This window comes from Acinetobacter sp. WU_MDCI_Abxe161 (assembly GCF_025514355.1).
Classification (GTDB): Bacteria; Pseudomonadota; Gammaproteobacteria; order Pseudomonadales; family Moraxellaceae; genus Acinetobacter; species Acinetobacter pittii_E.
This window is the reverse complement of sequence record NZ_JAHPTU010000006.1, coordinates 1-55047: the sequence shown is the minus strand read 5'-3', so window position 1 is coordinate 55047 and position 55047 is coordinate 1. Positions and strand designations below refer to the sequence as shown.

At 39.7% G+C, this 55047-nt stretch carries 64 protein-coding genes and 4 tRNA genes (1 of these 68 only partly in view); 37 read left to right on the top strand and 31 right to left on the bottom strand.

Annotated elements, in window-relative coordinates; genetic code table 11:
* A protein-coding gene (locus KTI78_RS08650) for a DUF1304 domain-containing protein (protein ID WP_262445822.1) crosses the window boundary here: on the top strand, window positions 1-266 show its 3' portion. Its footprint begins 88 nt before the window's first position; the window shows 266 of its 354 coding nt (coding positions 89-354); its start codon lies off the left edge, out of view; it ends in the stop codon at window positions 264-266.
* Between the two features lie 52 nt (window positions 267-318).
* Window positions 319-660 carry a GlpM family protein gene (locus tag KTI78_RS08645; protein ID WP_262445821.1) on the top strand — a complete coding sequence of 114 codons (342 nt, stop codon included), beginning with the start codon at window positions 319-321 and terminating at the stop codon, window positions 658-660.
* Window positions 661-702: 42 nt separating this feature from the next.
* Here the strand turns inward: KTI78_RS08645 and KTI78_RS08640 are convergent, their stop codons facing one another.
* From KTI78_RS08640 to tenA, 3 genes are all read right to left on the bottom strand, one after another.
* Window positions 703-1509: an SDR family NAD(P)-dependent oxidoreductase gene (locus KTI78_RS08640; protein ID WP_262445820.1), complete on the bottom strand. Its 807-nt coding sequence runs from the start codon at window positions 1507-1509 to the stop codon at window positions 703-705.
* A 103-nt stretch (window positions 1510-1612) separates the two neighbouring features.
* A complete protein-coding gene (locus KTI78_RS08635) occupies window positions 1613-1984 on the bottom strand; it encodes a MerR family transcriptional regulator (RefSeq protein ID WP_049837507.1) in 372 nt (123 codons plus the stop codon).
* A 64-nt stretch (window positions 1985-2048) separates the two neighbouring features.
* Window positions 2049-2723 (bottom strand): thiaminase II, encoded by a 675-nt coding sequence (tenA, locus tag KTI78_RS08630; RefSeq protein ID WP_005066884.1) that lies wholly within the window; start codon window positions 2721-2723, stop codon window positions 2049-2051.
* Between the two features lie 261 nt (window positions 2724-2984).
* Between tenA and KTI78_RS08625 the strand changes: the two genes are divergently transcribed.
* The 3 genes from KTI78_RS08625 (at window position 2985) to ssb (ending at window position 6220) form a co-directional block, all read left to right on the top strand.
* Window positions 2985-4067, top strand: coding sequence for a DUF475 domain-containing protein (locus KTI78_RS08625; protein WP_032054476.1), 1083 nt, complete (start codon window positions 2985-2987; stop codon window positions 4065-4067).
* Window positions 4068-4213: 146 nt separating this feature from the next.
* Window positions 4214-5578 carry an MFS transporter gene (locus KTI78_RS08620; protein WP_262445819.1) on the top strand — a complete coding sequence of 455 codons (1365 nt, stop codon included), beginning with the start codon at window positions 4214-4216 and terminating at the stop codon, window positions 5576-5578.
* Window positions 5579-5629: 51 nt separating this feature from the next.
* Window positions 5630-6220, top strand: coding sequence for a single-stranded DNA-binding protein (ssb, locus tag KTI78_RS08615; protein WP_016142800.1), 591 nt, complete (start codon window positions 5630-5632; stop codon window positions 6218-6220).
* Window positions 6221-6260: 40 nt separating this feature from the next.
* Here ssb and KTI78_RS08610 read toward each other — a convergent pair whose 3' ends face one another.
* Together KTI78_RS08610 and KTI78_RS08605 are read right to left on the bottom strand one after the other, a co-directional pair.
* Entirely contained in the window at window positions 6261-6584 is a 324-nt protein-coding gene (locus tag KTI78_RS08610) for an AzlD domain-containing protein (RefSeq protein ID WP_262445818.1), read from the bottom strand.
* Window positions 6581-7276, bottom strand: coding sequence for an AzlC family ABC transporter permease (locus KTI78_RS08605; protein ID WP_262445817.1), 696 nt, complete (start codon window positions 7274-7276; stop codon window positions 6581-6583). The genes KTI78_RS08610 and KTI78_RS08605 overlap by 4 nt, the downstream gene beginning before the upstream one ends.
* A 68-nt stretch (window positions 7277-7344) precedes the next feature.
* Here KTI78_RS08605 and KTI78_RS08600 point away from each other — a divergent pair, with 68 nt between their 5' ends.
* Complete coding sequence (locus KTI78_RS08600) at window positions 7345-7893, top strand: helix-turn-helix domain-containing protein (protein ID WP_004789974.1); 549 nt, start codon at window positions 7345-7347, stop codon at window positions 7891-7893.
* A 305-nt stretch (window positions 7894-8198) separates the two neighbouring features.
* Window positions 8199-9641, top strand: coding sequence for an amino acid permease (locus tag KTI78_RS08595; protein ID WP_262445816.1), 1443 nt, complete (start codon window positions 8199-8201; stop codon window positions 9639-9641).
* A gap of 66 nt (window positions 9642-9707) precedes the next feature.
* Here the strand turns inward: KTI78_RS08595 and KTI78_RS08590 are convergent, their stop codons facing one another.
* Window positions 9708-11207, bottom strand: a complete 1500-nt coding sequence (locus tag KTI78_RS08590) for a PLP-dependent aminotransferase family protein (protein WP_016142805.1) — start codon at window positions 11205-11207, stop codon at window positions 9708-9710.
* A gap of 156 nt (window positions 11208-11363) precedes the next feature.
* Here KTI78_RS08590 and gabT point away from each other — a divergent pair, with 156 nt between their 5' ends.
* Both gabT and KTI78_RS08580 read left to right on the top strand, forming a co-directional pair.
* On the top strand, window positions 11364-12656 hold the full coding sequence (gene gabT, locus KTI78_RS08585; protein ID WP_004789969.1) for a 4-aminobutyrate--2-oxoglutarate transaminase: 1293 nt from the start codon (window positions 11364-11366) through the stop codon (window positions 12654-12656).
* Window positions 12653-14101 carry an NAD-dependent succinate-semialdehyde dehydrogenase gene (locus KTI78_RS08580; RefSeq protein ID WP_262445815.1) on the top strand — a complete coding sequence of 483 codons (1449 nt, stop codon included), beginning with the start codon at window positions 12653-12655 and terminating at the stop codon, window positions 14099-14101. Before gabT ends, KTI78_RS08580 begins: the two co-directional genes overlap by 4 nt.
* Window positions 14102-14205: 104 nt before the next feature.
* Here the strand turns inward: KTI78_RS08580 and KTI78_RS08575 are convergent, their stop codons facing one another.
* Together KTI78_RS08575 and ycaC are read right to left on the bottom strand one after the other, a co-directional pair.
* Complete coding sequence (locus tag KTI78_RS08575) at window positions 14206-15180, bottom strand: LysR substrate-binding domain-containing protein (RefSeq protein ID WP_239975280.1); 975 nt, start codon at window positions 15178-15180, stop codon at window positions 14206-14208.
* 20 nt (window positions 15181-15200) lie between these two features.
* The gene (ycaC, locus tag KTI78_RS08570) at window positions 15201-15827 is read right to left on the bottom strand and encodes an isochorismate family cysteine hydrolase YcaC (protein WP_002052204.1); all 627 of its coding nucleotides are present in this window, start codon (window positions 15825-15827) and stop codon (window positions 15201-15203) included.
* Between the two features lie 278 nt (window positions 15828-16105).
* On the opposite strand from ycaC, the gene KTI78_RS08565 reads away from it, so the two are divergent.
* From KTI78_RS08565 to KTI78_RS08550, 4 genes are all read left to right on the top strand, one after another.
* Window positions 16106-16978, top strand: coding sequence for a pirin family protein (locus KTI78_RS08565; protein WP_200043440.1), 873 nt, complete (start codon window positions 16106-16108; stop codon window positions 16976-16978).
* Between the two features lie 440 nt (window positions 16979-17418).
* Complete coding sequence (locus KTI78_RS08560; RefSeq protein ID WP_050501297.1) at window positions 17419-18717, top strand: FAD-dependent oxidoreductase; 1299 nt, start codon at window positions 17419-17421, stop codon at window positions 18715-18717.
* A 4-nt stretch (window positions 18718-18721) separates the two neighbouring features.
* On the top strand, window positions 18722-19549 hold the full coding sequence (locus tag KTI78_RS08555; RefSeq protein ID WP_262445811.1) for an SAM-dependent methyltransferase: 828 nt from the start codon (window positions 18722-18724) through the stop codon (window positions 19547-19549).
* A gap of 8 nt (window positions 19550-19557) precedes the next feature.
* Window positions 19558-19983, top strand: a complete 426-nt coding sequence (locus KTI78_RS08550; RefSeq protein ID WP_239967007.1) for a GFA family protein — start codon at window positions 19558-19560, stop codon at window positions 19981-19983.
* A gap of 228 nt (window positions 19984-20211) precedes the next feature.
* Here the strand turns inward: KTI78_RS08550 and KTI78_RS08545 are convergent, their stop codons facing one another.
* From KTI78_RS08545 to KTI78_RS08535, 3 genes are all read right to left on the bottom strand, one after another.
* On the bottom strand, window positions 20212-20589 hold the full coding sequence (locus KTI78_RS08545; RefSeq protein WP_016142812.1) for a hypothetical protein: 378 nt from the start codon (window positions 20587-20589) through the stop codon (window positions 20212-20214).
* Between the two features lie 307 nt (window positions 20590-20896).
* Window positions 20897-20972 (bottom strand) — tRNA-Thr (locus KTI78_RS08540).
* A 92-nt stretch (window positions 20973-21064) separates the two neighbouring features.
* Window positions 21065-21979, bottom strand: coding sequence for a LysR family transcriptional regulator (locus KTI78_RS08535; RefSeq protein ID WP_239975274.1), 915 nt, complete (start codon window positions 21977-21979; stop codon window positions 21065-21067).
* A 101-nt stretch (window positions 21980-22080) separates the two neighbouring features.
* Between KTI78_RS08535 and KTI78_RS08530 the strand changes: the two genes are divergently transcribed.
* Window positions 22081-22413 carry a nuclear transport factor 2 family protein gene (locus KTI78_RS08530; RefSeq protein WP_262445808.1) on the top strand — a complete coding sequence of 111 codons (333 nt, stop codon included), beginning with the start codon at window positions 22081-22083 and terminating at the stop codon, window positions 22411-22413.
* Complete coding sequence (locus tag KTI78_RS08525) at window positions 22410-23192, top strand: SDR family oxidoreductase (protein WP_262445806.1); 783 nt, start codon at window positions 22410-22412, stop codon at window positions 23190-23192. The genes KTI78_RS08530 and KTI78_RS08525 overlap by 4 nt, the downstream gene beginning before the upstream one ends.
* Before the next feature lie 51 nt (window positions 23193-23243).
* On the opposite strand, the gene KTI78_RS08520 is transcribed toward KTI78_RS08525, so the two are convergent.
* Both KTI78_RS08520 and KTI78_RS08515 read right to left on the bottom strand, forming a co-directional pair.
* A complete protein-coding gene (locus KTI78_RS08520) occupies window positions 23244-23573 on the bottom strand; it encodes a gamma-glutamylcyclotransferase family protein (RefSeq protein ID WP_262445804.1) in 330 nt (109 codons plus the stop codon).
* A 23-nt stretch (window positions 23574-23596) separates the two neighbouring features.
* Complete coding sequence (locus KTI78_RS08515) at window positions 23597-24841, bottom strand: MFS transporter (protein WP_262445802.1); 1245 nt, start codon at window positions 24839-24841, stop codon at window positions 23597-23599.
* 141 nt (window positions 24842-24982) lie between these two features.
* Between KTI78_RS08515 and KTI78_RS08510 the strand changes: the two genes are divergently transcribed.
* Window positions 24983-25894 carry a LysR family transcriptional regulator gene (locus KTI78_RS08510; protein ID WP_081172615.1) on the top strand — a complete coding sequence of 304 codons (912 nt, stop codon included), beginning with the start codon at window positions 24983-24985 and terminating at the stop codon, window positions 25892-25894.
* 6 nt (window positions 25895-25900) lie between these two features.
* Here KTI78_RS08510 and KTI78_RS08505 read toward each other — a convergent pair whose 3' ends face one another.
* Window positions 25901-26788 carry a DMT family transporter gene (locus KTI78_RS08505; RefSeq protein ID WP_262445799.1) on the bottom strand — a complete coding sequence of 296 codons (888 nt, stop codon included), beginning with the start codon at window positions 26786-26788 and terminating at the stop codon, window positions 25901-25903.
* Between the two features lie 228 nt (window positions 26789-27016).
* On the opposite strand from KTI78_RS08505, the gene KTI78_RS08500 reads away from it, so the two are divergent.
* On the top strand, window positions 27017-27760 hold the full coding sequence (locus tag KTI78_RS08500; RefSeq protein ID WP_262445798.1) for a hypothetical protein: 744 nt from the start codon (window positions 27017-27019) through the stop codon (window positions 27758-27760).
* A gap of 22 nt (window positions 27761-27782) precedes the next feature.
* Entirely contained in the window at window positions 27783-28175 is a 393-nt protein-coding gene (locus tag KTI78_RS08495; RefSeq protein ID WP_262445797.1) for a hypothetical protein, read from the top strand.
* 45 nt (window positions 28176-28220) lie between these two features.
* Here the strand turns inward: KTI78_RS08495 and KTI78_RS08490 are convergent, their stop codons facing one another.
* Window positions 28221-29222 carry an aldo/keto reductase gene (locus KTI78_RS08490; RefSeq protein ID WP_262445796.1) on the bottom strand — a complete coding sequence of 334 codons (1002 nt, stop codon included), beginning with the start codon at window positions 29220-29222 and terminating at the stop codon, window positions 28221-28223.
* Between the two features lie 111 nt (window positions 29223-29333).
* Window positions 29334-30236 carry a helix-turn-helix domain-containing protein gene (locus KTI78_RS08485; protein WP_262445795.1) on the bottom strand — a complete coding sequence of 301 codons (903 nt, stop codon included), beginning with the start codon at window positions 30234-30236 and terminating at the stop codon, window positions 29334-29336.
* A gap of 770 nt (window positions 30237-31006) precedes the next feature.
* On the opposite strand from KTI78_RS08485, the gene KTI78_RS08480 reads away from it, so the two are divergent.
* Entirely contained in the window at window positions 31007-31555 is a 549-nt protein-coding gene (locus KTI78_RS08480) for a TetR/AcrR family transcriptional regulator (protein ID WP_262445794.1), read from the top strand.
* 33 nt (window positions 31556-31588) lie between these two features.
* Here the strand turns inward: KTI78_RS08480 and KTI78_RS08475 are convergent, their stop codons facing one another.
* Window positions 31589-32263, bottom strand: a complete 675-nt coding sequence (locus KTI78_RS08475; protein ID WP_239975264.1) for a hypothetical protein — start codon at window positions 32261-32263, stop codon at window positions 31589-31591.
* Window positions 32264-32343: 80 nt separating this feature from the next.
* On the opposite strand from KTI78_RS08475, the gene KTI78_RS08470 reads away from it, so the two are divergent.
* The 3 genes from KTI78_RS08470 to KTI78_RS08460 are packed head-to-tail and all read left to right on the top strand — an operon-like array spanning window position 32344 to window position 34719.
* The gene (locus KTI78_RS08470; protein WP_032038659.1) at window positions 32344-32706 is read left to right on the top strand and encodes a hypothetical protein; all 363 of its coding nucleotides are present in this window, start codon (window positions 32344-32346) and stop codon (window positions 32704-32706) included.
* The gene (locus tag KTI78_RS08465) at window positions 32703-33854 is read left to right on the top strand and encodes a DUF2515 family protein (protein WP_262445793.1); all 1152 of its coding nucleotides are present in this window, start codon (window positions 32703-32705) and stop codon (window positions 33852-33854) included. Before KTI78_RS08470 ends, KTI78_RS08465 begins: the two co-directional genes overlap by 4 nt.
* On the top strand, window positions 33838-34719 hold the full coding sequence (locus tag KTI78_RS08460) for a hypothetical protein (RefSeq protein ID WP_262445791.1): 882 nt from the start codon (window positions 33838-33840) through the stop codon (window positions 34717-34719). The genes KTI78_RS08465 and KTI78_RS08460 overlap by 17 nt, the downstream gene beginning before the upstream one ends.
* Window positions 34720-34784: 65 nt before the next feature.
* On the opposite strand, the gene KTI78_RS08455 is transcribed toward KTI78_RS08460, so the two are convergent.
* Together KTI78_RS08455 and KTI78_RS08450 are read right to left on the bottom strand one after the other, a co-directional pair.
* Window positions 34785-35003 (bottom strand): DUF6500 family protein, encoded by a 219-nt coding sequence (locus KTI78_RS08455; RefSeq protein ID WP_262445789.1) that lies wholly within the window; start codon window positions 35001-35003, stop codon window positions 34785-34787.
* A 27-nt stretch (window positions 35004-35030) separates the two neighbouring features.
* A complete protein-coding gene (locus tag KTI78_RS08450) occupies window positions 35031-35366 on the bottom strand; it encodes a winged helix-turn-helix transcriptional regulator (RefSeq protein WP_016142830.1) in 336 nt (111 codons plus the stop codon).
* A gap of 115 nt (window positions 35367-35481) precedes the next feature.
* On the opposite strand from KTI78_RS08450, the gene KTI78_RS08445 reads away from it, so the two are divergent.
* Window positions 35482-36039 carry an NAD(P)H-dependent oxidoreductase gene (locus tag KTI78_RS08445; RefSeq protein WP_262445786.1) on the top strand — a complete coding sequence of 186 codons (558 nt, stop codon included), beginning with the start codon at window positions 35482-35484 and terminating at the stop codon, window positions 36037-36039.
* Between the two features lie 151 nt (window positions 36040-36190).
* Window positions 36191-36532, top strand: coding sequence for a DHCW motif cupin fold protein (locus tag KTI78_RS08440; protein WP_262445784.1), 342 nt, complete (start codon window positions 36191-36193; stop codon window positions 36530-36532).
* Between the two features lie 65 nt (window positions 36533-36597).
* Here KTI78_RS08440 and KTI78_RS08435 read toward each other — a convergent pair.
* Window positions 36598-36687, bottom strand: a tRNA-Ser gene (locus KTI78_RS08435).
* 118 nt (window positions 36688-36805) lie between these two features.
* On the opposite strand from KTI78_RS08435, the gene KTI78_RS08430 reads away from it, so the two are divergent.
* Window positions 36806-38683 (top strand): potassium transporter Kup, encoded by a 1878-nt coding sequence (locus tag KTI78_RS08430; protein ID WP_016142833.1) that lies wholly within the window; start codon window positions 36806-36808, stop codon window positions 38681-38683.
* A 55-nt stretch (window positions 38684-38738) separates the two neighbouring features.
* Here KTI78_RS08430 and KTI78_RS08425 read toward each other — a convergent pair whose 3' ends face one another.
* Window positions 38739-39176, bottom strand: coding sequence for a hypothetical protein (locus KTI78_RS08425; protein WP_224992090.1), 438 nt, complete (start codon window positions 39174-39176; stop codon window positions 38739-38741).
* Window positions 39177-39432: 256 nt separating this feature from the next.
* Here KTI78_RS08425 and KTI78_RS08420 point away from each other — a divergent pair, with 256 nt between their 5' ends.
* From KTI78_RS08420 to KTI78_RS08410, 3 genes are all read left to right on the top strand, one after another.
* On the top strand, window positions 39433-40515 hold the full coding sequence (locus KTI78_RS08420) for a DNA/RNA non-specific endonuclease (RefSeq protein ID WP_262445781.1): 1083 nt from the start codon (window positions 39433-39435) through the stop codon (window positions 40513-40515).
* Between the two features lie 97 nt (window positions 40516-40612).
* Complete coding sequence (locus tag KTI78_RS08415; protein WP_239967026.1) at window positions 40613-41212, top strand: LysE family translocator; 600 nt, start codon at window positions 40613-40615, stop codon at window positions 41210-41212.
* Window positions 41213-41257: 45 nt separating this feature from the next.
* Window positions 41258-41500, top strand: coding sequence for a hypothetical protein (locus tag KTI78_RS08410; RefSeq protein WP_262445778.1), 243 nt, complete (start codon window positions 41258-41260; stop codon window positions 41498-41500).
* 1 nt (window position 41501) lies between these two features.
* Here the strand turns inward: KTI78_RS08410 and KTI78_RS08405 are convergent, their stop codons facing one another.
* The 3 genes from KTI78_RS08405 to KTI78_RS08395 form a co-directional block, all read right to left on the bottom strand.
* Complete coding sequence (locus KTI78_RS08405; protein WP_262445776.1) at window positions 41502-41675, bottom strand: hypothetical protein; 174 nt, start codon at window positions 41673-41675, stop codon at window positions 41502-41504.
* Between the two features lie 41 nt (window positions 41676-41716).
* Window positions 41717-42406, bottom strand: coding sequence for an aquaporin Z (gene aqpZ, locus KTI78_RS08400; RefSeq protein WP_078224946.1), 690 nt, complete (start codon window positions 42404-42406; stop codon window positions 41717-41719).
* Window positions 42407-42538: 132 nt separating this feature from the next.
* Entirely contained in the window at window positions 42539-43543 is a 1005-nt protein-coding gene (locus KTI78_RS08395) for an AraC family transcriptional regulator (RefSeq protein WP_262445774.1), read from the bottom strand.
* A gap of 108 nt (window positions 43544-43651) precedes the next feature.
* On the opposite strand from KTI78_RS08395, the gene KTI78_RS08390 reads away from it, so the two are divergent.
* Window positions 43652-44290, top strand: coding sequence for a hypothetical protein (locus KTI78_RS08390; protein ID WP_262445773.1), 639 nt, complete (start codon window positions 43652-43654; stop codon window positions 44288-44290).
* A 41-nt stretch (window positions 44291-44331) separates the two neighbouring features.
* Here KTI78_RS08390 and hisF read toward each other — a convergent pair whose 3' ends face one another.
* A complete protein-coding gene (gene hisF / locus KTI78_RS08385; protein ID WP_000880078.1) occupies window positions 44332-45090 on the bottom strand; it encodes an imidazole glycerol phosphate synthase subunit HisF in 759 nt (252 codons plus the stop codon).
* Window positions 45091-45202: 112 nt separating this feature from the next.
* Here hisF and KTI78_RS08380 point away from each other — a divergent pair, with 112 nt between their 5' ends.
* From KTI78_RS08380 to KTI78_RS08370, 3 genes are read left to right on the top strand one after another with little or no spacing between them, the layout of a single operon-like run.
* The gene (locus KTI78_RS08380) at window positions 45203-46153 is read left to right on the top strand and encodes a homoserine kinase (RefSeq protein ID WP_262445772.1); all 951 of its coding nucleotides are present in this window, start codon (window positions 45203-45205) and stop codon (window positions 46151-46153) included.
* A gap of 10 nt (window positions 46154-46163) precedes the next feature.
* The gene (locus KTI78_RS08375) at window positions 46164-46793 is read left to right on the top strand and encodes a DUF1294 domain-containing protein (RefSeq protein WP_262445771.1); all 630 of its coding nucleotides are present in this window, start codon (window positions 46164-46166) and stop codon (window positions 46791-46793) included.
* A 36-nt stretch (window positions 46794-46829) separates the two neighbouring features.
* Window positions 46830-47225, top strand: a complete 396-nt coding sequence (locus KTI78_RS08370; RefSeq protein ID WP_016142843.1) for a DUF4870 family protein — start codon at window positions 46830-46832, stop codon at window positions 47223-47225.
* Window positions 47226-47259: 34 nt separating this feature from the next.
* Here KTI78_RS08370 and KTI78_RS08365 read toward each other — a convergent pair whose 3' ends face one another.
* Entirely contained in the window at window positions 47260-48162 is a 903-nt protein-coding gene (locus KTI78_RS08365; protein ID WP_025470431.1) for a DMT family transporter, read from the bottom strand.
* 99 nt (window positions 48163-48261) lie between these two features.
* Between KTI78_RS08365 and KTI78_RS08360 the strand changes: the two genes are divergently transcribed.
* Both KTI78_RS08360 and KTI78_RS08355 read left to right on the top strand, forming a co-directional pair.
* Window positions 48262-48813 carry a helix-turn-helix domain-containing protein gene (locus KTI78_RS08360; protein WP_016142845.1) on the top strand — a complete coding sequence of 184 codons (552 nt, stop codon included), beginning with the start codon at window positions 48262-48264 and terminating at the stop codon, window positions 48811-48813.
* Between the two features lie 153 nt (window positions 48814-48966).
* Window positions 48967-50658, top strand: a complete 1692-nt coding sequence (locus KTI78_RS08355; protein WP_262445770.1) for an ATP-binding cassette domain-containing protein — start codon at window positions 48967-48969, stop codon at window positions 50656-50658.
* Window positions 50659-50712: 54 nt separating this feature from the next.
* Here the strand turns inward: KTI78_RS08355 and hisA are convergent, their stop codons facing one another.
* From hisA to hisB, 5 genes are all read right to left on the bottom strand, one after another.
* A complete protein-coding gene (hisA, locus tag KTI78_RS08350; protein ID WP_000905538.1) occupies window positions 50713-51444 on the bottom strand; it encodes a 1-(5-phosphoribosyl)-5-[(5-phosphoribosylamino)methylideneamino]imidazole-4-carboxamide isomerase in 732 nt (243 codons plus the stop codon).
* Window positions 51445-51538: 94 nt separating this feature from the next.
* Entirely contained in the window at window positions 51539-52180 is a 642-nt protein-coding gene (locus tag KTI78_RS08345; protein ID WP_262445769.1) for a 3'-5' exonuclease, read from the bottom strand.
* A gap of 86 nt (window positions 52181-52266) precedes the next feature.
* Entirely contained in the window at window positions 52267-52815 is a 549-nt protein-coding gene (locus tag KTI78_RS08340) for a DUF805 domain-containing protein (RefSeq protein WP_016142847.1), read from the bottom strand.
* 152 nt (window positions 52816-52967) lie between these two features.
* Complete coding sequence (gene hisH, locus KTI78_RS08335) at window positions 52968-53585, bottom strand: imidazole glycerol phosphate synthase subunit HisH (RefSeq protein ID WP_262445768.1); 618 nt, start codon at window positions 53583-53585, stop codon at window positions 52968-52970.
* Window positions 53585-54178 carry an imidazoleglycerol-phosphate dehydratase HisB gene (gene hisB, locus KTI78_RS08330; protein WP_002116767.1) on the bottom strand — a complete coding sequence of 198 codons (594 nt, stop codon included), beginning with the start codon at window positions 54176-54178 and terminating at the stop codon, window positions 53585-53587. Before hisB ends, hisH begins: the two co-directional genes overlap by 1 nt.
* Window positions 54179-54280: 102 nt before the next feature.
* Here hisB and KTI78_RS08325 point away from each other — a divergent pair, with 102 nt between their 5' ends.
* The 3 genes from KTI78_RS08325 to KTI78_RS08315 all read left to right on the top strand — a co-directional run bounded on the left by KTI78_RS08325 (window position 54281) and on the right by KTI78_RS08315 (window position 55045).
* Window positions 54281-54664 (top strand): GNAT family N-acetyltransferase, encoded by a 384-nt coding sequence (locus KTI78_RS08325; protein WP_016142849.1) that lies wholly within the window; start codon window positions 54281-54283, stop codon window positions 54662-54664.
* Window positions 54665-54770: 106 nt separating this feature from the next.
* Window positions 54771-54846 (top strand) — tRNA-Phe (locus KTI78_RS08320).
* A gap of 126 nt (window positions 54847-54972) precedes the next feature.
* Window positions 54973-55045: transfer RNA gene (locus KTI78_RS08315), tRNA-Phe, on the top strand.
* Window positions 55046-55047: the final 2 nt, after the last annotated feature.

The following is a 55047-nucleotide window of genomic DNA, read 5'->3' as shown; positions in this document are numbered from 1 at the left end:
GCATGAAAGTCTTTGGAAATAATGCCGAAAAAGCAAAACTCACTAAAGTGATGGCTCAAAACCAAGGCCTTTATAATGGCTTTTTAGCAGCAGGTTTATTCTGGTCTTTATTGGTTGATGCGCCATTTGCGACATCCATTGCCAATTTCTTTTTAGGGTGTGTGCTGATTGCAGGTATTTATGGCGGACTCACTGCCAGTAAAAAGATTATTTATATTCAGGCAGTTCCTGCACTCATTGCTTTGATTGCTGTTAATTTTCTTTGAAAAGCGCACAATACAGCGTTTTGAGATGGAAACCACCAGATAGGGTCAGCGCATGTGGGCGTTATTTTTAAAGTGTATGTTGGGCGCTGGGGTTGTCCTCCTCATTTCAATTTTATCGAAAAGTAAGGCCTTTTATATTGCAGGCTTGGTCCCACTTTTTCCTACATTCGCTTTGATTGCTCATGTCATTGTTTACCAGCAAAAAGGGGCGGAGGCCTTACAAAAAACGGCTCTGTTTGGCCTATGGTCACTTATTCCTTATGCCATTTATTTAGTTGCTGTTTATGTGCTGGCAACGCGTATGTCGATGTGGTCTTGTCTAGGATTGGCAACCCTATGTTGGGTTGTCGCCGCGGCAGGTTTAATTTATGGCTGGCAGCTATTTCAGCATTAAAAGATTAAGAGAATTCCCTTAATCTTTTAAATTGAACTATTTTTATGAATGCTCAACAACACGGGTTTTGAGCATGCCCTCAACTAAATTAATCATCTTTTGGCGAGAAAGAATTCGAGGCAATTGAGACGTCAAATAGTTGTTCCACCCCACCACAACCGTTGCTTTATTCTTCTCTAATGCTCTAACTGTTGTTGACACAACGTCTTCAACTGTAGAGCTTTTCATGCCACTCGTATCGGCATTTGCGACCTGAGTAAAATTGGTTTCGGTATTGCCTGGACAAACTGCCAGAAATTTAACACCCGAAGATGCATATTCCCCTGCAAGCGCTTCAGTAAACTGCAATACAAAAGATTTACTTGCACCATAAACAGCAATGTAGGGTAACGGCTGGAATGCACCTGTCGATGAAATATTAATCATGATGCCTTTTTTGTTCGCAAGCATGTGGGGCAAAAATAAATAACATAAAGACGTTACGCTGCTGATATTAAGCGTGATCATTTCTTGATAGATAGATATAGATTGATCTAGAAATTTAGTCCATTTTCCAAAACCGGCGTTGTTAATTAAAATTTCTACCGATAATTTTCGAGCTTGTACTTCATCAAATAAGCTTTGAGCTGAATTGGGTTGAGCTAAATCTAAAACGATCACCTCAACATTCACTTTATATTTTTTTCTAAGCTCATCTGCTAAATCATTTAGTTTCTGCTCAGAGCGTGCCGTTAAAATTAAATGAATTCCTAAAGATGCAAATTCTTGAGCATAGGCTTTGCCTATTCCTGAAGATGCGCCTGTAATTAATGCTGTTGAGTTTTTAAATAAAGAAAGATGCGCACTCATTTTATTGGTCCGTAATAAAAGAAGTCATTACGATAAACCTTGTCCCTAAGGGCAGAGTCAAGCACTCATTTTGAAAGCTATTTGCAGATTTTAATCAGCTGTTTTAGGCAGAAATCTTATTGGTAATATAAGTCTGAATAATCTCATCTTCCAGTTCTTTTAAATCTTCTTGTAAACGGTTTAACGCTTTTTTTTGCTCAATAATTTGTTGGTTCTTTTTTTGAATAAGCTGCTGTGCAATTTCTACAGGAAAGCGATTATTTTTATATTTTAAAGCTGACAGGTCATAAAGCTCGGAAAGGCTAAATCCAACAGCTTGTGCAAGGCGGATCATCTTAACTGATTTAACATCAATCTCTTCATAAATACGATAATTGCCTTTTCTTTTTGCGACTGGTAGCAAGCCTAATTTCTCATAATGCCGAATGGCTTTAGGAGTGGCTCCAGTTAAAGATGCTAATTCACCGATGTACATATTTATCTCGTATTTTATTGAGAATCGATCAGGTATGAATCATCTGACCGATTCTCTTGAAGTTTTAAATATGGTCTAAACCTAGCCATTGTCTTTGGTGGTAGGCGCTATCCCAAAATAACCATTCAAGTTTTGCACCCATGGTGTAAGCGGCATGCATTTTTTCTAAAGTGTCGGCATCACAACGTGCTGCAACTTTATCTACTGTCGCAATCACATTACGAACCGCTGTATGGAACTCTTCCCCAGCGTAAGTATCAATCCATGCTTGGTAAGGGTTGTTAGGAATTGATTTATTCACAATATCTTTACCCACTTCGGCATAAATCCAGAAGCAAGGTAACAATGCTGCAAGTACGACAGGGTAGCTCTCAGACCAAGCAGTTGCGGTCAAAAATGAAGTGTAATGGTGGCCTGCCAAGGTCAAAGGCGTATTTTTAAATTCTTCTTTGGTTACTCCAAAGTTTTTCATGAAGTCATCATGCAAACTACGCTCCACCACAATCGCAATTTTAGCTGCATCTGAAAATTGCATAATATCGTCAGCCTCGAAAGCTTTCGCAGCTGCAACAGCAAGTACGCGACCATAAGCTACTAAATATTGGGCATCTTGAATGACATAATGACAAAAAGCTTCTTTATCTAAAGTACCGTTAGCAAGTTCCTGATTAAAAGGCAGGTCGAGAATTTTTTGGTATAAATTTAAATTGCGTTGCCAGAGTTCTTGAGAAAAAAGCATAAAACATTCCATTTAAAATAAGACAGCTGAACCGGATTTTAAATCAATTTTAAAATACAAAAATAATAATGATAGATATATCGCAAGAAAATATTTAATGCGATTAATGAGTTAATTAAATATTATAAATTTCTTTATTAAACAGACAGATAAAGGAAGTTGAATAACGGCACAAAACATCATCGTTTTGTGGTTAATTATCGATATAATAGCCGCGGTTTTTAAGAAAGATTAAATTTATTCTTGGTATAGGTCTGATCCATGAAGCATTTCCGATTTTCGATATTTTTTACGGTGGTGTGTTTAGCACTATCCGCGTATTGGGGTTTTACCCACGGACCTGAAGCGGGCGTGTCTACCATGCTTAAAGCTTTAACAATTACAGCCATTTTAGCTGTAATGGAGGTCTCTTTATCTTTTGACAACGCTGTCGTAAATGCATCGGTTCTACGTAATTGGGACCCGTTCTGGAAAATGATCTTTTTAACGGTAGGTATTTTAATCGCCGTTTTTGGTATGCGTTTAGTTTTCCCTGTTGTAATTGTTGCAGTGACTGCAGATATGGGTGTTATTGAAGTGGCTAAATTGGCACTCAATGATCCGAAAACTTACTCTGATCGTTTAATGGCACACCATGCAGAAATTTCAGCTTTTGGTGGAACATTCTTATTATTGGTGTTCTTAAACTTTTTCTTTGATGACGAAAAAGAAACTCATTGGTTTAGATGGCTTGAATCTAAACTTGCGAGTTTAGCTAGCGTACCTGCAATGTCTGTGTTTATTGCTTTAATTGCTTTAATCGTGATGGCTGCTTATGTGGACGAAGTTCACCGCTTAGCTGTGGTTATGGCAGGTATTTGGGGCATTGTGGTTTATATTGGCGTTGAAGTACTCAGTCATTTGTTAGGTGGTGAGCCTGAAATTGATGAAAATGGTAATGCTGTATTACAAGATGGATCAGGTGCTGCTTCTGGTGTGGTGAAAGCAGGTTTAGGTGGTTTCTTATATCTTGAAGTATTAGATGCATCATTCAGTTTTGATGGTGTAATCGGTGCATTTGCGATTACCAGCGACGTTGTCGTAATTATGCTCGGTCTTGCAATCGGTGCTATTTTTGTCCGTTCAATGACAGTTTACCTTGTAGAAAAAGGCACATTAGATGCCTATGTGTTCTTGGAACATGGCGCGCATTATGCAATTGGTGCTTTAGCATTCATTATGATTGCAAGTGGTACTGGCGTACATGTACCTGAAGTTGTCACAGGTTTAATTGGTGTAGCGTTCATTGTTTGGGCTGTTATTGCTTCAATTCAATATTCAAAGCGCGAGCAACAGTCGCCTTAAGCTAATTTTCAGCAAACTTCGATAGAATAAAGAGGCTAAATGCCTCTTTATTTTTTTAAGCCCAAATCGTTATTTTAAATAAGGTGTCCCGTATTTTTAGAAACGAATCGGCTTATAATTTACCTAGTTTGATAACGTGTATTGATATGATGAATGCTTTGGAACGTCGCTCAACTTTTGCCTTAAGTAGTATTTTCGCGCTACGCATGTTGGGCTTGTTCATGATTATTCCTGTCTTTTCTGTAGTTGGACAGTCATATCAATATGCGACTCCAGCACTCATTGGTTTGGCTGTAGGCGTCTATGGCTTAAGTCAGGCGATTTTACAAATTCCATTTAGCTTACTAGCAGACCGTTTTAGTCGTAAACCACTGGTGGTATTTGGGTTGTTACTCTTTGCGGTTGGTGGTGCAATTGCGGGGTTATCTGACACGATTTATGGCGTGATTATTGGTCGTGCTATCGCTGGCGCGGGTGCAGTTTCGGCAGTTGTCATGGCGCTTTTAGCCGATGTGACGCGTGAAGAACAGCGTACTAAAGCGATGGCTGCAATGGGCATGAGTATTGGCCTGTCTTTTGTCGTGGCGTTTAGTCTTGGGCCTTGGCTCACAAGCCTTGTCGGTATTTCTGGTTTGTTCTTTGTGACGACCATTATGGGCTTAATCGCGATTTTGATGTTATTGCTCGTACCTAAAGTAACTCGTCATCATCGTAATTATCAGCAAGGCTACATGGCGCAGCTTAAGCAAGTTATTCAAATGGGTGATTTAAACCGTTTACACGTTTCGGTTTTTGCATTGCATTTATTGCTGACCGCCATGTTTATTTATGTGCCTTCACAACTCATTGAGTTTGCCCATATTCCTCTGGCGAGCCATGGTCTGGTGTATTTGCCACTGTTAGTCATTAGCCTGTTCTTTGCATTTCCAAGTATTATCATTGCTGAAAAATATCGCAAAATGCGCGGGATTTTCTTAACAGCAATTACAGGCATTATTGTCGGTTTACTGCTGCTCATATTTGGCTATCAATCAAAATATGTATTACTTGCCGGTCTAGGTATTTTCTTTATTGCATTTAATGTGATGGAAGCTTTATTACCTTCTTGGTTGTCGAAGTCTGCTCCAATCCAGTCAAAAGCCACTGCTATGGGGGTAAATGCCAGTAGTCAATTTTTAGGCGCTTTTTTTGGTGGCACGTTAGGTGGTCAATTATTGATGTTACATAATACTGCGATTGGATGGAGTGTCTTGGCAGGGATTGCTATAATATGGTTGCTAATTAGTTTTGGTTTAGCTCAGCCGCGGTATTTGTCATCGATTGTGTTGCCATTGCCGCAAGTGCAACAGGTGAATGAGTGGACCACACAGCTATTGGCAATTCGTGGTATCGAAGAAGTTGTGGTGATGCCTGACCAGCAAGTTGCTTATATTAAAGTCGATAAACAGTCTCTAGATGATGCTGCGCGACGTGATTTAACGCAGTTGTTCGGTAAAGAGGTAGCCATTTAAGCATAACTCTTATAAAGTAAAACATAGAAATGTATAGGATGAAGACAGCTAATGCGTGGTGTAAATAAGGTTATTTTGGTTGGTACTTTGGGTCGTGATCCTGAAACAAAAACTTTTCCAAATGGGGGCTCGTTGACCCAATTTTCAATCGCGACAAGTGAAGCTTGGACTGATAAAAATACCGGTGAACGTAAAGAACAAACAGAATGGCACCGTATTGTTTTGCATAACCGTTTAGGGGAAATTGCTCAGCAGTTCTTACGTAAAGGTTCTAAGGTTTATATTGAAGGTTCATTACGTACGCGTCAGTGGACAGACCAAAATGGCCAAGAGCGTTATACAACAGAAATCCGTGGCGACCAGATGCAGATGTTAGATGCTCGTCAACAAGGTGAACAAGGTTTCGCTGGTGGTAATGATTTTAATCAACCACGTTTTAACGCACCTCAACAAGGTGGTAATGGTTATCAAAACAATAACAACCAAGGTGGCGGCTACGGCCAAAACAGCGGTGGTTATGGTAGCCAAGGTGGTTTTGGTAATAATGGTGGCAACAGCCCACAAGGTGGTGGTTTCGCTCCTAAAGCGCCACAACAACCAGCGTCTGCACCAGCTGATTTAGACGACGATTTACCGTTCTAATTAAAGTTTCGAAAAAGGCGAGTTTATCTCGCCTTTTTTATTACTCAATTCCAAGCAAACGTATAATTGCCGTACCCGCAGCTGCCAAGCAAATCACTAATAAAAGCGGTACTTTTTTCCAAACCAAGAACAGTGCTAGGGCCACCCCAAATATTCGTGCGAAACCCGCGAAATGTTGACCTTCAAAAAATGTCGTGGTCACAGCGATTGCACAGAGCAAGACCGTTGCGCCGTTTGAGAGTAAAACTTGGTATTTTTCAGAAAACGAAAACTTGGCACCCAAGTGAAAACCAGCAAAGCGAATGCCATAGGTTCCAATTGCTAACAAACCTATACCCAAAATAATGAGTAATTGTTGATTCATTTCTTTCTACCCCATATTAAGCCAAAAAGTGAAATCAGAATCGGAAGTCCTGAAGCTAAAAAGGGTGTGGTGATCAGTGCTAAAGTAGATCCGGCAAATGCAGCTTTTCGAGTAGATTTATTCTTTAAAGCAGAAAAAGTAAGTGCAATTAAAATCGCTGGGAAAATGGCATCTAAACCGAAAGTTTTCGGGTCTGGAATAGCGCTTCCAATAAAATAACCTGCTGTTACACCGAGCGGCCAACTGAACATGATGCCTATTCCACATAACCAGTACGCAGCCTTTTTCGTTTCGAAATCGGGCTGTGCCATGCCAAACAAAACGCTTTCGTCGTTCATAATGTGAGACCCAAAATATTGAGAATATTTGCCTCGAATCAGTTCATTGACCGCAATACCAAAAGGCAAATGTCTTAAATTGACGAGTAGTCCTGCAACCGCAGCAGCAATTGGGCTACCACCTACAGCCAAGAACCCAATAAAAATAAATTCGGCAGTTCCTGCGAGCACAAATACAGATAGGCAAAGCGGGATCCAGAGCGCTAAGCCATAACTTGCGGCGAGTGAACCTAAAGACATACCAACGACACTCGTCGCTAGACAGACAAAGAAAATCGAGCGGGTGGTGTCTTTACTAAGTTTCTTAATGAGAGCGTATGTGGACATAGCATGATATAACGAACGATTTTCCATTATAATGAATAAGTCTGATTGTTTTGTCAAAACGAACGATCGTTTTTTTTATAGAACGGATGTGGTGAATGTCTCAGCCAATTGAAATTATTGCCAAAGGTTTAAATCGTGAACGTCAAAGAGCAGGGCTTTCTTTGGCAGAGGTTGCACGTCGTGCAGGCGTTGCAAAGTCTACACTTTCTCAATTAGAGGCTGGCCAAGGTAACCCAAGCATTGAAACGCTATGGGCACTTTGTGTGGCGCTGAATATTCCGTTTGCACGTTTGATGGAAGAACCGAGCAATCAGGTGCAAGTCATTCGCTGTGGCGATGGGCCAACGGTGAGCTCGGAGATTGCTAATTACAAGGCAATTTTGTTGGCGACTTGTCCGCCTCATGCGCGCCGCGATGTGTATTTATTGATTGTTGAACCGGGCGAAGACCGTCTTTCTGAACCTCATCCTGTTGGTTCTGTGGAGCACATTATTGTGGTCGAAGGTAAAGCTTTAGTGGGTTTAATTGATGAAGCTGTTGAGCTCGGTGTCGGAGACTATATTTGTTACCCTGCCGATCAGAAACATATATTTAGAGCCTTGGAAACAGGTACAAAAGCGTTATTAATCTCTGAACAAAACTAAAGAATTTCAATCTTATTAAAATAAAAACAAAAAGCCATTTAGCAGTATCTCCTACGAAAAGGGCCAATTTTGCGTATAAATTTTGCAATTGGCCCTCTCTTTTATTACAAAAATGGCTCTCGTTTCTTGAGTGCCGAAACGACAAATTAAAGCCATTGGAAGTATGCATACGGAAGCGCCGGATAAGCTCAGTGAATTTTCTGTTTTAGGAATTGGGCAGAACGGCTAAATTTTTAGGGGATATTTTTTGGCTTCGGAGGTTTTCCGAGACTAGCCGATATCCTCCATATATTAAGGAAAATGATATGGCAGCTCATCAAAATGGTTCTGAAGCCAATCACTCCCAAAGTTTAAAACATGGACTTAAATCACGCCACCTCACCATGATCTCGATTGCTGGGGTTATTGGCGGCTCTCTGTTTGTTGGCTCAGGCAGTATTATCTACAACACCGGCCCTGTGGTATTTTTAACCTACGCATTAGGTGGTTTACTCGTTTGGTTCATCATGCGTATGTTAGGCGAGATGGCCGTTTTAAATCCTGATAGTGGCTCTTTTTCAACATATGCTGACCGTGCGATTGGTCGTTGGGCAGGGTTTTCAATTGGCTGGTTGTACTGGTGTACTCTGGCAATGCTCATGGGTTGGGAAGCCTATGTAGCAGGTAAAATTCTAAACAACTGGTTCCCGTTTATACCGATCTGGGCCTATATGGTCGTGGTGATTGGTGCCTTAGTCGCAGTCAATTTACAAAACGTGAAAAACTATGGCGAATTTGAATTCTGGTTTGCACTCATTAAAGTCATCGCAATTGTTATTTTCTTGGTGATTGGTAGTTTAGCCATCATGCATTTGTGGCCTTGGGGCAATCCGGCTGCTTCTGGTATTAGTAATCTAACCTCTCAAGGCTTTATGCCAAATGGAGGGTCATCCGTTATTACTGCCCTGCTTGGGGTCATGTTTGCTTATATTGGCGCTGAAATTGTCACTGTAGCGGCAGCCGAGTCAGCAAATCCATCTAAAGAAATCCGTAAAGCATCAAACTCGGTGGTTTGGCGAATTATTTTATTCTATGTAGGCTCAATGTTCGTTGCGGTATGTTTGATTCCTCACAACAATGAACTTTTGAAAGATTCAACTTGGGGTACTTATAGTGTGACTCTGTCTGCCCTTGGCATTCCGGGTGCGCGCCATATCGTTAACTTTGTGGTTTTAACATCGGTATGTAGTTGCTTTAACTCAGCGCTCTACACATGTTCACGTATGTTGTTCTCTTTAGCTAAACGTGGTGATGCACCGAAAAGTTTTGGTTCTGTAAACAGTAAAAGCAGCCCTTGGGTTGGGGTGATTGTGTCATGCTTCTTCTCAGTGATTGCAGTAATTTTAACTGCAACCGAGAGTATGAATGTTTATGACTTTTTCATGCTAACGACTGGTGCAGCAACACTGTATGTATACCTGACCATTGCTTATTCTCAGCTTCGTATGCGTAAGAAACTTGAAGCGGAAGGTGTGAAAATTGACTTTAAAATGTGGATGTTCCCTTATCTAACATACGTGGTGATCTTTGCAATTATTGGTGCAATTCTTACCATGTTGATTGAAGGCACCTACTTTAAAGAAGTGATTTACACCACGGCATTATTTGGCATTATTGTGTTCTTCGGGTTGTTGTCTGAAAAGCTAGGTTGGGGTAAAGATCGTAGAGCGACTCATTTAACTCATAGCCATGAAGAAAAGTTAGTTTAGAATTTTTAAACAAAAAGAGCCTCATAATGAGGCTCTTTTTTTATTTGTCTTCATAAGAGACAACCGTTAATTCAGCGTAGGCACGCCTGCTTCACGTAAACACTGGAGCAAGACACCAAAAGCCATCACCATGTCTTTTTCATTTACGCAGGCAAAGCCCATTAGCAGTCCACGCTCTGCATGCGCATGCGACTGCATGTAGTACTGAGACAGTGGACGAACTTTAACGCCACGTTCAAGCGCTGTGGCTGCAATCGCGACATCGTCACAAGCGTTCGGTAGTTTTAAAACCAGATGTAAACCTGCTGCTTCATCATATTCATGAATAAATTCGGGCCCAAGATAACGCTGAATAAGGCTCACTAAGTAGTCGCGACGTTTGCCATAAAGTAGCCGCATACGACGAATATGTGCTTCATAATGGCCTTCACGAATAAATTCAGCTAGGGCTTTTTGCTCAAGCAAGTGTCCGCCACGATAAAGTTCGGCTGCGACAATACGTAGTGGTGAAAAAAGTGGTTTAGGTACGACCAAATAACCAATTCTTAAAGATGGATAAATGGTTTTACTAAATGTGCCCATGTACAGCACAGGCGCATCATTTTCTAAGCCTTGTAAAGCTGGATAGGGCTGGCCCGAGAAACGGAACTCACTGTCATAGTCATCTTCGACAATCCAGCTATTGTGCTGACGTGCGATTTGAATCAATTGTCTGCGACGATCAAGACTTAAATGTGAGCCAAGCGGATATTGATGTGAAGGTGTGACAAAAATGAGTTTAGGCGGTACTGCCGGATTTTCTTCAGGAATAATGCCTTCAGCGTCGACAGGCATCGGCTGAATATCAAGACCATTAATCCGTAACGTATTACGCATTCCCCAATAAGCAGGATCTTCAATCCAGATTTTATCTCCCATATCGCTAAGGGCACGTGAGACTAAGTCGATCGCTTGGTGAATGCCTTCGGTAATAATAATCTGGTCTGCATCGCACTGAACTGATCGTGCAACGCGTAAGTAATCTGCCAACGCACTTCTAAGTTCAATACATCCACCCGCATTGCTGTAAATAAGACGGTTAATATCTGGTTCACGGCTTAAGCGTGCTTGAATACGACTAAAAATATGATGCGGAAACTCCGTCACATCGGGTGCTCCCGGCACAAAAGCTCCCCATTGGTGTGGTGAAGCTGCAGCATAGCCCAATAAGTTGGAACCACGCTGTGATAGGGCATAAGAGCTTTGAGCTTTCGGACTTGAAACCACTTTTTTCTTATTTTGTGTATTTAAAAAACTCTCTGGTAATTTTTCGGCAACCCAAGTGCCATGTCCCGTACGAGCTTCTAAGTAGCCTTCAGCCTGTAGTTGTTCATAGGCAGTAAGCACTGTATTTCTTGAAACATGAATTTCACTGGCTAAGTCGCGTGACGCAGGTAGACGGGTCTTGGGCTGGATGACTCCATCAATAATGGCACCACGCAGGCAACGGAAAAGGCGTTGATGTAGTTTCCCTTCAGTGTCCTGTTGGAGTCGTTGCAGCAAATGATCTCCAAGTAAACTACGCAATTGGCTCTCTCCTACAGTTAAAAAGTGGCTCTCGTCAGTTGGCACCAGACGAGCGAAATTACATGCATAGGCAGTCGTTGTAAAGCACCCTGAAAATTAAGCACAGGATGCAAGAAACCAAAGCTGCAACTGATGATGAAAATATGAGGGAATCAAATGGATAATCAACATTCTGCACTTAACGCACGTAAACAGCAAGCAACTCCACGTGGTGTAGGCGTGATGTGCCAGTGGTATGCGGAAAAAGCTGAAAATGCTACGCTTTGGGACAAGGAAGGCAACCAATTTATCGATTTTGCTGGTGGTATCGCGGTTTTAAATACAGGCCATCGCCACCCTAAAGTGATTGCAGCGGTGACTGAACAACTCACTAAATTTACGCATACTGCCTATCAAGTAACGCCATATGAAAGCTATGTCGCTTTAGCTGAGCGTATTAATGAGCGCGCGCCAATTGCGGGGCCTGCCAAGTCAGCTTTTTTCACAACTGGTGCAGAAGCAGTTGAAAATGCGGTGAAGATTGCTCGTTGTTATACAGGTCGTCACGGCATTATCACTTTCGGTAATGGTTTCCACGGTCGTTCATTCATGACTATGGCAATGACGGGTAAAACAGCACCTTACAAACGTGATTTCGGTGTAATGCCAGCGGGTGTATTCCACGCACGTTACCCTGTGCCTGCTAAAGGTATTTCAGTAGACGCGGCAATTGAAAGCGTTGAAGATATTTTCAGTGAAGATATTGCACCACATGATGTTGCAGCAATCGTGCTTGAGCCAGTACAAGGTGAGGGCGGTTTTAATGTTGTGCCAGCTGAATTCTTAAAGCGTTTACGCTCAATTTGCGACAAGCACGGTATTTTACTTGTCGCTGACGAAGTGCAATCAGGTTTTGCCCGTACTGGTAAATTGTTTGCAATGAACTATTACGAGACTAAAGCAGACCTCATCACGATGGCGAAAAGCTTGGGCGGCGGTTTCCCAATTTCAGGTGTTGTTGGTCGTGCAGAAGTAATGGATGCACCAAACCCAGGTGGACTAGGTGGTACTTACGCAGGTAGCCCGATTGCGGTTGCAGCTGCACATGCGGTAATTGATGCAATTGAAGAAGAAAACCTATGCGACCGTGCAAATGAATTAGGTGCTGAGTTGGTTGTTGCACTTAAAGATATTCAACAAGCAACAGGTGACGTCGTAACTGATATTCGTGCATTGGGTTCAATGGTTGCAGTAGAGCTTGAAACAGCTGAACAAGCAAAAGTTGTACAAAACTATGCAATGGAAAACGGGTTGTTACTTCTTACTTGTGGTAAATACGGTAATGTAATTCGTTTCTTATATCCATTAACCATTCCTGCTGAGCAATTCCGTCAAGGTCTTGATATCTTGAAACAAGGTTTTGCGACACTAAAAGCAGGTAGTGCAAAAGCAATGGAGCAATCTGCATGATTCAAAATAATTTGCAGTATTTATTAAAACATCCTGATATCTCATTAGAAGCACCTGCATCAAATGACTATGTCGAGGTAAATGATGCTGCTACGGGTGAAACTTTGGCATGGGTAAAAACCTATGACCGTGCAGGGGTTGAAGCCGCAATTAATCGCTCAGCAAAAGCGCAAGCTGCTTGGAAAAAGCAAACCGCCTTGGCGCGTGCTGATGTGCTATTGGCATGGTACAACCTCATGCTTGAGCACAAAGAAAATCTGGCTCAAATTTTAACAGCTGAGCAAGGTAAACCATTGGCAGAAGCACGTGGTGAAATTGGTTATGCAGCATCATTCATACGCTGGTTTGCCGAGCAAGCGCGCCGTATTGATGGTGAAGTCTTAACACCTACGTTGCCAAATCAACGTCTGCTTGTGATTAAACAAGCGATTGGTGTTACTGCGGCAATTACGCCGTGGAACTTCCCGGCTGCCATGATTACGCGTAAAGCAGGTCCAGCGATTGCTGCGGGTTGTTCAATGTTGGTGAAACCAGCAGAGCAAACTCCGTTAACCGCTTATGCGCTTGAAGTATTGGCGTTACAGGCAGGCTTACCAGCGGATGTTTTAATTAACATTAGTGGTGATGCGGTTGAAGTCGGAAAGACCCTATGCGAAAGCGATATTGTTCGTAAGTTAAGTTTTACAGGTTCAACTCAAGTTGGCCGTATCTTGATGCAACAATGTGCGCCAACCATTAAAAAGCTTTCACTTGAACTTGGTGGTAACGCACCAGTTGTGGTATTTGACGACGCCAACCTTGAACAAGCGGTTCAGGGCATTATGGCAAGTAAATATCGCAACAGCGGTCAAACCTGTGTTTGTGCCAACCGTATTTATGTTCAAGACGGTATTTACGATGCATTGGCAGAGCGTCTGGTTGAAGCTGTGTCTAAGCTTAAAGTTGGCGATGGCCGTCAAGAAGGTTCAACTCAAGGGCCTTTAATTGATGAAGATGCGATTGCAAAAGTTCAGTCTCATATTGCAGATGCAACCGAGAAAGGCGCAACAGTTCGTATTGGTGGTCAACGCTCGACACTCGGTGGCACATTCTTTGAGCCAACAGTTTTAACTGGTGTAACTCAAGACATGAAAGTGTCTAAAGAAGAAACTTTTGGTCCGCTTGCACCACTATTCCGCTTTAAAACTGAAGATGAAGCAGTGGCGATGGCGAACGATACCGAGTTTGGTTTAGCTGCTTATTTATTTACTCAAAGCACAGCTCGTCAATGGCGAGTGGGTGAAGCACTTGAGTACGGTATGGTCGGCATTAACACGGGCGCAATTTCAAATGAAGTTGCTCCGTTTGGTGGCGTAAAACAGTCAGGTCTAGGCCGTGAAGGTTCAAAATTCGGCATCGAAGAATATGTCGAAATGAAATACCTCTGCGTAGACTTATCTGAGTAAGGAACCAAACGAGTTCGTTTTGTTCTGAACGAAAACATGCAGTTATGCTGTATGTGATGTGTCACAAAAAACCGGTCATGCCCATTCATGACCGGTTTTTTTATTTAAGTTGGCAGATATCCTTCATGGCTTTCAGGTAAACGCCTAAGCTCATCAATCAATGTTTCAATGAGTTTTTCGACCACAAGGCGTTGTCCTTTTCGGGACACATAAACCAGTTGTAGCATACCAATATTAGACTTCCAGTCAGGAAGAATATGAACCAGTGTGCCTTTACGAATTTCAGATTCGACAGTTAAAAAGGGAAGGTCGGCAATGCCTAAACCATCCATCACGGCATAGTAAACGCCTGCCAAATCATTACTTTTGATTCGTGGTTGATAAGGGATATCAACCGATTCACCGTTGCGGATATTGCATAAATGCCAAATGTAATTTTGCTTTTGAGTTCCTAAGCTAATACTTGGAAATTCCTGTAATTCGGAATAATGCTCGATGGTGCGACCTTGCAGTAGTTCAGGGGAAGCCACTAGGCAGTGGTCGGTTTTAATCACATCACGAACAATTAAATTTGAATCTTCATTCGGTTCGAAATTGGTACGAATGGCGAGGTCGATATCATCATGCAGAATGTCTACTCGACGGCTCGTCAGCTCAAGCGATATTTCAACTTTAGGGTAGGTTTTTAGAAACTGATTTAAAATTTTTCTAATTTGAAAATGCATCATTAAGGGTGGACAGCTTACTTTTATTACTCCTTGCGGTTCACTTTTTTGTTTTAACAAAACGTTTTCTGCACATTCAACTTGAGCAATAACTTTGCAGCATTCCTCATAAAATTCTTGACCTAAATCGGTCACTTTAAAATGGCGGGTTGTTCTTTGAATGAGGCTCACATTAAATTTATTTTCAAGATCAATAATGCGTCGGCTGAGTTTCGATTTACTAATATTTTCAGCTTCACTGGCCGCACTAAAGCCGCCGTGTTTTACGACCAAATAGAAATAATAAAAATCATCAAAAGAGCTTATCAATGTCAGATCAATCCATTTAAATTTAAGATTAGAGCGCTTAGGCACTCTAATCTTAGCAATAGAACTTATTTTTGCGATGTATTAAAACTATAGCTGGTCATCAGGTTGCGGTAATCAGGAATATGATTTGAGAAGAGTGCACCTAGACCTTCCACATCATTACGCCAGTCACGGTGTAACTCACATGCCATACCGAACCAAGTCATAAGCTGAGCGCCTGCTTTTGACATACGGTCCCAAGCAGCGTCACGGGTTAATTCATTGAAAGTACCAGAAGCATCAGTAATCACAAATACTTCAAAACCTTCTGCGAGGGCAGATAAAGCTGGGAATGCCACACAAACCTCAGTGACCACACCAGCAATAATCAGTTGTTTCTTACCTGTCGCTTTGACCGCTTTTACAAAGTCTTCGTTGTCCCAAGCGTTGATTTGACCAGGACGTGGAATAAAAGGTGCATCTGGGAAAAGTTCTTTTAATTCTGGAACTAAAGGACCATTTGGACCGTTTTCAAAGCTGGTAGTAAGAATAGTCGGTAAATTGAAATATTTCGCCGCATCTGCAAGCGCTAATACGTTATTTTTAAATTTATCTGGGTCGATATCTCGAACTAAAGAAAGTAAACCTGCTTGGTGATCAACTAAAAGAACCGCAGCATTATCCTTGTCTAAGCGCACGTAATCTTGAGCCATTTTTTATTTCCTCGTGTTATCAAAATGAATAATCAAAAATTATTTGAGTAGGTCGTCATTGCCTAAAATTATGCTAGTTGAGTTTTATGTTGTGTTTAAGTCTAAAAAATAGGATTAAGAATTTTAAAAATAGGACGATCACTAAGAGACTTTCTGAAAAATTGAGATTGTCTCATATATGAAATAATGTGTTGCTAATCCTGATCTATAACCTGCAATTATTGAGGCGTAAAATCAATCTCAGTTCAAGAAAATCCTACATATATAGGAGAGATCAGATGAAGAAATTTCTTGGTGCATATCAAAATAACCACATGCATTGGGTGGGTGATGGTTTCCCTGTATATAACCTGTTCTCTTATGACCGTTTAGGCCAAACCCTAAGCCCATTTTTGTTACTCGATTATGCAGCGCCTTATAACTTCTCACCAACGACCGAACAGCAAGGTGTAGGTTCGCATCCTCACCGTGGCTTTGAAACAGTGACAATCGCCTATCAAGGTGAAGTGACTCATAAAGACTCAAGCGGTGGCGGCGGAACCATTAAAACTGGTGATGTGCAATGGATGACTGCGGGTGCAGGCGTGTTGCATGAAGAGTTCCATTCTCCTGAATTTGCAGAGCATGGTGGTCTTTTTGAAATGGTGCAATTGTGGGTCAATTTACCTGCTCATTCAAAAATGACGCCTGGAAAATACCAAGCAATAGAAGCGAAAGATATTCCAGACATTGCACTAGACGAGCACGGTAGTCATTTGCGTGTGATTGCTGGTGAATATGCAGATGCAAAAGGTGCAGCAACGACATTTAGTCCGTTAAATGTATGGGATGGTAAATTGGCTAAAGGCCAAAAACATACCCTTTATGTACCTGAAGGTCACACTACGCTTGTTGTGATATTAGATGGCGCAGTTGTGGTCAATGATGCAAATCGCCTTGAAGGTAAAACCGTTGCGATTTTGTCTCGTGAGGGTGTTGAGTTTAGTTTGAATGCAGAAGAAGATACTAAATTCTTAGTATTGACTGGCCAACCACTCAATGAACCAATCGAAGGTTATGGTCCATTCGTAATGAATACCAAAGCCGAGATTATGGAAGCGATTAATGATTTTAATCGTGGAAAATTCGGTTCAATTATGCAAGAAGCATAAATTGCTAAATGGCATTTGATTAAGCTCTAAAAGCAAAGTAATAAAAAGCCCGCTATCAAGTATGAATAGCGGGCTTTTTCGCTGTAAAGTTTCTATTTTTATGATGGTTTGCATTGTTGTTTCGGCATTGTTTTGTGTGATTTGCTTCTCATTATTATGAGTTAATAATATATTAAAAAAAGATGCTTGTAAAACGAATGATATAAATATAGTTAAATTATCTTATTTTATTTAAAAGATTTTTTTTAAATTTTTAAAAAATATAAGGTCTTATAGAGTTCTCTGGTTTTGTAAAAAAATATAAAAAATGAGACGAGTGAAGAGTTAAATATTTTCTATATAAATTGATGCAAAAAATAAAAATCTGGTAGTTTTTAATACGGTGTTTTTTTAGGGTATGAGTGATAATCAAAAAAATTCTCGAAAAATGGGACATCATTTTGAATATCGCAATTATTGGCAGTGGAATGGCAGGGCTTGCGGCAGCAAGAATTCTGAAAGATGCAGGGCATACGATCACGATATTTGAAGCACTTCCTGGCCGGGGAATGGATAGCCATAGCATTGAGTTCGATGGTGGAATTATTGATGCACCGCTACGTGTGATGAATCCTCACTTATGGAAAAATACACTTAGCCTTGCGGCTCATTTAGGCATTAAAACCTTCCCTGTTCGTACTTATATGTCTTGTAGCTGGTTATTCGAAGATCGTACGGAAACATGGTTAACGACTTCTCGTAGCCGTATTGGTAATTTCCCGATTATTAATAACCGTAAAGGCATCCAGCAATATGGCTGGCGTCTTGTGAAAGGGATGTTGCAATTAAAAACTGCGATTCACCAGTTTTTCAAATCTAAAAATCAAGATATTACCCTCGCTGAATTTATTAATCAGAACGATATTGAAGAAGTATTCTGGCATGGTGTGGTTATGCCAGTGCTTTATACAATTTGTACGTGTAATCCAAAAACAATTGGCGATTGGCCTGCAAAAAACTTACTTGAGTTTTTACGTCACTTAACTGATGGCGACATGCTGTTACGTATGAAAGGTGGCACACCAGCATTTGTAGATAGCTTGATTAAAGGCATCGATATCCATAGTGGATCGGCAATTAAGAAAGTTGAACTACAAGGCGAAAAAGTACTGGTTGAAAACAGCCAAGGTGAACAGAACTTATTTGATCGAGTGATTGTTGCAACCCCGACATCTAAAATCGATGAGTTTTTAAATCCTGAACAGTTTGCAGAAGATATGAACTTGCTTAAGCAATTCCGCTTTGAACAAGGCGATCTTGTGATTCATACCGATGCGACAGTCATGCCGCCACGCCGTAAAGACTGGTCAGTGTTGAGCTACATGATGGACCGTAAGTTTACACGTCAGCAATTCACGGTATGGATGAATGCGGTTGAGCCAACACTTGTGGGTAAAAATCCTGTATTCCAAACTTGGCGTCCAGTGGTTGATATTGACCCTAAGAAAGTGATTTCAAAAGTGACTTTAACGCGTGCGGTTGTAGACTCGCAAACGGTTGCTTTAAACAAAGAATTGCAACAACGTCATTTAGACCCAAGCCGTAAAGTATTTTACTGTGGTTCATGGTCGTGCGATGGCTTGCCAATTTTAGAGTCAGCAGTCACTTCTGCAATGCATATTGCTGAAATTTTAGGTGCACCTTTACCGTTTGTAGGTTTAAAACCTAAGGTAGAAGTTGCCCCAGAACTCGGCTACTAAAATTGTGAAAATAAAAGTTCGAGCAGCTCTCTCTCGACTCATTCCCCATAAATATGCAATTGATGCATCAAACTTGGGAGATGATGGGGAGCTTGCTTGGACAAATTTGGGTTTTTGGAAAAATACCCAAAACTATCGTGAAGCTTGTCGCCAATTGGCTGACCATTTGGCACAAGCTGTCAATTTAAATTCAAAAGATCATCTCTTAGATTTAGGCTGCGGACAGGGTGCAAGTTTGTTGCACTGGTTAAAGCATTATCAGCCTAAAAGCCTCAGTGCAGTTGACTTACAAGCCCAATGCGTTCATAAAATTCAAAAACTTATTCCCGAAATAAGTCAGATTTTCTGCGGTTCATTTTTAAATTTAAAACAATTTGAATTTAAACAAGGCTTCGATGTAGTGCTCTGTATTGATGCGGCTTATCACAGCAATTTAAATTCATTTCTAGATTCGGTTACACCAGTTTTAAATTCAAAAGGTCGATTAGGTTTTCATTACTTAATGCGTGCCGACTCATGTCAAAACATGACTGCCCTACAAGAACAAAAGCATCGGTATTTACTCAAAGCAGCAGACGTTGTTTGGGAGGCTGTACCAAATGAGAAAATGCTAAGAACTACCTTGGAACAACAAGGTTTTGTCGATATTCAAATTGAAGATTTATCCGAGCAAGTATTACTTGGTTTTTCACAGTATATTCAAAATCAGCAACCACAAAATCAAAGCCGAGGGTTGGCAAATTTTAAAATTCAAATGACTGCACAGTTATGCCAACAACTCTACCAAAATGGATATGTACGTTATATTCAAATTACAGCAATAAAAAAATAGGATGAGTCATGTCAGCCAAATATCAAGGATCGTGTTTGTGTGGAGCGGTGAGCTACCAAAGCGAAGCGGAGCCACGTTATAGCTTTAATTGCCACTGCCGGGATTGTCAGAAGGCCACAGGTTCAGCCTATGCACCCATCGCTTTTTTTCACCAATCTGAATTGAAAGTAAGTGGCGAGCTTAAATATTTTGAGTCTTTAGGATCTTCTGGCCGACCTATTAAACGAGCTTTTTGCCCCACTTGTGGTTCCCAGCTTTTTGGCTTACCTGAAATTGCCCCTGAAATGATTTCAATACGTGCAGGTACTTTGGATGACCCGAGTCTCTATCAGCCTAGAGCAGAGGTGTTTGTGAGCCAAGCCTATGCTTGGGATACACTGAATCCACAGCTTAAACACTTTGAAAAAATGATAGAGAAGAGAAAAGAAGGATAGAGGTAGTCTGACAAGCTCGTAAGCCTTTTCTTACAGACATTCGGGAAAATGACTTCTTTCTATGACCCTACAAATTACCTATGATGAACTCATCAGGAACAGGAAGTTCCGAAACGTAAAACAACAATAATAAGTTTAAGCATCAGGACGTGAGGTATTACAGGAAGTGTACCTAGTAACGAAATACGGAAAAAGCCCAACAGGATGTTGGGCTTTTTTCATTTTGTATTAATAAACTTGTTTTCCACCCAATGCTGCACAATCAACAGGTGTATTCCATTTCACCGCAGTACCTGTAAGTACGGGACGAACAATACGCCATGGCCAGAAGCCAAATCTTTGGCTTTGGTGATAATTAATCACTACATCTGCACCGTATTTACGAGCAATATTGGCTAATTTAGGTTTTACTTCTTCAAAACCCCCATAAGTTCCTTTTGCGGCTTTAATACGTTTAATAGATTTATAGTGCTCTGCTGAAGGAGTACCCTCAATTAAGCAAATAGGTGGGTTTGCAATAGTTTGTATTTGAGAAGCTGTATCTTGAGCAAATGCAGTTAAAGGTAAAGCTAGAAATAAAGTAGGTAAAATAAAACGGAGTCTCATATTTTTCCTTGTTAGTATCTTAATGAATTAAAGTTTATAAATAGGTCTTATGAACAGGTCCCTATTTGGTGGCGCATTATAATCTTATATTTTTAATATTTCTTATTTTAATATTATATTTTTTAATAAATTATAGGGGCTATATTTAGTTTTTAAAATAATAATTTTTTTAGAAATTTATTTTTAACTTCATATTTATAATAAATTTTTAGGTAAGTATATTTCTTCAAAACATGATGAATAGACTATGCCTAAAATTATAGACAACAAAAAACCCCATAAATCAAATATTCATGAGGTTTAATGATGGTGCCGGCACACGGATTCGAACTGTGGACCTACTGATTACAAGTCAGTTGCTCTACCAACTGAGCTATGCCGGCGATGTGGTGAGAATTTTACAGTTTCTTAAAAAAATTACAAGCCAAAAAATGAGCAGTTAGATGTTTTCTCATCTCTGATAATGGCAAACAGTTTAAAGAATGGGATAGGAAGGAATAAGTCGCTGTTCACGCGCTAAGTCAATGAAAGCACGTAGTGCAGCACTCGGATGTTTTCCTTGCGGATAATATAAACATAGACCCGCATAGTGAGGTGTCCACTCCTCCAAAACACGTATGAGTCGACCTTGTTCGATGAGAGGAGCTACAAACCAATGTCCTGTGTAAGCTAAGCCAATACCAGATAAAGCACTATCAATGGCTAACATATAGGTATCAATTGTAAGATGTCCTGAAACATCGACCGTTAAAGATTCATTGTTTTGAGTAAATTCCCATTTATAAATTTTACCGCTAGGTAATCGTAGGCGAATACATTCATGCTTTAACAAATCAGAAGGTATGTGGGGTATACCATGTGTATTTAGATACGCTGGTGTTGCAACTACTGCCATGCTTTGCTTAGGGCCTATTTCAATGGCAACCATATCTTGTGGGACGGTACTCGCGAAACGTATACCAGCATCAAAACCTTCTTTCACAATATCAATAAATTCTCCGTCAGAAACGAGATCAACTCGTACATCCGGATAGCGACGGATATATTCAATGATTACAGAATGCAGAATTTGCCGAGACATGCCTTCTTCTGCATTGATTCTTAATGTTCCTGAGGGAGTGGCACGACGGTCTAATGTCTCTTGAACAGCAAGATCAATTTGTTCCAAGGCTGGGGTAATACGATTTAAAAACTGTAGTCCTGCTTCGGTCAGTGAAACACTACGGGTTGTACGATTAAATAAACGTATCCCTAAATGATGTTCTAGCTGAGCAATATTTCGGCTGAGTGCTGAAGATGACATATCGAGTTCAACTGCTGCTGACCGAAAATTACGGTGGTTGGCAAGCGCAATTACCGCTTTTAGATCCGTTAGGCTAGTATTATTCATTGTCCCGATTTCTGCATTAATTCATCCCATATTATCCCTCTTATAACAAGAATCTTGTAGGGCTACAATCTAAAGCATCAATTTACATAAGGCTTAGATATATGGCTCACCAAATTTTATTGCCATCAATCATTCAACATTATTTTGAATCAGATCGGCAGACGGCAGAAGCAGTAGTTACTTGTTTTACAGAGCATGGAGTCGTGCGCGATGAAGGACACGAATATATAGGCCATAAGGCTATCTTAGGCTGGAAACAGCAAGCTTCGACTCAATACGAATATTATGCTGAACCACTGAGTATAGAGATGCAGAACGGAAAGTATGTGGTTTTGGCACATGTAGAAGGTAACTTCCCCGGTAGTCCGATCAACTTACATTATGCCTTCCAGTTAACCGATGAAAAAATTGAAGTATTGGAGATTACCGTATGAATTTTCCTTTACAACTCTTAGGAAAAAAGGCGTTAGTAACAGGTGGCAGTAAAGGAACAGGAGCCGCTGTTGTAAGAGCATTACATGAGGTGGGGGCGGAGGTCATGACCGCTGCTCGTCATCCTGTACAGGATTTACCACAAAGTGTGCATTTTATTGAAGCTGATTTAACTACAGCTAAAGGATGCAGTGAGGTAGTACAGGCTGTGCAGAAACACTGGGGGGAAATTGATATTGTTGTACACGTTTTAGGTGGTTCATCTGCTCCGGCAGGCGGATTTGCTGTATTGGGTGATGAGGAGTGGGAGCGAGAAATTAATTTAAATTTAATGCCTGCCATTCGTCTGGATCGGGCATTGATACCTCTGATGTTAGAGCAAGGTTCCGGTGTCATTATTCATGTAACTTCCATTCAGAGAGAACTGCCTTTACCAGAATCAACGACTGCATATGCAGCAGCAAAAGCGGCGTTATCTACATATAGTAAAAGTTTATCTAAAGAGATTTCTCCAAAGGGAATACGTGTTGTTCGCGTTGCGCCGGGATGGATTGAAACCGAAGCTGCTGTGGCTTTGGCAGAGCGTCTTGCACTCGAAGCAGAAACAAATTATGAAGGTGGGAAGCAAATCATTATGAATGCTTTGGGTGGAATTCCGTTAGGGCGCCCAAATAAACCTGAAGAGGTGGCAGATTTGATTACTTATCTGGTCTCTGAACGGGCTTCGGCGATTACGGGTACTGAGTTTGTGATTGATGGTGGTACAGTGCCGACTGTGTGAAATATAAAGATGCGTGCTATCTGCTTTTATGAAGACAGCACGCTGTTTGATTTATTGAGTTTTCAACACATAAATAAACGAATCAACACGTTCGCCACTATTTAAAGTGACTTGCACAGGTATTCTTTTATAGCCTTCACCTTCAAAGTCATCGAGTAATTTCCAGTTTGCGTCTAAATGCTCTGAGCTAAAAACAAAACCTTGCACTTGATCGCTACTATCATCGAGTACAATTCCCGGATAGCCTAAATCTGCTCCCCAGCCTTCATTGCGCAAGCTTCCGTTTACCCAACCTTCTGACCATTGTCCGCCAATATTTTCAAGTATATGTGCATTAGGACGACCTGGGCCTAAAGTGCCATAAACAAATAAACTCGACATGTGATTTTCCTTTACCTTAAAAATTAATGCGCTTTCGCGTGTGTGGTATAAACCGCTAAAAATATTCCAAATAATGAAAGTACGACGGTTAGAGCTACAATTGCATTCCATCCGCCGTGGAGCCAAAACCAACCGCCCGCCGAGCCGACAATACTTGAACCCATATAGTAAAAAAGTAAGTAAAGCGAACTGGCGTGGGCTTTAGCTTGTTTACTTTCAGCACCTACAGAACTACTTGTAAGTGAGTGGGTAATAAAGAAACCCGTAGTAATAAATGCAATGCCAATAATAATGCTGAAAAGAGAGGTGAGTAGGGTCATGAGGCTACCCACAATCATGAGTGCAAAGCCACTCATCATCATGGTTTTTTTACCGAAACGCTCGGCTAAGCTACCTGCCAATGATGAAGACACCATGCCAAAGCTATACGACAAGAAAATAAGGCTAATTTGCGTCTGACTGAGTGAATAAGGCGCTCCACTTAAACGGAAAGTCGCATAGTTAAACAAGGTCACAAACACACTCGTGAGCAAGAACCCAATGGCAAACAGGCGTAATAGTTTTGTATTGGTTAAATGGGTACGCCACATTTCCATGTGAAACCCTAAATTCAGCCCTTTTTTCTGTACAAAATTACGTGAGGCTGGCAGTAGATTGACGAAGGCGATTGAGCAAATAAAACAGATTGCCCCAAGTAAACCTAAAGCTGTGCGCCATGAAAAATACTCAATTAAAATACCCATGCCGACACGGCCCATCATGCCACCAAAAGCCGTACCTGCAATATATAAACCCATGGTTTTACCCAAGTGTTCAGGTGCAATTTCTTCGGCAATCCATGCCATAGTGACTGCGGGTACACCACCAAGCAGCAAACCTTCTAGAGCACGCGCCATCAGCAAACTGTGCCAGTTCGGGGTAAACATTGAGACAATATTTAAAATTGCGGCACATAACATGGATGTAAAGATCACGCCACGACGGCCAATCGCTTGTGAAAAGGCACTCGATAGCACAATTGAAATTGCTAAAAAGGCCGTCGTTAATGACAGGGCTAAAGAGCTACTCGCAGGGCTAATGTGGAAACTTTGGCTAAATGCAGGCAACAGCGGCTGTACACAGTAAATTAAAGAGAAGCTAGCAAAGCCAACCAAGAATAAAGCAAATCCTGCATGCTTATAGGCTTTAGTGCCTTTGTGAATCCACTCGCGGGACAGAACAGAAGTTGTCTCAGTGCCTAAGGTACTGGGTGTAGATGAAGAGCTCATATCATGACCATGACAGAAAGAAAGTGCATCGCTTTGGGGGGCATACTGCATCGAGAAAATTCGATAAATTAAAATTAGCAATTTAGAAGGTATTTTTCTAATATATTTAACAATAGGTCATGATATGTTTTATATATAGCGATGGAACTCAGGCATATACGCTACTTTTTAGCGGTAGCAGAAGAAAAAAACTTTACTAAAGCTGCACAGCGCTTAAACATGAGTCAGCCGCCTTTAAGCATGCAAATAAGAGACTTAGAAGAAGAGCTGGGTGCAGATTTATTTATTCGATCTCCACATGGGGTAGAGCTAACTGAAGCTGGGCTTGCCTTTTTAAATGCCATTCAGCCCGTACAGCAGCGTGTGGAAGATGCAGCGAACCTTGTTAAACAAGTGGCAAATGGCGAAGTCGGCCAATTAAGATTAGGCTTTACAGGGACTTCAATGTTGAACCCTTTAATTCCTAAATGTGTTCGCTATTTTCAGCAGCAATATCCGAAAGTGAATTTAAAGCTTGAAGAAGCCAATACTTTACTGCTCATCGATTTATTGCTTGAGGATCGTTTAGATGTCGCGATTATTCGCTCACCTCGCAACATTCCAGACAGTTTAATTATTCAAGAATTATTGGCAGAGCCACTTATTGCTGCTTTGCCTTCCGAGTCTTTTCAACTTGACGATGCATCACCAGAAATTGATCTGACGGCACTACGAGAGCTTGATTTTATTGTCTCACCGCCTTCCATTAGCGCAGGGCTTTTTGATGCGATTAAACAAGCCTGCCATGAGCGCGGCTTTGAACCAAAAATTGGACAAAATGCCCCACAAATTGTGTCGATTTTATCGTTAGTATCTGCAAACTTAGGGGTGTCTTTGGTTCCCGAGTCGACCAAACAATTGCAAATACAAGGCGTGGCTTATCGCTCTTTGAAAGCGCCTGTACCTACGGTGGGTTTGGGGCTTGCTTATAAAAAACACGCCCCTTCACAAATGGCGATTAACTTTGCCAGTGTGGTGCAAGTGGCTTGTCACCACGCAGACGAATATCAATGAAATCGGCTAGCTTGTTTTTGGCATTTTGTTCATTAAAAAAATGCCTGCAATAATAAAAATCGCACCATATAAAAACGATAAAGTTGGCTGTTCATGAATGAAAACCCATGCCATAAGCGCTGCAAAAATGGGTTCTGAAAGCTCGGTCACTTGTACTTTTGCGGCACTCATATAAGACAACGCTTTGGTGGTGCAGAAAAAGCCGAGGATGGTCGGCAGCACAGCTAAACCAATCAAACCTAAAACAATGTCACTATTAAAATTAATGCTGTGAAAATTAATTAAAAACGGAACGGCAAGATAAACACTGCCAAACAGCAATAAATACTTGGTTAGAAACAGCCCGCCGTTTAATTTGAACTTTTTAACTAAAACCGAAAATAGGCCATAACCTGTGCCAGCAATAGAAGCGTTAATCAGCATTAAAAGGCTATTTTCACCTTTCCACGAAATGATGCTAATACCCGCGACAGCCAATAATGTTCCAATAAGAGAATGAATGTAGATACTTTCTTTTAAAATAAACCGACCAAAAAATAGGGCAGAGATGGCAGCCGAAGCCATGAGTACCACCACAACATTAGCTGCTGCACCGTGGTTGTAGGCAATGGTTTCGAAAAAGAATAAAGAGAAAATCCCTAAAAAAGTACATATGGCAATTTGAGTAAAAACGCTGAGTTTACTTGGCGTGCTGCTAATGTATGCAATCTTTTGGCTAACAGGAACTTTAAATAAAAACACACTTAAAAAGAAAAAGGCGATGATGGTTTTTAAAAAGGCAATATCTTGTGGGCTTAAACCGCTGTGCATGAGTAATTTACTAATTACGCCAATAGAGGCATTAAGTGCAGCCGCACAAAGTGCAAATAGGGTTCCAATAATTAAATTATTCACTCTTATAATTCTTCCTAAGTTTTACGCATGCAGTCTACATTATTTTATGGTTGAATATTCAACTAAAATAACCGGTTACTGCTTCATATTTATAAAGATTTATTCTGAATTTATTTAATAAACTTTATTAAAACCTAAATGCTTGTAATAGACTTTTGTTTCAGAGAATTGTGATTTATAGAGCTTACTCATATTATATAATTAGTTAATTATTAAAGAATTTTAAAAATGATTAAATCGATTATTTCAGGTTGCGCGGTTCTCACACTTTCGGCATTGGCGGTGACTCATGCAGAGTTTTCTTTTGAACAAGAACTACAGCAAAGCTGTAATAAAGTGAAGCAATACGCGAGTTTAGGTAAGAAAAACTACGACCAAAAACAATATAAAAAAGCCTTAGAAAATTTCCAAAATCAAGCCTCTTGGACAGCATTTTGTAAAGCCAATGCAGATGAAACCACGGTTAAATTTACTGACCGCGATGTTGAAGTTGCCAACAATAACGTGGGTTTAGCCTATGCAAAACTGGGTCAGCCACTTTGGGCAAGAGCATGGTTCATGCTTGATGAAAAATCAAAGTCGAGTCAGTTTAATCTTAAGCAATTACCAACACCTAAAGCCTCAAATGACTTGTCTGGTGAATATGTGCGTTACTCGGGTTTTGGCGAATGGGATCACATCACGGTAAGCCGTAAGCAGGGCCAATATGCAATCAGTTATGCCGGTTTATATATGGGACTTAGAAGCTTAATTTATGGTCCGAACATGGGCGAGTTTGACACCAAAATGCCGACTAATAAAAAGCAAACGGTTTATAAAAATGAAGACTGTCGCATTCAACTCGATTTTAAATCTAATGTGAAATTAGGAAATTATATTCAGGTCAAACAAAACGAGGGTAACTCGGGTTGTGGCTTTGGACATAACGTATATGCAGATGGCACGTATTTAAAAGTTGAGGCTGGGAAATAACATTAAGAATATAGGGAATTAAATGATGAATAGATTTGCACGAATACTCTTACTTTCTACGATTGCGATTTCATCTCAAATTTATGCAGAACCAACCAGCACATGCAAAGAAGTGAAATTCCAAAAAACCGATGAGGCGTGGAGTGGGCACTATTATTTAAATGGCGTGATGGAAGTTGGTTCGGAACTTTTACTTCAACCAAATGGTAAGTTTAAATGGATGTTGGCGGTGGGTGCTTTAGACCAATATGCCGAAGGCACATGGTGGAAAAATGGTGACTGCATTGGTTTAAAACCAGAGGCTAAATTTAAAAAGAATTTAAGTATTTTTCCTGAAAGCCTAACGATTTCTGACAAGTCCTTAGACGCAATTTGGGAAGGTGGACGCCAGCAAGGCACATATAGCAAAGACTAAATAAAAAAGTCCGACACTGAGTCGGACTTTTTTATAGCTTAAATTTTAGTGATTCACCGCAGCAAGTTGCTGAGCGTTATAGCGTGCGCCCATGTTTGGATATCTCGCAATAATCGCGTCGATTTCTGCCAAATCTGCCGCTGTTAAAACAAGATCTACAGCGCCAGCATTTTCCACAAGTCGCTCGATTTTACGCGTACCCGGAATTGGAATAATGTCATCACCTTGCGCCAAAATCCAAGCCAAAGCCAGTTGAGCCGCTGTTGCGTTTTTGCTTTGGGCAAATTCACTAAATGCTTGCGCCAAGCTTTGGTTATTTTTCCAGTTATCGCCTTGATAACGTGGTAACTGGCGACGGAAATCGTTTTCGTCTAGGCTACCCACATCAAGCGTATTGGTAATTAAACCACGCGATAACGGAGAATACGGCACAAGGCTAATGCCTAATTCGCGTATGGTTTGCAAATGGGTTTGCTCAAACTCACGGGTAAGCAATGAATATTCATGTTGAACCGCTGCAATCGGGTGAATTGCATGCGCTTTACGAATGGTTTCAGCCGACGCTTCACTAAGTCCTAAATAACGTACTTTACCTTGTTTCACCAAGTCAGCCATTGCGCCAATGGTGTCTTCAACTGGAATGTTAGGATCTATGCGATGCGCATAATACAAATCAATCACGTCTGTATTTAAACGTTTTAAACTGTTTTCGACCGCAACTTTAATCCATTCTGGAGAACCGTCGATATAAGACTCTAAAGAATTTTGTGGGTTAAGGTTGTCTTCTTTATAGCGAAAGCCAAATTTGGTCGCCAAGAACACTTTGTCGCGATGTTTTTCTAAAACTTTTGAGAGCAAAACTTCGTTTGCGCCGTTGCCGTACATGTCGGCGGTGTCCCAAAAGTTAATGCCGAGGTCTAATGCCTTTTCTAGAGTGGCAATGCTTTGTGTGTCGTCTGATGCACCATAGGCAAAGCTCATTCCCATGCAACCTAAACCAAGTGCTGATACTTTTTCACCTGTTTGTCCTAAAGTTCTATATTTCATTTTTCACACTCTTTTTGCAAAATCACTTGAGTAGAAAAACTATAAAATGCTTTGGCTGAAATTGACGTATAACATTCAAACCAATAATTATAAAATTCAAACAATCTGTTTTTAAGCAACACAGTCTTCGCGGAACTTCTTAGGCGAAAAACCTGTATTTTTCTTAAAGAAATTAGTGAAATATGCTGAATATTCAAAGCCCAAGCTATAGGCAATTTCGGAAATATTCCAACTGGTGTGTTGTAGTAGTGCTTTGGCTTCTTGAGTAATGCGCGAGCTAATATGCTCAGATGTGGTTTTACCTGTCGCTTCTTTTACAGCTCGGTTTAAATGGTTTACATGCACTGACAGACCATAGGCATAGTCATTTGCAGTTTTGAGTTTAAGCTGAAAATGGGGCGAGTCGATCGGGAACTGACGTTCTAATAGTTCAAAGAACAAATGGCAAATCCGAACCGCAGCATTGCTATGTTTTTCAAACTGTTGGGTCGGTTGCATTTTCATAGCTTCGTGCACAATCAGGTGCAAATAGTTTCTTAAAACGTTGTATTTATGAATATAGTCTGAATTTATTTCATTCATCATCTTTTTGAAAATAAATGAAATTTCCTCAACTTGTTGGTCGTTTAAAAAATATAGCGGGTCGCCGTCGACTTTAAATAGCGGTGAGTCTTTTAAAAAACTTTGTCGCGATTCTTGGTTTACAAACTCTTCGGTAAATAGGCAAAACCAGCCTGCCTGTTCGGGCGAATTAATTTCCCAAGCGTAGGGAACCATGGGGTTTGAAAACAGTAAAGCAGGGCGGTCGACCCGTATCCAGCGGTTAGCGTAGTGAAGGTCGCCTGTACCCAAAACCAGTGAAATTTTATAATAATCGCGGCGGCTATAAGGCGTGAGAAACGAGCAGGCATCGCGTTGGAACACGTTAAAATGTCCAAACGAAGTCGATGGAATCGAGTAATCGCTATCTCTGGTTAAAGAAAAGCGGCGATAAAAATCATGTATGGTTTCCATGTCTTTGCCTACGTGTGTTATCAAATTATTTAAAGTTATAAAATTCAAACTTTATTTACTGTAGCTTTTATTTATAGCGCGATCAATCGGGTCATTTAAGCGGTTTGAAAATGAATGATAAATTAACAATGAAATGACCGGACAAACTAAACTTTAAGAAAATATATTGTTAAATCACTATACCAATGAAAAATAAAAATAATCTTTATAAATGAATAGCCAATATCACATTGACACTCCAAAACACGCGGATTATCCTTTGCCTGCTGGCCACATTGCCAGCCGGTTTTAGCAGACCGAGGTACAGTGCATCAGATTTAATCCTTCTGAGGATGGAGTCTGCTTGTATTCCACTCGTCTCCCTGACGTTACGTTATGGTAGGGCGGAGGGGGGACACCTTCGGGTGTGCTGGTTCTGTACCCAGTCTGCTAACCCCCTTTCGTTCTGCCACCATCTTTTAGCAGAGATAGGCAGAATCCTTATTTGTACAGGAATCCGTCATATGCGTACTATTTCATCTCTCTCATTGGCAACCATTGCCAAAATCTTTGACTCTATACCCAACTGGTCTTTAAAACGGTTTAACCGACTTTAGGTTTTAAGCCATAGGTCATTACGCCTAAAAAATCATAGCAACAATAAAACCTGAGATAGGCGAGCACACCTTTTTGTGTGACTTACCCATGCCTGTTTTTAGCGCTCAATTTAAGAGTGACGGCATTTCTATCTCATTCACATACAACAAAAAATTATTTTTAACGGTATAAAAATGCCAAATTTAGAATCTTCATTTAGAGCATTACGCGTGCTCCACGCTGCAAAAGATTTATTTAATCAACATGGGTTTTACATCGGGGTCGATCGAATCGTTGAGGAAGCCAAAATTCCTAAAGCCACCTTTTATAACTATTTTCACTCCAAAGAAAGGCTCATTCAGATGAGCTTAACTTTTCAAACAGATGCATTAAAACATGAGGTGTTTTCAATTATTCACTCTTACAGTGAACTCATGGCCTTCGCTAAACTCAAGAAAATCTACTTTTTACATGCAAACTTAGAGGGCTTTTATCGGTTGCCATTTAAAGCGATTTTTGAAATTGAAAAGCTTTATCCAACGGCCTATAAAATCGTGACTGAATACCGAAACTGGTTCATTAAAGAAATTCATAAACTACTTTTAACTGTAAAGCCTGATTCTACAGTTGAAGATGCGCACATGTTTTTGTTTGTGATTGATGGCGCGATGGTTCAGCTTTTGGGGACCAATAACACTGATGAAAGGGATGCATTACTCGACTATTTTTTAAGTCGGGTTTGATGGGGGAAGGCCTGACAGGAGTTGGGTCAGCTTTTAAAGATTACTTATTTTATTATTCAGTGTATTAGAGTCATTATTTAAATATTCTCCAAAAAAATATTCATCTTTAGTTTGAAAGAAGAAGTTAAATTCTTTGCTCATCATAGAATCATGTTGAGCTTGTTTATGAAAGATAGGAGATATTTGGTTTAAATAGTAATAAATACAGTCAGCCGTATTATTAAATACATTTAATGGTTTTAAGCTGGAATATAACTCTGTAAGTGCATTAATGATAGGTCGAATATCTGGGTTAAATGTCCATAGTAAAATTTCATTTTTCTCACATCTAATTACTTCATATTCTTCTAGTTTATTAGGTTGAATTGAGTAAAGTTGAGCTCCATTTTTACTATAAGTTGAATATAATAATTTTGTGATTTCTAATTGTGAATGTGTGATTTCTTGTTCACGCATTAATTTAGATGTCTTCAATAAATTTGGTAGCTCATGAATGTTCTGTTTCGTAAACTTATCGAAAGAATGTATAACATTTTGGATAAGGTTTAATTCGCCAGTTCCTGTAATAATACCGTTTTCCCATGGAAAGAGCTTTTGAATACCATCTTGATATAAATATGAACCATTATCCTGATACGGTATAGTACTGCGAGTATCTGCCGCAATTACAATACTATCATCAAGTTGAATAGCAAGAATAAAGGTCATAACATTAAGAGTGTTAAGTTAATTTTCATGGAATCTATTTTAGGAAGACAAATAAATTTTTACCAGATAAGGTTTTGTATATGGCTGGTGGTTCTCAGATCATTATTAATAAAAACGGTATTACATTAATTACTCCCGCAAAATTTGAGGTCAAAGCTGGACAACACCTATTTAAAGGTGGAGCTGAAGTCGGGGTAAATATTCAAGGATTACCCGCTTATGAGGCATATAACGAGAAGTTCCAAATGTTATTACCTTCGGGTGAACCCATGAAAAAAGTAGATTATAAAATTTCTACCGATGGAAATGAGTACATCTCCCAAGCAGATGACAAGGGAAGATCTAAACGTATTCATTCTTCTAAGGAAGAAAATTTAAAGTTGGATTTAAATTGGATAAGTTTCGAGGCTGATTCTGCTGACAATGATGGTGATGCTAAATGAGTGGAAGTCTTGATTGGGACAGTAATACCAATACTACGGAAAATAGCTGTAAAACCGTTCAATGTGACTGCTTAACTTTCTGGGAAATTTATCAACAAGAGGCCATAAAAAGAGTTTCTAATCTTAAAAGTGCAAATCATTACAAACTTGAACCTGGATATGAGGCTAGAGCAAGGCGTATTGCTTCTGTCTATGCCAGAATTTATTTAGAACAAGAAATCTCAGGAACGAAATTATTTAGAGGTCGTTATTATTGGATGGGGCTTGGGGCATTTGCCTCTAAGACCGTCGCTGCTATCTTTAAGCATGGATTAACTGCATGGGGATATAAGTGGGCACCTGTGATTTCTGGTGCCGTAGGCGGTGTTTTAACAGCCCCTGTAATTAACTCTATGATTCGAGACCCAGTACATTCTTTTGCTAAGGGCAATTTATGGTTATTTATGGATATTGCACCATGGCACTATGCATGGAGTGCTTCTTCAGCCTCCTTTAAAAGTTGTATGAAAGCCCGAAAAGTATCTGGTTTTAAACATATTAAAAAAGAAGTTGAGAATTTGCCTTGGTCTAACTCCTTATCAGTTATTAAACAATTAGGATGGACTGACCAGATAGAAGAGGGTTTTGGGTATTTACCTGATATTGAAAGTACTTTCAAGCGAGCAGGGAAAACTCGAAACGATAATTTTAAAACGGCCGCTAAAAACCTTTTTGACCACCTAATGGCGATAGCAGTTCAAGAACAATATAATATTTTACAAGAACTTGTGTGGAAGGAGTGGAAAGTACAGAAACAAGCTTCTTTGCAACGTATTACAGGTTTACCCGATAGTACTCTTGTTTTAACTAGTGATTACGGGGCCGATGCAGTTAAACCTAATAAGCAAGGACAGTATAAAGGGCGTCATGCAGGGGTTCTATCCCAATTACCTGAAACAGTTTATAGCGAACCATTAGAAGGTACACAAGTTGAAGTTTATGATAGTCGTATGAAATGGATTAAAGTTGCAGCAGCTAAGTATCATCGATTAATGCAAAGCGATAAAGGAAGAGACTTTTTAGAAAAAGAATTAGAAACTATTGCAGGATGGGGAAATAGCAAAGCAGAGTTTAAAGTAGGGAAAGATAGTAATGATGGCAAAATTTAAACAATATTTCCTAATCTTTATTTTTGGATTATTACTTTCCGCTTGTCAGCCAACATCAGAACATAATGAGAATTTGACTATGAATCAGCAAGCCTACACTTTGCATATGGGTGAACAAGGTATTCAAGATTTTACAAAATATAGTGATAGCAATGTCGATAATCATCCAGCTGGCGTTAGCTTTAGAGAACTTCAATTTTCTCCTCCTAACTTAGGAAAAATAACTATAGAGAATGGTTCTAACACTTTATCGATTGAGCATGTTTTCTCTGTTTTAGGAACTCAATATGATAAAAATGAAGGGATCCAAGTTTTAGATATTGATGCTGGCCTCACAAAAGAAGAATTTGCTACCTCAGAGCAGGTTTATCAAAGCTATGTAGCTTTAATGAAACGTATTAATCAGGCTGGTTGGAAAAACTATTTCTTTACAGATGCTCCGCGTATCGCTAAAGAAGATAATATTAAGCATCTATCGAAAAGTCGTGATGTCATTGACCCGAGTTATATTTTTAGCTTTGAGGAGTGGAAAAATATAATAAACAACAGCCCGACAAAATCATTGGGTTATAGGTTGTATGCTAATGGAGTTATTTTAGATATCAGTTTAAAAAGAACAGCTAAGAATGAGCGGAATGAAGAACAATATATGCTTAGATTTAGCTTTCAGAGTGTTCGATACAATGAAAGAGACTCAATTTCTGACTCTGATAAAATGACGCCTATTGAGTTTGAGCAAGCGTTTAAAAAGAGATTAATTGAAAATAAAAAATATCGGGAAAAGGAAGAGAGAAAAGCTAAGGCTGAAGGTTATCATATCGATGAAGAATATACAGATCCTGATGTTTGGCCTTATGTTAAGTAAATCTTTTTAAAATAATGAAAAGGCTTAAACTACTTAAATTTAAGTCTTTTCGAATAATCTTAATTTTAGTGCTCACTCAAAACTAATTGTTTAATCTTCACAGCTTTCTCAAAGTGATCTAATTTATGCAACATAATCCACCAATGCGCTGCTTCCATTAGTAACTCAGGGTTATCATTCTTATTTTTAAAAAAAGCATAAAAAGATAGACCGACATTGTCTCCCTTCTTTTCAATTTTTTCGTCGCATCCTTTAACAAAAATTTCTCTTAATTCATTTCTCATATTTAGTATCACTTCAAATCTATAAAACTAAGACGGCTTATTGCGCTCGCCCCATTCACACATCATATCTAACAAAGGAATTAAAGACTGTCCTCTTTCAGAAAGGCGATACTCAACTTTTGGCGGAATTTGAGGATATTCCTTACGAATAATTAGTCCATCTCTTTCCAATTCTTTAAGTGTATTGCTGAGCGTTCTAAACGAAATATTGCCAATGCAGCGTTGCATCTCGTTAAAACGCATGACGGTTTTTCCATACAGCCAATACATAATAATCATTTTATATTTGCCATTAATCAAAGAAAGGGTGTACCCAAAGCCCGTATCTTCTAATGGGGTATATGACGGAAGGCAGTCGTCCATTTTTAAAATCCATACTATCTTTTAGTATAGTATATAACATAAATTACCGTACTTATATTTAGGAAAGCACACTTCTATAATCGATTTATCTACTTTTCGATAGAGTGTTTTCATAATGAAAAAGACATTAGTCATCGTTACCCATCCTCACATAGACCAGTCTGTTGTAAATAAAAGATGGATTGAGGAACTAGAAAAACACCCAGACCAATTTACCGTTCATCAAATTTATCAAGCCTACCCAGACGGGGTGATTGATGTTGCCAAAGAGCAAGCGCTTGTAGAAGAACACGAAAATTTAGTGTTTCAATTTCCAGTGTATTGGTTTAACTGCCCGCCGCTTTTGAAACAATGGCTTGATGAAGTTTTGGCGTATGGTTGGGCGTATGGTTCAACTGGCGACAAACTTAAAAATAAAAAGTTTATGTTGGCGGTGTCTGCTGGTGCTCAAGAAAAGGTTTATTCAGAAAGTGGCGAATATCAAATTTCTTTAGAGAAGGTTTTTATTCCATTTGAATTAACCGCTCTCTATGTCGGGGCAGTCTATCAACCACTTCATGCATTTTATGGTTTAGATACTAATCCATCAGAAGATGACGATATTCCGACTCAACAAGACATAGAAAATAATGCGATTCAGTATGTTCAGAAGTTGTTGGCATTGTCTGAGTAGGTGTAAAAAGGGGGAGGCCTAAGCGTGAGGTTTGGGTCTTTTCAAAGTCGAAAATAGTTTTGTTATCTTTCTGATTTTTTAATAAAAAGTTTGCAAAAATCAAATTTGTCTATAAGTTGAAAAATACAATAATACTTCTTTGGAAAAAATTATGAATATCGCGCCTTTTCCATTTCAAATTACAAACTGGGAAGAAATTGAAGTCACTGAATATAGCGGTGAAACAGGAAAAGCTTATTGGAAAACTCAATTTTTTGGTGAAGAAACAAATAAAATTAGAGTAAGACTTGTGGAGTACTCAGCCAATTATTTAGCAGACCATTGGTGTGAAAAAGGACATATCTTATTTTGCCTAGAAGGTGAACTAGAAAGTAGATTGAAGGATGGTCGAACATTCACTTTAACTTCAGGTATGAGTTATCAAGTCGGAGATAATTCGGAGCCGCATCAGTCTTTTAGCCTTCATGGTGCGAAGCTACTTATTGTTGATTAAATTGATTTTATTCATGCTAAATAAAAAAAGACCTAGATCAAAACGATTTAGGTCTCTTTGAATTCTGGCGGTGAGAGAGGGATTCGAACCCTCGATACGCGCAAACGTATACACACTTTCCAGGCGTGCTCCTTAAGCCACTCGGACACCTCACCAAGGCGTGCGATAGTAACTAAAAAAACGAGTTCTGCCAAGATTTAAGACGAGCATTACAGAAAAAAAATAATAGAGGTGATAAGATTGCGCTAAAAATCATATTGGTTTAATTACACAATGCAAAATACGGCCAAAAAAGCGACCTTGCCTGCCACGGCTTTGGCAGCTCTTGGAGTGGTCTTTGGAGACATCGGAACAAGTCCGCTCTATGCCTTGAAAGAATCCTTCCATGCAGCGCATGGGTTGGGTATTCAGCCTGAAAACGTATTAGGAATTTTATCCATTATTTTTTGGTGCTTAATGCTGATCATCAGCATCAAGTATGTCGCCATTGTCATGCGTGCAGACAACAATGGCGAAGGCGGGATCATGGCCTTACTCGCATTGAATTTACGTAAAGCCAAAATTGCCGACAACAAAAAAATCTACATGATTGCGATTGGTTTTATCGGTGCATCGCTGTTTTTTGGTGATGGTATTATTACCCCAGCCATTTCGGTACTTTCGGCAGTCGAAGGCTTGTCTATTGCAACCGATGTGTTTGATCCGTTCATCATGCCAATTGCGATTACCATTATCATCTCTTTGTTTTTAGTACAAAAACACGGTACGGCCTTTGTCGGTAAGTTTTTTGGCCCGATCACGATGGTGTGGTTTTTATCTTTAGGATTATTAGGTCTTCACAGCGTCATTCAGACCCCTGTTGTGTTGGGCATGTTTAGTCCACATTGGGCAATTCAGTTTATCTATCACCATCCAATCATGACATTCTTTGTGATGGGTGCTGTGGTGCTAACAGTAACTGGTGGTGAAGCACTTTATGCCGATATGGGACATTTCGGACCAGTTCCGATTCGTCTAGCTTGGTTCTTTGTGGTGTTGCCGTGTTTGGTTTTAAACTACGCAGGACAGGGCGCATTATTGCTTAGAGACCCAGCGGCAATTGAAAATCCGTTCTATTTATTAGTTCCGCAGTGGGCACTTTACCCAATGATTATTATGGCGACCATGGCAACTGTAATTGCCTCTCAAGCCGTAATTTCTGGGGTGTTTTCACTTGCACGTCAAGCGATTCAATTGGGTTATTTGCCACGTTTAAGTATTAAACATACTTCTGAGTCTGAAGAAGGTCAGATCTATGTTCCTTTCTTAAACTGGTTGCTTTTAATCGCTATTATTATCTTAATTTTAATCTTCAAAACCAGCTCAAACTTGGCAAGTGCATACGGTCTCGCGGTAACCTTGACTATGCTGTGTGACACGATTTTGGTTGCTGTATTTATCTACTCGGCTTGGAAGTGGAGCTTACCAAAAGTACTACTTTTGATTATTCCATTCTTTGTTTTAGAGTCGGTATTGGTCGGTGCAACTTCACTTAAAATCTTGTCAGGCGGTTGGGTACCATTACTGATTGGTGCGATTGCAGTTACTATTTTAATGACATGGAAACGTGGTCGTGAGCTTACTTTTGCTAAGCTTGAACACGATACTTTATCGCTCGATTTATTTGTAAAAAGTATTGGTAATAGTGTGCACTGGGTGCCGGGCGATGCAGTGTTTATGACGGGTACGCCAAACGTTGTACCGCATGCCATGCTGCATAACATCAAGCACAACAAAGTATTGCATCAACGTAATATCTTGGTGACGGTTGTTATTGAAGATGTACCGTTCGTTGCGCCAGAAGAACGTATTACGACTGAAACGTTAGCGGAACATTTCTTCCGTATTAAAATTTTCTACGGCTTTAAAGATGAAATGAATGTACCAAAAGCGCTTATGCAAGCCTATGAACAGTTAGGTCTTGAATATGACTTGATGCATATCAGCTTCTTTATTTCCCGTGATCGTATTGTTCATTCGGTGGGTGATGGCATGTCTCCATGGAGAGAAAAGCTGTTTATTTCAATGCAGCGTAATACCAGTCCGGTGAGTGACTTCTATCAAATTCCAACCAACCGTGTGGTTGAGTTAGGTAGTCAAATCGAAATATAAAAAATTGAGACGTAAAAAAACCAAGACAAATGTCTTGGTTTTTTTATAGCTTTGATTATTGAGCTTGCATAGGTGCATCTGCTGGTAAAGGACCATCTTTCGCCATTGGGTCTGCTGATTGATTTGGGTTAGCAGGTGGCGGAGTGTTAGGGTCTTGTGGCGCTGGGGCAGCTTGATCTGCAGCTGCTGGAACCGCACCAGTTGGTGCTGCTGGTGGCGCCATTTCACCGCCCGCTGGAGGTGCTGGTGGAACGTCTGCCGGAATTGGAGCGCCTGTTGGAGCTGCGCTTGTCGGTGCAGCAGAAACTTGTTGTACTTGTCCGCTATTCACTAAATCGCTAATAGAGCCGGGTTGGCCATTTACGGTTGTGGTTACTTTAACTTTAGATAAGCTTTCTAAAGTGTCGCCTGGTTGGACTGCTGGTTCAGCCATAGCAGCCATACTACACAACCCTGTGATTACGCCAATACCAATAATCTTTGAATGGATCATCAAATTAGACTCCGATTATATTTTTATCCAAATTTGTGGAGCTAACCATGTCATAAGCCATAAGTGCATTTCAACGAAAGATACGCAATTGGCGCAATTTAATAGCCAAAGCCTCTCAGAATATCAACAGACTGTTACGTAAAACGGAATAGAGTTACAAAAAAGATGACCATGTTTTAACCATATGAAAGATAAGAGATATACTTAAAAAAGCAGGATTGTTAAGCTGCGTATGGACAGTGGTATTGATAGAAACATGGCAAGTAAAAAACGTAGTAAAGGTACAAATTCATTCTCTATAAGTCAGCATTTTGGCAAGATTATTCTTGCTTGTATTGCGGCTGGAAGCTTTGCAATTGCTTTTGGTAGTGAAAAGATTTCGCAGTGGTTTTCGCCTTTAACGACTAACTCGACTTGTCTTAATCAGTTTTATCGTGAAGTTCCACCCGCTTTAAATAAAGAAAGCCTAAAAAAAGACAGCTATCCGCTATGCTTTAATGGTTTTAATGTTCTGTATTCAGGGATTTCTAAAACGCCGTTATGGTCGGCTGAGCATTTAAATGCAGAACGTTTGAGTGTCAAAATTAAGCGTGAAGATAACTTCCATGAAGAAACCCGTGTTGCTCAAAGGCATCGGGCACTGTTAAGTGATTATCGTGGTTCAGGCTATGACCGTGGGCATATGGCGCCTAATGGTGATATGCCAAATAAAGAATCACAATCTGATAGTTTCTCGCTCAGCAACATGGTGCCGCAAGCCCCTAAAAATAACCAGGAAGTCTGGCGTAAGCTCGAAGAAGCGACCCGTGCTATTGCGACCAAGCAAAAACAAGATGTGTATGTGGTAACAGGTCCTGTTTTTGAAGGCAAACGACTTAAGACCATTGGGCAGGGTGTAATTGTTCCTACCGCAGTTTATAAAGCGGTGTATATGCCAAAAACTGGCGCGATCGGGGCTTATTACGCACCTAACAATAACTCTCTACAAGTAAAAGTGGTGAGTGTTTGCTACCTTGAGGAACGGTTAGGCGTTAACCTGTTCCCGCAGTTAACTGAGCAACAAAAACGTAATGTCTATCGCTTACCTTTAACAGCAAGCCAAGTTAAGCCAAATCAAAAGCTCGACTATTTACACTGGGACGGTGAAAGCCAGTGTGAGCAGGACTTAAACCCTGATCAAATTAAAGCGCTACAAGACCAATTTAAAAAGCAAAAAACTGGCTCTTCTTCAGAACCAATGGAAGCAAAAGTTCCAACAATTGATGAAGAAACGAGAAAAGCTATTGTGAAACAACTGGTAGAAGCGTTGGTAAACTACTTTTTGCAAATAATGAAATAAGTAGCTTGGTTTATTGTTATTGCAACATCGTAATTAATTAAAATAGAATCCATAGACAGATCTGTCTATGTGTCTTATTTTAATAAGGACAATAACAATGTTTGCCTCGATGTTTCTCTTTTCATTTGCAATGTCTATTACACCCGGTCCAGTAAATACCGTCATTTTATCAACCAGTTTAAATCATGGTTTAAAAAGATCACTTCCCTATATCTCAGGTGCCACGATTGGCTTTACTTTACTTTTAATTTTTATGGCATTTGGACTTCAGAGTTTATTAACTCAGTTTCCTATTGTTTTAAAAATCCTTGCAGTTTGTGGAACACTATTTGTTTGTTACATCGGTATAAAAATTATTCTTTCTGCCGCCAATATTTCAATTTCAAATGCTCCTGTAGAACAGATGATCATTCCTAATTTTAAAGATGGTTTCTTGTTGCAGTGGCTCAATCCCAAAGCTTGGTTAGCTTGTGTATCGGGCATTACCATGTTTACAAGCATTGAAAACCCGCAGTCATTGCCGATCTTCATTATTATTTATTTTTTCACTTGCTATGCATGTTTGTTCTTTTGGGGATTATGTGGTGATAAATTTTCAGTGGTACTCAATCAGGGTAACCGTTTGAAATATTTTAATATCCTGATGGGAGCATTCTTAATTTTATCGGCTCTTTTAATTTTGATTGATTTTTTTTAAATTGGTCGTATTACACTGTGAAGATATAACAACGAGACAACACTTATGTTTAAGCCATTTGAAAAGGGTACAGAGTCTTCTTCAATTGAAGATTTAACATTAGAAAATGATGTCGATTGCGTCAACATTTATGGCAATTTGCAAATCACTAAAGATAAAGTCGGATTAGAGCAGGCAAAAGCCTTACAGAGCTTTTTAAACGATGTGGTTACAGCTTTGGAAAAAGAAGAATTGCCTGAGAAAATTGAACGTCCAGCTGAGCAAGAAATTAATAATCCGTTTTTATAATTTATGCATTGTATGTGTGATATTTAGCATGGTCATGCTGCCATACAGTCTTTAATACCACGTTGTATTTAAATGAGTTTGTGTAGAAATTTCTCACTTTTGAAAGACCAAAAGTAAGCAAAAGTCTTTGTTGATCAGAGGGTACATCCGTGTACCCCTGCTCAACAGGTGACATCCATGTCACCCACCGCGATAGTAGATTGAGTCTAGTTAAAGTTAATCCTTATCCCCAGCAACTACCTTATAAATAATCGCACCAATCACAGCACCTAAAATCGGCGCTACCCAGAATAACCACAACTGACTTAACGCAGCCGTTTCAGCAAAGAACGCAACACCTGTACTACGTGCAGGGTTCACCGAAGTGTTCGTAACTGGAATACTGATTAAGTGGATCAGTGTTAAGCCTAAACCAATAGCAATAGGAGCGAAGCCAGCAGGTGCACGGCGGTCAGTTGCACCTAAAATAATGATTAAGAAGAATGCTGTAAGTACCACTTCAATAATGAAAGCTGAACTTAAACCAAACTTGTTTGGTGATAAATCCCCAAAACCATTTGAAGCAAAGCCACCAACACCGCTAAAGCCAGCTTGGCCTTGAGCAATAATATAAAGAACAAATGCAGCAGCAGTCGCACCGACCACTTGCGCAACAATATAGGGAATTAAATCTTTAACATCGAAGCGGCCACCGACCCAAAGGCCAACACTTACCGCGGGGTTAAAATGTCCACCTGAGATATGCCCTAGAGCATAAGCACCTGTGAGTACGGTTAAACCAAAGGCAAGGGCTACACCTGCAAAGCCAATACCAAGTTCAGGGAAAGCTGCGGCTAAAACTGCGCTACCACAACCACCAAAGACTAGCCAAAACGTACCTAAGAATTCAGCAAAATATTTATTCATTGTGATTACTCATCTATTGATCTATTTTTTAATTAATGTGAAATATGTCACAAAAAATTAAGCATGTGACTATATGAAATTTTTGTTTTCAGTGTTGTTTTAATCAAGAAAAGATTTGTAAGTTTTGGTTGGTTATTCTTTGTCTAAAAAATGATCTCTCCATTGTTGTGGTGTTTGATTAGTCCAATGTTTAAATGCTCTTTGAAAAGCACTTTGTTCTGAGTAACAAAGCAAAAGGGCAATCTCTTGTAGGCTCAAATGTGGGTCTTTTAAATACTCGGTTGCGAGCATAAACCTGACTTGTTGAACACGTTCCTGAAAGGTGGTGTTTTGTTGTTGTAAGTGTCGTTGGAGCTGTCGAACTGACAGGCCTAATTGAGCCGCAATATGTTCAATCTGATATTGATTCTTTTGTAGTCCAGTCAAAATTGAGTGCTGTAAACGCTGATCAAGTTGGGTTGAATTTGGTAATTGTTCTAAAAGTGCTTGTGCTTGTTGGACTAATAGTTGCTGTAAGGTGTGGTCGGCACTGCTGAGTGGCTTATGAATTTCCGTAATTGGGATGAGTAATTCTGTACGCGGTTGGCTAAAACGAACGGGACATTGAAAGTATTGTTCATAAACCCTGATATTTTTAGGAGCAGCATTTAAGAAATGTACTTCATGTAGATGCACGTCTTCATGAGACATAAAAAGGCGTAAGAATTGAATGACTAGTGCAATCGCAATTTCATCGGTAAGCTGGGTGGGGTGTAGCTCAGTCGCTTCCCAACGAATAGAACCATATCTTCCTTGTAGCTCAACCACTAAAGGGCTTCCGTCATAAATCAGACGGTGAAAATCATGATAGCGAATTAAGGCTTCACCTAAGTTATCACAAGAGAGTGCGAGGTAGGCAATAATCCCTAAGTGTTTAGGTTGCACATATTTTGCGATTTCTAGACCTAATCCAGACTTTGGGTCCAATTTATAAATGACTTCTAATAGGTCACGCCAAACGACGTAGTCAAAGCGTTCCAGATTTTGAATTTGTTCTAATTGTTCTGGAATAGCTAACTGATTGGCTTCGCAATAAGCTTTTAATAGATGTCCCAGCCCTCCATATACGGAGCCTGTATAATTTTTTAGTTGTGGCATCCTAACCACCTCTTTCTTGTCGTGATTTGTCAATGAAACCATAAATTCTGGTCAATACCTAGCATAGCGAATTTTATATGCTGAATAAAAAGAAAAGGGAGTTAGGCGATGTTAAAAGGGTTTATTGCAGGAATTGCGGTTGCGAATGCATTTGAATGGGTGGCGCATAAATATATTTTGCATGGTGTGCACCGTGCTGGAAAGCCGCGCTATAGCCCAGTACCAAAAAGTATGGAATCTCATTGGGCGCATCATCGCGAAGTCCGTAAACAACAGTTTCATGATGATTGCTATGTAGAAGGCGTTGGAAACTGGCGAACTAAAAATGAGTTAATTTCACTGGCAGTCGTAGCAACCGTTTCAAGTGCAATTTTTTACCCGTTTTCAAAAGGTATGGCACTCGCAGCTTGGTACAGTGCTGGTAATTATTACTATATTCACCGCCGTGCACATTTAGAGCCTGATTGGGCAAAGCGTAAAATTCCGTGGCATTACGATCACCACATGAACTCTAACCAAGATGCCAATTGGTGTGTGACTAAGCCTTGGTTTGATTATGTGATGGGAACACGTGTGGTATCTTCGGCAGATTTAAAAGAACAAAATCCTTTAGGTGTGCGTTTACCTACGGCACTTGCTAGACCATTGTCTCAAGCTGTAGAAAAAATCTTTCCTGCAAAATGGGTCGAGAAAAAAGAAAAACTAGAACTTCCTAGTGAAGTGAAAGAAATAGATGGTGCTGCATAAAAAAATAAAGGGGCATATTGCCCCTTTAAACATAAATAAGCTTACAAGCGCATTTCGATGCCTTGTTCAGCCAAATATTGCTTAGCTTCCGGAATGGTATATTGACCAAAGTGGAAAATACTTGCTGCCAACACTGCATCGGCACCACCTTGTAAAATACCGTCTGCAAGGTGTTGTAAGTTACCTACACCGCCTGAAGCAATCGTTGGAATGGTCACACGATCATTAATGGCACGCATTAAAGCAATGTCATAACCTGCTTTCGTACCATCGGCGTCCATACTGGTAATCAGTAATTCACCCGCACCGTAGTCAGCCATTTTTACAGCCCATTCAATCGCATCAATACCGGTTGGTTTACGGCCACCATGAGTAAAGATTTCCCATTTGTTGTCGCCAGTTTTTTTGGCATCAATCGCAACGACAATACATTGTGCGCCAAAGTGCTGTGAAGCTTCTTGAACAAATTCAGGGTTAAATACGGCAGCTGAGTTAATACTGACTTTATCTGCGCCTGCATTTAATAACGCACGAATATCTTCAACCTTACGTACGCCACCACCCACAGTTAATGGCACAAATACAGTCTCGGCCATACGTTCAACAGTACGGTAAGTGGTATCGCGTCCATGATGTGTAGCGGTAATGTCTAAGAAAGTAATTTCGTCTGCACCTTGTTCGTTATAGCGACGTGCCACTTCAACAGGGTCGCCCGCATCACGAATATCGAGGAATTGAACGCCTTTAACTACGCGTCCGTTATCAACGTCTAGGCAAGGAATAATACGTTTAGCAAGCATAGCTTTTTCCAAAAATAATCGCCGTTGGTGAAAGTTCCTACACAGGCGCTACACCTTCATGGAGGGAAGAGGTATTCTATCAAACTTCACAGATGTTTTTTGCAGGTTTTCCATGTCGGTTTATACCCCGTTGAGTTTAGATGAAGTTCGCGCCTTTGCTGCACCTTATGGATTAGAGGTGTTGGAGCTGAACCCAATTCAGGGAGGTATTCAAAACACCAATTATTTTTTGGTTGATGTAAACCGTAAACAATATGTACTCACCGTGTTTGAAGAATTAGACGCACAAGGGGCAGGCGAACTCATCCCTGTTCTTGAACAATTGGGAACTCATGATGTCCCTGTTGCTGTGCCATTAAAACATAGTGGACAAGCGGTTCATGTGATTGCAGAAAAGCCTGCACAGATTGCTCCACGTCTCATGGGTCACCATCCCATGCAAACGACAGTAGCTCAGGTCGCAGCAATTGCTGATGCACAGGCGAAACTGCATGTGGCTTTGCAAGATTTTCCACTTGAGCGTGAATATCGACGTGATCACCAATACTGGACAGGTGTTGCAGAGCAGCTTAAACCAAATATGACCCAAGATGACCAAGCGTTACTTGAGCAGGTTTATCAAGCTTTTAATGCTAAAACAGCACAATACTCAAACCGACCAACAGGTTTTATTCACTCAGATTTGTTCCGTGACAATACTTTGTTTGAAGGCGAGCAACTACAAGGTATTTTAGATTTTTACGAGCTAAATCAAGACGAATTACTGTTTGATATTGCAATTACCATCAATGATTTTTGTACCGAATATCCAGCAGCGCATTTAAACTCTGACAAAGTGGCCGCTTACTTAGAGGCATACCAAAAAATTCGTGCGCTGACTAACGATGAACTTGAGTGTTTAGATGTATTCTTGGCAATGGCGGCTTGCCGTTTTTGGTCAATGCGTTTGCAAGTTGCTCAAAAAAATAAAGAAGAAGGACGTACAGGCGATGACATCTTGCAAAAAGATCCGCAAGAAATGCGAGCAATGATGCAAGACCGTTTAAGTCATGTAAAAGGATAAAGGAAGAAAGATGCGAGATCAGGGGCGATTAGTCGAATGGTTCGACGAAAAAGGTTATGGCTTTATTCAGCCGGATGATGCTGAAAAAGAGCGAGTCTTTTTGCATATTAAAGATTTTGCACGCCCCGGACCTCGGCCAATTATTGGCTGTGCACTGGAATATTTGGTTATTCTCGATGAACGAGGTCGCTTTCGTGCCCAGCAAGTCACTTATTTAAAAGCATCTCAAACTCGTAAAGCATCAAAGCCTGTAAAAACACAATCTTCTTTTCAAGCCAGTCCATGGTCTGCAGTGCAAATGGGGATCGTGTTTTATTTCGTTTTAATGGGAATTATGAGCTTTATCCATATTTTACCCGCCTATACCTTATTGTTTGTTTTAATGATGAATGTACTGAGTTATTGGCTATATTCACAAGACAAAGAAGCTGCACAATTGGGTAATCGCCGTGTGCCTGAGCAAACATTACACATCGTTAGCTTCTTAGGAGGTTGGCCTGCTGCATGGTGGGCACAACAAAAACTGAGACATAAAACACAAAAACAACCCTTTCGTAAGATTTATTTTTGTACCATATTCTTTCATTTACTTTTGATTTTGTGGCTAATTTCTCCCTTAAATGTGTTGCGGGGCTCATAAAAGTAAATTGTTTTATTAAACTTGAGAGGTATAAAAATGAATAGTTCTATCGACCAAGATCCAAATCGTACTTTAACACTTATTTTATATGTACTTTATATTGTCGCTATTTTTACAGGCGGCCTACTTGCAGTTATCGCTTTAATTATTAACTATGTAAAACGTTCCGATGTGCAAGGTTCAATTTTTGCGAGCCACTTTACATGGCAAATCAGAACATTCTGGTGGTATCTGGCTTGGAATATTATTGCCTTTCTGCCGTTTATTTTCCTGTTCTTTACAGGTGAAAATACTGATCTATTTGCAGGCGTTGCCGTTTCATCGACCGTGTTCTGTGTGGGCGTAATTGGTGCTGCGTGGATCTGGATTGTATATCGTGCAATTCGCGGCTTGATTGCTTTAAATGATAATCGCCCGATGTATCAACCTTAATAAATAAAAAAAGAGAGCTTAGCGCTCTCTTTTTTTATTCTCGAATTCTTTTAGTTTTCTTAATTGGTAGCTTGATTTTTAACTCACTGACTAAAACACCTAAAACGACTAATGCTCCACCCAGAAGAGCAATAAGCGGTAAACGCTCACCTGCAATTCGACCAATAATGCCTGCCCAAACAGGTTCTCCTGCATAGATAATTGCAGCACGTGAAGGATCAACCACACGTTGAGCCCAGTTCATCACAAATTGAATGAGTGCACTCGCTAAACCTAATGCAACCGCAATGAGTACAAGCGGCCATGAAAATGTAGGAATTGTATGTTCACCCACCACAGGCATAATTGCGAAAGAAAGTAGAGACGCCACACCAAGTTGAATGATCGTAACGCGACGCAAATTTACTTTTCCAGCAAAGTAGCTAATAAAAATAATTTCTAAAGCAATCGCAAACGACCCGAGCACTGTTAAAAGTTGCCCAAAACTTAATGTAATTTTCTCAAAACCATTGCCTGTCAATAATACAAGGCCGACAAAAGCAAGAGCAGCCCCTACCCAAGTCATAATGTGGGGAACTTTTCTAAAGATGAGCCACATTAAAATAGGAACAAGCGGAACATATAGCGCTGTTAAAAAAGCCGACTCACTACTTGGAATTGTTTGCAGACCAATCGTTTGTGTACCATAGCCTGCTGCAATAACAAGACCAATCGCACAACCTGCGCCTAAATCTTTTAAAGTGACACCTTTCATACTTTTTAAAGAAATAACAAGCAAAGTAAGAGCTGCTACCGCAAAGCGACAGCCCACAAAAAACATAGGCGACGAAAAATGCAGTGCATATTGCACCGTAAGGAATGTTCCACCCCAAATGATCGTAATCAAAATGAGTGCTAACTGTGGGGCTTTGCTTGAACTCAGGGAAATTGGTGACATACTTAAAATCATTAGAAATTGTGCAATATACTGCACATATTGCGCTATTCTTCTATTTTGTGCAATATATTGCTCATATTTTATTTACTACTTTATTTTATGAGCCAGTCGAGTACCGTTTTACAGCATGTCGGCACAAATATCCGTTCATTACGGGATGAACGAGATTTAAGCCAACAAGATTTGGCTGATCAGGCAGGGGTAAGTAGACGAACAATTGCAGCTTTGGAAACAGGGCAAGTTAATATTAGCTTGGCTAAACTCGATGCGATTGCAGTCGTGTTGGGTGTAGATTTTAGAACGATTGTGAGTGCTCCTGAGCATAAAGAACAAGTCTTAGTAAATGCACTCGCTTGGCAGGGTAGTAAAGATGAGAGTAACGCTACTCTATTAGCCTCAGTTCCATCTCATACTCAAGTTGAGCTTTGGACATGGTCATTGGCAGTAGGAGAGTCTTATGTTGCTGAAGCAGACCCGGAAGGATGGCAAGAGCTTATTTATGTATTAGAAGGCGAGTTGACCATACAATTTGCAGATAGCTCAAAAACTATTGCTGCTGGTTCTTCATTTATATATGCCAGTTCAGTAACTTACACTTATATTAATAGTGGTAACCAAGTCCTTAAGTTTATTCGTAATGTGGTGTATTGATTGATTAGACTTTAAGGTTTTATAAAAAAAATTAAAAGTTTATCGGTGTAATTTTAAACAAAAAACACGGATAAGACTAAATAAGAGAAGTTATGATATTTCTTATGTAATGAAATTATTTTTAATTCGTTTTAATAGAAAAAAGATACTGAAATGAAGTTTTTATTAAGTTCACAAGATATTCAAAACTATAAATTTTTATGGCAGATTTCTAAAGAAAAATATAAGAAGCAGAAGGGGAGTATGTTTCTTATGTTTTTATTAGTAATGTTTACAGCATTCTTTACAACATTATTGCCATACTTATTAAAACTTATTATCGATTATTCTGCACAGGAATATGACTTTCCACTTGATGTTCGACTTCCATTTAATTTTTTATATCTGATCGCACTTGCTTATGCCGCAGCATGGTTAGCGAATGAGTTATGTAATTGGACAAAAAATATTTTTAGTGCTTATTTGATGGTAGATTTCAAAGGGGCACTAATTTTTGCAGGATTAAAAAATTACTTAAATCTCAAAAAAGATGAACAAGATCAAATTGAAACTGGAACCGTGATTAGTGATCTTGCAAGAGGAAGCTCTGCTTTTGGTGAGATTAATTTAACGTTACTTCTTCATTTAGGGCCAATAGTTTTTCAATTGGTTATGATTTTTACAGTTTTGTTCACGACCATTAATTTACTTTTTAGTGTCAGTTTTTTATTAGTCGCTATTGTTATTTTTGTAGTTTCTTTTTATATAAATAAAACAAGTAGTTCACTATTCGATGCTATGTATCAACAGGATAATCAAGTAAATAGCCATTTGATACATCAGATCTCAAATTCTTATGAAATTAAAGTAAAAAATGCGGTGCCTTTTCAATTATCAAAGTTTAATGACATACTAAATTCATATATCACAACCGCTAAAGATAGGAATAAGAAAATAGGGCTACTCATGATTTCCCAATTGTTCTTGATCTTTCTATTTTTACTCATTTTTATGTTATTTACAGTATTTCTTTCAACTGAAAAGCGTCTTACACCAGGTGCTTTTGTATTGATAAGTACTTATATTATTCAACTCACCAATCCCTTTCTGGCTGTTTCCCAAAGCCTTATGCGTTTAAATGGAAATTTTGTCGCCTTAGCAAAATATCGACAATATTTTAATCTTAATAAAGAGCAATATACGTATTCTGCTGTTAAAGACTCCGAAATTCTCTTCCAATTTATAAATGCTCAATTCTTATTAGGAAAAAGAGCCGTAGATCATTTTAATTTAACAATATTAGCCAATAAAACATATGTCGTAATTGGTCAAACAGGGTTAGGTAAAACTTCCCTGATGAATTATTTAATGGGTGTGTATCAGATTCAATCAGGAAAGCTTTTGTATAAAGGTGTTGATATTAGTCATCACTTTTCTAAGTATATTTTTGATGAAGTGGTTTATGTTGCACAGCAACCTGTTATTTTTCCTTATTCTTTAAGAGAGAATTTGGTCTATAACTCACAGTATATATATGAAGATTCTTGCTTACTTCAAATGCTTGAGCAGTTTAATTTATTACATATTCTGAAAAAGCATCAACTCACACTCGATGATGATCTCACTGAAATTTATAAAAATTTTTCAGGAGGAGAAAAACAAAGAATTTGTATTCTTCGTGGTCTTTTGGCTCGTCCTCAACTCATGATTTTAGATGAACCGACAGCGGCTTTAGACGTAGACACTGCAAAAAATATACTTAAATATATTCAGCAAGTCGTTCCCTCCGTAATCATGATTACACATTCCCCTTATGCAATGGAACTTGCGGATGAGGTAATTGATTTAGAAAAGTTATTAAACTAAAGATTATCAAAATAAAAAAGAGCCTAAACCGGCTCTTTTTTTACATCTTAAAAATTAAAGACGGTTTTCATCTAACAACAGCTGAGCTTCACGAAGGTTTAAAGTACCTTCATAAATTGCGCGGCCTGTGATTGCACCTAAAATACCCGGTTGGCCTTTTAAGTTGCGAACGTCATCAAGGTTAGTTACACCACCTGAAGCAATCACGGGTAAGCCTGAGTATTGAGCCAAGTTTACAGTTTGCTCAACATTTACGCCTTGCATCATGCCATCACGAGCAATGTCTGTATAAACAATGCTAGACACGCCTGCATCTGCAAAGCGTTTTGCTAAGTCAGTTGCTTTCACATCAGTAACGTTTGCCCAGCCGTCAGTTGCAACCATACCATTCATGGCATCAATACCAACAATGATGTGACCAGCAAAACGCTTACAAGCTTCTTCTACAAATTCAGGCTCTTGAACTGCTTTTGTACCGATAATGACAAAAGTCACGCCAGCTTCTAGGTAGTGTTCAATCGTTTCTAATGAACGAATACCACCACCAATTTGAATTGGTAATTCTGGCTGAGCTTTAGCAATTGCTTCAACAACAGGCTTATGAATTGGGGTACCTGCGAAAGCGCCATTCAAATCAACCAAATGCAAACGACGTGCGCCTTCATTTACCCAATGCTGGGCAGTTGCAACCGGATCGTCAGAGAAAACGGTATCGTCTTCCATACGCCCTTGTTTTAAACGCACACATTTACCATCTTTCAGGTCAATTGCTGGAATGATTAGCATGCTTCCGCTCCTTGCTTCATCATGATTATGAAATTGTGCACATCTTAGCAAAGTATTGATCAATCGCTAAGCCTTAGAAAAGACTTTTATAACTTTACGTTTGAAGTGCGGTTTGAATGGTTTGTGAAATATGAACGGGCAATAGATTTTGTTTTCTGAGTGCTTCAAATACCAATAATGCAGCATACGCATCCGCGGCGGCATAATTGATTTGCTGTGATGTGAGTGGTTTTCGTGCCCAATTTGAAGTTCCGACTTTCTTCGACTTTGCAAGATACTGCCCAAATAACAAGGCTACTGCTTTTTGTATTCCCATTTGCTGTTTAAAACCAAAGTGACTGAATCCTTTAGCAAGGTCGACACAACTTTCTAGCTCTATACCTTTTTTATGAAAAATGTGCTTATCATTTTTAAGGCCAAAGCCGACTTTAATTTGTTTTTGGTTCGACAAGATGGGCTGCAAGAATTTTAAAGTTGATGAATTAACATGAAATAAATAGGCCTTTTGTGTTGTAGCAAGTTGAATCAAATGTGGACCAGTTGAGATTTCGCCCACTTGAAATGTAGGCTTGGATTCAGAATCAAATCCTAAAAAGGTAGCTGCTTTTAATTCTTCTTCAATACTTTTGCATTGTTCGCTATTTTCAATCACCACAATATTGTGGTGGTTAAGATTTTCAAAAGGAGGGAGCTGCTGAATAGAGGCTTTATCAAGGAGGGCAAAGGCTTCGGACATATTTAACAGCGTACAAATGAATTGGGCTATTCACTTTATATATGAATAAAGCCTAGAGAACTAGGCTTTATGACTGTCTTTAAAAATTATTCAGACTGAGATGGGCTACCGATCACAATACTTTCGCTTTTCTCGACATAACCTTCATAGGTAGGAGCCATGATTGTGGCAACAATAGCAAAAATTACTGCAAGTGGAATAAGCGCAATATAAATCCAGCCTAAAACACGTTCCCAGCTTGGTGTTGGACGCTTGGGTCCATAATTATTAGTGCCTTCTGTTCCTTTGGCACAGAATAAATAAACCGCAAAGCCAATATTCACAAGGGGTATTAGCATGAGTAAAGATAACCAACCTGTATTATTGCGGTCATGCAAACGGCGAATAGTAAATACGAAGCTAATATAAATACCGACGATATAGAGAATGGCAATAGAGACTATGCCCGGCGCAGTAAAGCCTGGAGCGCCCTCGTTTTGTGTAAGTCCGAAAGTAAAAATAATAAGTAGAACAACAGCAGTGAGGGATAGCGTAAATAAGAAGGTCCAAGCAGCGTAAGAGAGTCGCCCAAAACGTCCATTTGCCTTAAAGGGCGAATCTTGTTGAAGGGGCTGATTTTCAAAAGGTGAATTCATTTTGTTTTCCTGATCATTTGGTTTTATTTAAAAGTATAAATATTCAATATCTTGTTGGATAAAATATCATTCTATAAATGATTGGTTGTTATTATAAATAAAAAAAAAGATCAGGCCATCTCGACCTGATCTTTTTTAGTTTTTAAATCAGATTAAATATTCCATTCCACAAAGTTTTTCAGTAACTGCAAACCAGCAGTGTGACTTTTCTCTGGGTGGAATTGAGTCGCGAATAAATTATCTTTGTGAATGGCTGTGCAGAAATTCACGCCGTAGTCACATGTTGCAGCTACTACGCTTTCATCTTTAGGTTCAACATAGTAGCTATGTACAAAGTAAAAACGAGCATTTTGTTCGATGTTGTTCCACATTGGATGGCTCGGGTCCAGTTGGTGAACCTGATTCCAGCCCATATGCGGCACTTTTAAACCTTCCATTTGAGGAAAGTGTTTTACCACACCATCAAAAATACCAAGCGCGTCTACACCGCCATTTTCTTCTGAGCTTTGTAGTAGCGCTTGCATGCCTACACAAATCGCAAGAACTGGCTTATTAAAAGCAGCTTGGCGTACGACTTCATCAATACCTGCTTCACGCATGCCTTGCATACAGTCACGCATTGCGCCAACACCCGGAAAAACAATTTTGTCGGCTTGTGCAATTAACTTTGGATCATTGGTCACATCGACTGTAGCGCCCACATGCTCAAGTGCTTTAGCTGCTGAGTGTAGATTGCCCATGCCATAATCAAGTAACGCGATACGTGTCATTAGAGGCTACCTTTTGTCGATGCAATCGTGTTTTCTGCACGTGGATCAACTTCACATGCCATACGTAAAGCACGAGCAAGTGCTTTAAAAACACTTTCGATTTGGTGGTGGCTATTTTTACCTTTTAAGTTATCGATGTGTAAGGTCATAAGTGCATGGTTTACGAAGCCTTGGAAAAACTCAGAAAATAAATCCACATCAAATGTACCGATGCGTGCACGGGTAAATGGAATATCCATAAATAATCCCGGACGACCAGATAAATCGACAACTACGCGAGATAAAGCTTCGTCTAATGGTGCATAAAAATGACCATAGCGTTTTAAACCTTTTTTATCACCTAAAGCTTGCGCAAAAGCTTGTCCAAGCGTGATACCACAGTCTTCTACAGTGTGGTGATCATCAATCTCGAGGTCTCCATCACAATGAATATCGATATCAAATAAGCCATGTCGCTTGATTTGATCAATCATATGGTCTAAAAATGGAACTCCAGTGTTTAGTGTGCCTTGACCAGTACCGTCGAGATTTAAACGAACTCGAATTTTGGTTTCATTGGTATTTCTAACCACTTCACTGATACGTTGCGTCATGGACACGTTCCTCAAAAAACGTCAAAAATGATTGGATGTTAACGACAATTTCGCTGTGACGAATTCGTGACAGCATCATAGTTTGCTCAGGAGGGTTAATCAATGCCTATTACCGTACATGCTTATAGTTCTCTAGATAATTCAGAGATCCGCGATCAGCTTGAGCGTTTGTATGATACAAGTCCGGAGTTTGGTGACGGGCACGATGCGATTGAACAACTTGAACAAGATTTACAACAGTATACCACGCTATACACTGCTGAATTTAACACCAAAATTATAGGTGCAATTTGGTCTTCAGGACAAGGTGAAAGCAAGGTTCTTGAATACATTGTTGTGCACCCTGCTAACCGTGGTCGTGGGGTAGCTGAGCGCTTAGTTGAAGAAGCTTGTCGTATGGAAGAGTCAAAAGGCGTTAAAACTTTTGAACCGGGCTGTGGCGCGATTCATCGTTGCTTGGCGCATATTGGTAAATTACATCACTAACAGCCTCTATTCTTATGTAGCTGTGATTTAAAAATAATCACTTGTTACAAAAAATACGGAAGTTGCTTGACGTCTTCTTACAAACATTGTTTAATACGCCCACTTCGGCGTGATAGCTCAGTAGGTAGAGCAACGGATTGAAAATCCGTGTGTCCCCAGTTCGATCCTGGGTCTCGCCACCATTATTTGTGTTTTCAATCCCTGATCCCATCAGGGATTTTTTTTAAGTATAAAAAATACTCATTTAAATCAGAAACTCAGGATAATAGTTGACTATTGTTCTGAGATACGGCTTAATACAGGCCATCGGCGTGATAGCTCAGTAGGTAGAGCAACGGATTGAAAATCCGTGTGTCCCCAGTTCGATCCTGGGTCTCGCCACC

Bases quoted from the DNA above. Each gene is read 5' to 3' on its own strand.
- KTI78_RS08645 (WP_262445821.1), top strand. From the start codon at position 319: ATGTGGGCGTTATTTTTAAAGTGTATGTTGGGCGCTGGGGTTGTCCTC.
- KTI78_RS08640 (WP_262445820.1), bottom strand. From the start codon at position 1,509: ATGAGTGCGCATCTTTCTTTATTTAAAAACTCAACAGCATTAATTACA.
- KTI78_RS08635 (WP_049837507.1), bottom strand. From the start codon at position 1,984: ATGTACATCGGTGAATTAGCATCTTTAACTGGAGCCACTCCTAAAGCC.
- tenA (WP_005066884.1), bottom strand. From the start codon at position 2,723: ATGCTTTTTTCTCAAGAACTCTGGCAACGCAATTTAAATTTATACCAA.
- KTI78_RS08625 (WP_032054476.1), top strand. From the start codon at position 2,985: ATGAAGCATTTCCGATTTTCGATATTTTTTACGGTGGTGTGTTTAGCA.
- KTI78_RS08620 (WP_262445819.1), top strand. From the start codon at position 4,214: ATGATGAATGCTTTGGAACGTCGCTCAACTTTTGCCTTAAGTAGTATT.
- ssb (WP_016142800.1), top strand. From the start codon at position 5,630: ATGCGTGGTGTAAATAAGGTTATTTTGGTTGGTACTTTGGGTCGTGAT.
- KTI78_RS08610 (WP_262445818.1), bottom strand. From the start codon at position 6,584: ATGAATCAACAATTACTCATTATTTTGGGTATAGGTTTGTTAGCAATT.
- KTI78_RS08605 (WP_262445817.1), bottom strand. From the start codon at position 7,276: ATGGAAAATCGTTCGTTATATCATGCTATGTCCACATACGCTCTCATT.
- KTI78_RS08600 (WP_004789974.1), top strand. From the start codon at position 7,345: ATGTCTCAGCCAATTGAAATTATTGCCAAAGGTTTAAATCGTGAACGT.
- KTI78_RS08595 (WP_262445816.1), top strand. From the start codon at position 8,199: ATGGCAGCTCATCAAAATGGTTCTGAAGCCAATCACTCCCAAAGTTTA.
- gabT (WP_004789969.1), top strand. From the start codon at position 11,364: ATGGATAATCAACATTCTGCACTTAACGCACGTAAACAGCAAGCAACT.
- KTI78_RS08580 (WP_262445815.1), top strand. From the start codon at position 12,653: ATGATTCAAAATAATTTGCAGTATTTATTAAAACATCCTGATATCTCA.
- ycaC (WP_002052204.1), bottom strand. From the start codon at position 15,827: ATGGCTCAAGATTACGTGCGCTTAGACAAGGATAATGCTGCGGTTCTT.
- KTI78_RS08565 (WP_200043440.1), top strand. From the start codon at position 16,106: ATGAAGAAATTTCTTGGTGCATATCAAAATAACCACATGCATTGGGTG.
- KTI78_RS08550 (WP_239967007.1), top strand. From the start codon at position 19,558: ATGTCAGCCAAATATCAAGGATCGTGTTTGTGTGGAGCGGTGAGCTAC.
- KTI78_RS08545 (WP_016142812.1), bottom strand. From the start codon at position 20,589: ATGAGACTCCGTTTTATTTTACCTACTTTATTTCTAGCTTTACCTTTA.
- KTI78_RS08535 (WP_239975274.1), bottom strand. From the start codon at position 21,979: ATGAATAATACTAGCCTAACGGATCTAAAAGCGGTAATTGCGCTTGCC.
- KTI78_RS08530 (WP_262445808.1), top strand. From the start codon at position 22,081: ATGGCTCACCAAATTTTATTGCCATCAATCATTCAACATTATTTTGAA.
- KTI78_RS08525 (WP_262445806.1), top strand. From the start codon at position 22,410: ATGAATTTTCCTTTACAACTCTTAGGAAAAAAGGCGTTAGTAACAGGT.
- KTI78_RS08520 (WP_262445804.1), bottom strand. From the start codon at position 23,573: ATGTCGAGTTTATTTGTTTATGGCACTTTAGGCCCAGGTCGTCCTAAT.
- KTI78_RS08515 (WP_262445802.1), bottom strand. From the start codon at position 24,841: ATGAGCTCTTCATCTACACCCAGTACCTTAGGCACTGAGACAACTTCT.
- KTI78_RS08510 (WP_081172615.1), top strand. From the start codon at position 24,983: ATGGAACTCAGGCATATACGCTACTTTTTAGCGGTAGCAGAAGAAAAA.
- KTI78_RS08500 (WP_262445798.1), top strand. From the start codon at position 27,017: ATGATTAAATCGATTATTTCAGGTTGCGCGGTTCTCACACTTTCGGCA.
- KTI78_RS08495 (WP_262445797.1), top strand. From the start codon at position 27,783: ATGATGAATAGATTTGCACGAATACTCTTACTTTCTACGATTGCGATT.
- KTI78_RS08490 (WP_262445796.1), bottom strand. From the start codon at position 29,222: ATGAAATATAGAACTTTAGGACAAACAGGTGAAAAAGTATCAGCACTT.
- KTI78_RS08485 (WP_262445795.1), bottom strand. From the start codon at position 30,236: ATGGAAACCATACATGATTTTTATCGCCGCTTTTCTTTAACCAGAGAT.
- KTI78_RS08480 (WP_262445794.1), top strand. From the start codon at position 31,007: ATGCCAAATTTAGAATCTTCATTTAGAGCATTACGCGTGCTCCACGCT.
- KTI78_RS08475 (WP_239975264.1), bottom strand. From the start codon at position 32,263: ATGACCTTTATTCTTGCTATTCAACTTGATGATAGTATTGTAATTGCG.
- KTI78_RS08470 (WP_032038659.1), top strand. From the start codon at position 32,344: ATGGCTGGTGGTTCTCAGATCATTATTAATAAAAACGGTATTACATTA.
- KTI78_RS08465 (WP_262445793.1), top strand. From the start codon at position 32,703: ATGAGTGGAAGTCTTGATTGGGACAGTAATACCAATACTACGGAAAAT.
- KTI78_RS08460 (WP_262445791.1), top strand. From the start codon at position 33,838: ATGATGGCAAAATTTAAACAATATTTCCTAATCTTTATTTTTGGATTA.
- KTI78_RS08455 (WP_262445789.1), bottom strand. From the start codon at position 35,003: ATGAGAAATGAATTAAGAGAAATTTTTGTTAAAGGATGCGACGAAAAA.
- KTI78_RS08450 (WP_016142830.1), bottom strand. From the start codon at position 35,366: ATGGACGACTGCCTTCCGTCATATACCCCATTAGAAGATACGGGCTTT.
- KTI78_RS08445 (WP_262445786.1), top strand. From the start codon at position 35,482: ATGAAAAAGACATTAGTCATCGTTACCCATCCTCACATAGACCAGTCT.
- KTI78_RS08440 (WP_262445784.1), top strand. From the start codon at position 36,191: ATGAATATCGCGCCTTTTCCATTTCAAATTACAAACTGGGAAGAAATT.
- KTI78_RS08430 (WP_016142833.1), top strand. From the start codon at position 36,806: ATGCAAAATACGGCCAAAAAAGCGACCTTGCCTGCCACGGCTTTGGCA.
- KTI78_RS08425 (WP_224992090.1), bottom strand. From the start codon at position 39,176: ATGATCCATTCAAAGATTATTGGTATTGGCGTAATCACAGGGTTGTGT.
- KTI78_RS08420 (WP_262445781.1), top strand. From the start codon at position 39,433: ATGGCAAGTAAAAAACGTAGTAAAGGTACAAATTCATTCTCTATAAGT.
- KTI78_RS08415 (WP_239967026.1), top strand. From the start codon at position 40,613: ATGTTTGCCTCGATGTTTCTCTTTTCATTTGCAATGTCTATTACACCC.
- KTI78_RS08410 (WP_262445778.1), top strand. From the start codon at position 41,258: ATGTTTAAGCCATTTGAAAAGGGTACAGAGTCTTCTTCAATTGAAGAT.
- KTI78_RS08405 (WP_262445776.1), bottom strand. From the start codon at position 41,675: ATGTCACCTGTTGAGCAGGGGTACACGGATGTACCCTCTGATCAACAA.
- aqpZ (WP_078224946.1), bottom strand. From the start codon at position 42,406: ATGAATAAATATTTTGCTGAATTCTTAGGTACGTTTTGGCTAGTCTTT.
- KTI78_RS08395 (WP_262445774.1), bottom strand. From the start codon at position 43,543: ATGCCACAACTAAAAAATTATACAGGCTCCGTATATGGAGGGCTGGGA.
- KTI78_RS08390 (WP_262445773.1), top strand. From the start codon at position 43,652: ATGTTAAAAGGGTTTATTGCAGGAATTGCGGTTGCGAATGCATTTGAA.
- hisF (WP_000880078.1), bottom strand. From the start codon at position 45,090: ATGCTTGCTAAACGTATTATTCCTTGCCTAGACGTTGATAACGGACGC.
- KTI78_RS08380 (WP_262445772.1), top strand. From the start codon at position 45,203: ATGTCGGTTTATACCCCGTTGAGTTTAGATGAAGTTCGCGCCTTTGCT.
- KTI78_RS08375 (WP_262445771.1), top strand. From the start codon at position 46,164: ATGCGAGATCAGGGGCGATTAGTCGAATGGTTCGACGAAAAAGGTTAT.
- KTI78_RS08370 (WP_016142843.1), top strand. From the start codon at position 46,830: ATGAATAGTTCTATCGACCAAGATCCAAATCGTACTTTAACACTTATT.
- KTI78_RS08365 (WP_025470431.1), bottom strand. From the start codon at position 48,162: ATGTCACCAATTTCCCTGAGTTCAAGCAAAGCCCCACAGTTAGCACTC.
- KTI78_RS08360 (WP_016142845.1), top strand. From the start codon at position 48,262: ATGAGCCAGTCGAGTACCGTTTTACAGCATGTCGGCACAAATATCCGT.
- KTI78_RS08355 (WP_262445770.1), top strand. From the start codon at position 48,967: ATGAAGTTTTTATTAAGTTCACAAGATATTCAAAACTATAAATTTTTA.
- hisA (WP_000905538.1), bottom strand. From the start codon at position 51,444: ATGCTAATCATTCCAGCAATTGACCTGAAAGATGGTAAATGTGTGCGT.
- KTI78_RS08345 (WP_262445769.1), bottom strand. From the start codon at position 52,180: ATGTCCGAAGCCTTTGCCCTCCTTGATAAAGCCTCTATTCAGCAGCTC.
- KTI78_RS08340 (WP_016142847.1), bottom strand. From the start codon at position 52,815: ATGAATTCACCTTTTGAAAATCAGCCCCTTCAACAAGATTCGCCCTTT.
- hisH (WP_262445768.1), bottom strand. From the start codon at position 53,585: ATGACACGTATCGCGTTACTTGATTATGGCATGGGCAATCTACACTCA.
- hisB (WP_002116767.1), bottom strand. From the start codon at position 54,178: ATGACGCAACGTATCAGTGAAGTGGTTAGAAATACCAATGAAACCAAA.
- KTI78_RS08325 (WP_016142849.1), top strand. From the start codon at position 54,281: ATGCCTATTACCGTACATGCTTATAGTTCTCTAGATAATTCAGAGATC.